Annotated in this window: 59 protein-coding genes, 3 tRNA genes and 2 pseudogenes; 28 read left to right on the forward strand and 36 right to left on the reverse strand. The window is 72.1% G+C overall.

Features of this window, described 5'->3' with window-relative positions:
* Nucleotides 1-108 precede the first annotated feature (108 nt).
* The 8 genes and pseudogenes from ACFW6P_RS18415 to ACFW6P_RS18450 form a co-directional block, all read right to left on the reverse strand.
* Nucleotides 109-488, reverse strand: a pseudogene (locus tag ACFW6P_RS18415) (DUF3291 domain-containing protein).
* 41 nt (nucleotides 489-529) lie between these two features.
* Nucleotides 530-1966: an MFS transporter gene (locus ACFW6P_RS18420; RefSeq protein WP_386349585.1), complete on the reverse strand. Its 1437-nt coding sequence runs from the start codon at nucleotides 1964-1966 to the stop codon at nucleotides 530-532.
* 95 nt (nucleotides 1967-2061) lie between these two features.
* Nucleotides 2062-2631: a TetR/AcrR family transcriptional regulator gene (locus ACFW6P_RS18425; RefSeq protein WP_386349583.1), complete on the reverse strand. Its 570-nt coding sequence runs from the start codon at nucleotides 2629-2631 to the stop codon at nucleotides 2062-2064.
* A gap of 112 nt (nucleotides 2632-2743) precedes the next feature.
* Entirely contained in the window at nucleotides 2744-3172 is a 429-nt protein-coding gene (locus ACFW6P_RS18430; RefSeq protein WP_386349904.1) for a MaoC family dehydratase, read from the reverse strand.
* Between the two features lie 8 nt (nucleotides 3173-3180).
* Nucleotides 3181-3633 carry a MaoC family dehydratase N-terminal domain-containing protein gene (locus ACFW6P_RS18435; RefSeq protein ID WP_386349581.1) on the reverse strand — a complete coding sequence of 151 codons (453 nt, stop codon included), beginning with the start codon at nucleotides 3631-3633 and terminating at the stop codon, nucleotides 3181-3183.
* A 102-nt stretch (nucleotides 3634-3735) separates the two neighbouring features.
* Nucleotides 3736-3900 (reverse strand): 50S ribosomal protein L33, encoded by a 165-nt coding sequence (gene rpmG, locus ACFW6P_RS18440; RefSeq protein WP_003948671.1) that lies wholly within the window; start codon nucleotides 3898-3900, stop codon nucleotides 3736-3738.
* Between the two features lie 89 nt (nucleotides 3901-3989).
* Nucleotides 3990-4062, reverse strand: a tRNA-Met gene (locus ACFW6P_RS18445).
* Nucleotides 4063-4107: 45 nt separating this feature from the next.
* Nucleotides 4108-4180: transfer RNA gene (locus ACFW6P_RS18450), tRNA-Thr, on the reverse strand.
* Between the two features lie 249 nt (nucleotides 4181-4429).
* Between ACFW6P_RS18450 and ACFW6P_RS18455 the strand changes: the two genes are divergently transcribed.
* Complete coding sequence (locus tag ACFW6P_RS18455; RefSeq protein ID WP_386349578.1) at nucleotides 4430-5674, forward strand: amidohydrolase family protein; 1245 nt, start codon at nucleotides 4430-4432, stop codon at nucleotides 5672-5674.
* Between the two features lie 220 nt (nucleotides 5675-5894).
* Complete coding sequence (locus tag ACFW6P_RS18460) at nucleotides 5895-6551, forward strand: SDR family oxidoreductase (protein ID WP_386424113.1); 657 nt, start codon at nucleotides 5895-5897, stop codon at nucleotides 6549-6551.
* A 111-nt stretch (nucleotides 6552-6662) separates the two neighbouring features.
* Here the strand turns inward: ACFW6P_RS18460 and ACFW6P_RS18465 are convergent, their stop codons facing one another.
* The 3 genes from ACFW6P_RS18465 to ACFW6P_RS18475 all read right to left on the reverse strand — a co-directional run bounded on the left by ACFW6P_RS18465 (nucleotide 6663) and on the right by ACFW6P_RS18475 (nucleotide 9516).
* Nucleotides 6663-6875, reverse strand: a complete 213-nt coding sequence (locus tag ACFW6P_RS18465) for a hypothetical protein (RefSeq protein ID WP_386349572.1) — start codon at nucleotides 6873-6875, stop codon at nucleotides 6663-6665.
* 281 nt (nucleotides 6876-7156) lie between these two features.
* Complete coding sequence (gene rox / locus ACFW6P_RS18470; protein WP_386424192.1) at nucleotides 7157-8584, reverse strand: rifampin monooxygenase; 1428 nt, start codon at nucleotides 8582-8584, stop codon at nucleotides 7157-7159.
* Between the two features lie 850 nt (nucleotides 8585-9434).
* Nucleotides 9435-9516 (reverse strand) — tRNA-Tyr (locus ACFW6P_RS18475).
* 218 nt (nucleotides 9517-9734) lie between these two features.
* On the opposite strand from ACFW6P_RS18475, the gene ACFW6P_RS18480 reads away from it, so the two are divergent.
* Complete coding sequence (locus ACFW6P_RS18480; RefSeq protein ID WP_386349569.1) at nucleotides 9735-10223, forward strand: YajQ family cyclic di-GMP-binding protein; 489 nt, start codon at nucleotides 9735-9737, stop codon at nucleotides 10221-10223.
* A 19-nt stretch (nucleotides 10224-10242) separates the two neighbouring features.
* On the opposite strand, the gene ACFW6P_RS18485 is transcribed toward ACFW6P_RS18480, so the two are convergent.
* The 3 genes from ACFW6P_RS18485 to ACFW6P_RS18495 are packed head-to-tail and all read right to left on the reverse strand — an operon-like array spanning nucleotide 10243 to nucleotide 12399.
* On the reverse strand, nucleotides 10243-11115 hold the full coding sequence (locus ACFW6P_RS18485; RefSeq protein ID WP_386424194.1) for a tyrosine-type recombinase/integrase: 873 nt from the start codon (nucleotides 11113-11115) through the stop codon (nucleotides 10243-10245).
* Nucleotides 11116-11120: 5 nt separating this feature from the next.
* On the reverse strand, nucleotides 11121-11600 hold the full coding sequence (locus tag ACFW6P_RS18490) for a hypothetical protein (protein WP_386424114.1): 480 nt from the start codon (nucleotides 11598-11600) through the stop codon (nucleotides 11121-11123).
* Complete coding sequence (locus ACFW6P_RS18495) at nucleotides 11593-12399, reverse strand: hypothetical protein (RefSeq protein ID WP_386424116.1); 807 nt, start codon at nucleotides 12397-12399, stop codon at nucleotides 11593-11595. The genes ACFW6P_RS18490 and ACFW6P_RS18495 overlap by 8 nt, the downstream gene beginning before the upstream one ends.
* A 117-nt stretch (nucleotides 12400-12516) precedes the next feature.
* Between ACFW6P_RS18495 and ACFW6P_RS18500 the strand changes: the two genes are divergently transcribed.
* From ACFW6P_RS18500 to ACFW6P_RS18565, 14 genes are all read left to right on the forward strand, one after another.
* Nucleotides 12517-12735 (forward strand): helix-turn-helix transcriptional regulator, encoded by a 219-nt coding sequence (locus ACFW6P_RS18500; protein WP_386424117.1) that lies wholly within the window; start codon nucleotides 12517-12519, stop codon nucleotides 12733-12735.
* 128 nt (nucleotides 12736-12863) lie between these two features.
* The gene (locus ACFW6P_RS18505) at nucleotides 12864-13448 is read left to right on the forward strand and encodes a hypothetical protein (protein ID WP_386424119.1); all 585 of its coding nucleotides are present in this window, start codon (nucleotides 12864-12866) and stop codon (nucleotides 13446-13448) included.
* Entirely contained in the window at nucleotides 13445-13876 is a 432-nt protein-coding gene (locus ACFW6P_RS18510) for a hypothetical protein (RefSeq protein ID WP_386424121.1), read from the forward strand. Before ACFW6P_RS18505 ends, ACFW6P_RS18510 begins: the two co-directional genes overlap by 4 nt.
* A complete protein-coding gene (locus ACFW6P_RS18515) occupies nucleotides 13873-15015 on the forward strand; it encodes an AAA family ATPase (protein WP_386424123.1) in 1143 nt (380 codons plus the stop codon). The genes ACFW6P_RS18510 and ACFW6P_RS18515 overlap by 4 nt, the downstream gene beginning before the upstream one ends.
* A 156-nt stretch (nucleotides 15016-15171) precedes the next feature.
* Nucleotides 15172-15369 carry a hypothetical protein gene (locus tag ACFW6P_RS18520; protein WP_386424124.1) on the forward strand — a complete coding sequence of 66 codons (198 nt, stop codon included), beginning with the start codon at nucleotides 15172-15174 and terminating at the stop codon, nucleotides 15367-15369.
* A gap of 67 nt (nucleotides 15370-15436) precedes the next feature.
* A complete protein-coding gene (locus tag ACFW6P_RS18525; protein WP_386424126.1) occupies nucleotides 15437-15814 on the forward strand; it encodes a hypothetical protein in 378 nt (125 codons plus the stop codon).
* A complete protein-coding gene (locus ACFW6P_RS18530; protein ID WP_386424127.1) occupies nucleotides 15801-16211 on the forward strand; it encodes a helix-turn-helix domain-containing protein in 411 nt (136 codons plus the stop codon). The genes ACFW6P_RS18525 and ACFW6P_RS18530 overlap by 14 nt, the downstream gene beginning before the upstream one ends.
* On the forward strand, nucleotides 16208-16354 hold the full coding sequence (locus ACFW6P_RS18535) for a hypothetical protein (RefSeq protein WP_386424129.1): 147 nt from the start codon (nucleotides 16208-16210) through the stop codon (nucleotides 16352-16354). Before ACFW6P_RS18530 ends, ACFW6P_RS18535 begins: the two co-directional genes overlap by 4 nt.
* Nucleotides 16351-17058: a hypothetical protein gene (locus tag ACFW6P_RS18540; RefSeq protein ID WP_386424131.1), complete on the forward strand. Its 708-nt coding sequence runs from the start codon at nucleotides 16351-16353 to the stop codon at nucleotides 17056-17058. The genes ACFW6P_RS18535 and ACFW6P_RS18540 overlap by 4 nt, the downstream gene beginning before the upstream one ends.
* Nucleotides 17059-17072: 14 nt before the next feature.
* Complete coding sequence (locus ACFW6P_RS18545) at nucleotides 17073-17354, forward strand: hypothetical protein (RefSeq protein WP_386424133.1); 282 nt, start codon at nucleotides 17073-17075, stop codon at nucleotides 17352-17354.
* 14 nt (nucleotides 17355-17368) lie between these two features.
* Nucleotides 17369-18103 (forward strand): hypothetical protein, encoded by a 735-nt coding sequence (locus ACFW6P_RS18550; RefSeq protein ID WP_386424135.1) that lies wholly within the window; start codon nucleotides 17369-17371, stop codon nucleotides 18101-18103.
* 268 nt (nucleotides 18104-18371) lie between these two features.
* Nucleotides 18372-19586 carry a helix-turn-helix domain-containing protein gene (locus ACFW6P_RS18555; protein ID WP_386424136.1) on the forward strand — a complete coding sequence of 405 codons (1215 nt, stop codon included), beginning with the start codon at nucleotides 18372-18374 and terminating at the stop codon, nucleotides 19584-19586.
* Nucleotides 19587-19778: 192 nt separating this feature from the next.
* Nucleotides 19779-20078: a hypothetical protein gene (locus tag ACFW6P_RS18560; RefSeq protein ID WP_386424138.1), complete on the forward strand. Its 300-nt coding sequence runs from the start codon at nucleotides 19779-19781 to the stop codon at nucleotides 20076-20078.
* Nucleotides 20079-20232: 154 nt separating this feature from the next.
* Nucleotides 20233-20682 (forward strand): glycine-rich domain-containing protein, encoded by a 450-nt coding sequence (locus ACFW6P_RS18565; RefSeq protein WP_386424196.1) that lies wholly within the window; start codon nucleotides 20233-20235, stop codon nucleotides 20680-20682.
* 328 nt (nucleotides 20683-21010) lie between these two features.
* Here ACFW6P_RS18565 and ACFW6P_RS18570 read toward each other — a convergent pair whose 3' ends face one another.
* The 6 genes from ACFW6P_RS18570 to ACFW6P_RS18595 all read right to left on the reverse strand — a co-directional run bounded on the left by ACFW6P_RS18570 (nucleotide 21011) and on the right by ACFW6P_RS18595 (nucleotide 23914).
* The gene (locus ACFW6P_RS18570) at nucleotides 21011-21358 is read right to left on the reverse strand and encodes a hypothetical protein (RefSeq protein WP_386424140.1); all 348 of its coding nucleotides are present in this window, start codon (nucleotides 21356-21358) and stop codon (nucleotides 21011-21013) included.
* Nucleotides 21358-21867, reverse strand: a complete 510-nt coding sequence (locus ACFW6P_RS18575; protein ID WP_386424142.1) for a hypothetical protein — start codon at nucleotides 21865-21867, stop codon at nucleotides 21358-21360. The genes ACFW6P_RS18570 and ACFW6P_RS18575 overlap by 1 nt, the downstream gene beginning before the upstream one ends.
* 8 nt (nucleotides 21868-21875) lie before the next feature.
* Nucleotides 21876-22022, reverse strand: coding sequence for a hypothetical protein (locus tag ACFW6P_RS18580; protein ID WP_386424143.1), 147 nt, complete (start codon nucleotides 22020-22022; stop codon nucleotides 21876-21878).
* A complete protein-coding gene (locus ACFW6P_RS18585) occupies nucleotides 22019-22831 on the reverse strand; it encodes a hypothetical protein (RefSeq protein ID WP_386424144.1) in 813 nt (270 codons plus the stop codon). Before ACFW6P_RS18585 ends, ACFW6P_RS18580 begins: the two co-directional genes overlap by 4 nt.
* Nucleotides 22828-23214 (reverse strand): DUF6907 domain-containing protein, encoded by a 387-nt coding sequence (locus ACFW6P_RS18590; protein WP_386424145.1) that lies wholly within the window; start codon nucleotides 23212-23214, stop codon nucleotides 22828-22830. The genes ACFW6P_RS18585 and ACFW6P_RS18590 overlap by 4 nt, the downstream gene beginning before the upstream one ends.
* 433 nt (nucleotides 23215-23647) lie before the next feature.
* Nucleotides 23648-23914 carry a GlsB/YeaQ/YmgE family stress response membrane protein gene (locus ACFW6P_RS18595; RefSeq protein WP_386349566.1) on the reverse strand — a complete coding sequence of 89 codons (267 nt, stop codon included), beginning with the start codon at nucleotides 23912-23914 and terminating at the stop codon, nucleotides 23648-23650.
* A gap of 205 nt (nucleotides 23915-24119) precedes the next feature.
* On the opposite strand from ACFW6P_RS18595, the gene ACFW6P_RS18600 reads away from it, so the two are divergent.
* Nucleotides 24120-25406 carry an APC family permease gene (locus ACFW6P_RS18600; RefSeq protein WP_386349563.1) on the forward strand — a complete coding sequence of 429 codons (1287 nt, stop codon included), beginning with the start codon at nucleotides 24120-24122 and terminating at the stop codon, nucleotides 25404-25406.
* A gap of 276 nt (nucleotides 25407-25682) precedes the next feature.
* On the opposite strand, the gene ACFW6P_RS18605 is transcribed toward ACFW6P_RS18600, so the two are convergent.
* The 12 genes from ACFW6P_RS18605 to ACFW6P_RS18660 all read right to left on the reverse strand — a co-directional run bounded on the left by ACFW6P_RS18605 (nucleotide 25683) and on the right by ACFW6P_RS18660 (nucleotide 37723).
* Entirely contained in the window at nucleotides 25683-26075 is a 393-nt protein-coding gene (locus tag ACFW6P_RS18605) for a YccF domain-containing protein (protein WP_386349560.1), read from the reverse strand.
* Nucleotides 26072-26935 carry a zinc metalloprotease HtpX gene (gene htpX / locus ACFW6P_RS18610; RefSeq protein ID WP_386349557.1) on the reverse strand — a complete coding sequence of 288 codons (864 nt, stop codon included), beginning with the start codon at nucleotides 26933-26935 and terminating at the stop codon, nucleotides 26072-26074. Before htpX ends, ACFW6P_RS18605 begins: the two co-directional genes overlap by 4 nt.
* A 251-nt stretch (nucleotides 26936-27186) precedes the next feature.
* Complete coding sequence (locus ACFW6P_RS18615) at nucleotides 27187-28710, reverse strand: NADH-quinone oxidoreductase subunit N (RefSeq protein WP_386349555.1); 1524 nt, start codon at nucleotides 28708-28710, stop codon at nucleotides 27187-27189.
* Nucleotides 28707-30281 carry a NuoM family protein gene (locus tag ACFW6P_RS18620; RefSeq protein WP_386349552.1) on the reverse strand — a complete coding sequence of 525 codons (1575 nt, stop codon included), beginning with the start codon at nucleotides 30279-30281 and terminating at the stop codon, nucleotides 28707-28709. The genes ACFW6P_RS18615 and ACFW6P_RS18620 overlap by 4 nt, the downstream gene beginning before the upstream one ends.
* A gap of 6 nt (nucleotides 30282-30287) precedes the next feature.
* Entirely contained in the window at nucleotides 30288-32282 is a 1995-nt protein-coding gene (locus tag ACFW6P_RS18625; protein WP_386424147.1) for an NADH-quinone oxidoreductase subunit L, read from the reverse strand.
* Entirely contained in the window at nucleotides 32279-32692 is a 414-nt protein-coding gene (nuoK, locus tag ACFW6P_RS18630; RefSeq protein WP_386424149.1) for an NADH-quinone oxidoreductase subunit NuoK, read from the reverse strand. The genes ACFW6P_RS18625 and nuoK overlap by 4 nt, the downstream gene beginning before the upstream one ends.
* Complete coding sequence (locus tag ACFW6P_RS18635) at nucleotides 32692-33336, reverse strand: NADH-quinone oxidoreductase subunit J (protein WP_386349544.1); 645 nt, start codon at nucleotides 33334-33336, stop codon at nucleotides 32692-32694. The genes nuoK and ACFW6P_RS18635 overlap by 1 nt, the downstream gene beginning before the upstream one ends.
* Complete coding sequence (locus ACFW6P_RS18640; protein ID WP_386349542.1) at nucleotides 33333-34151, reverse strand: 4Fe-4S binding protein; 819 nt, start codon at nucleotides 34149-34151, stop codon at nucleotides 33333-33335. The genes ACFW6P_RS18635 and ACFW6P_RS18640 overlap by 4 nt, the downstream gene beginning before the upstream one ends.
* Before the next feature lie 2 nt (nucleotides 34152-34153).
* Nucleotides 34154-35122: an NADH-quinone oxidoreductase subunit H gene (locus ACFW6P_RS18645; RefSeq protein WP_386349539.1), complete on the reverse strand. Its 969-nt coding sequence runs from the start codon at nucleotides 35120-35122 to the stop codon at nucleotides 34154-34156.
* Nucleotides 35119-36501, reverse strand: coding sequence for an NADH-quinone oxidoreductase subunit C (locus tag ACFW6P_RS18650; RefSeq protein ID WP_386424151.1), 1383 nt, complete (start codon nucleotides 36499-36501; stop codon nucleotides 35119-35121). Before ACFW6P_RS18650 ends, ACFW6P_RS18645 begins: the two co-directional genes overlap by 4 nt.
* Entirely contained in the window at nucleotides 36498-37325 is an 828-nt protein-coding gene (locus ACFW6P_RS18655) for an NADH-quinone oxidoreductase subunit B (protein WP_386349533.1), read from the reverse strand. Before ACFW6P_RS18655 ends, ACFW6P_RS18650 begins: the two co-directional genes overlap by 4 nt.
* A complete protein-coding gene (locus ACFW6P_RS18660; RefSeq protein ID WP_386349530.1) occupies nucleotides 37316-37723 on the reverse strand; it encodes an NADH-quinone oxidoreductase subunit A in 408 nt (135 codons plus the stop codon). Before ACFW6P_RS18660 ends, ACFW6P_RS18655 begins: the two co-directional genes overlap by 10 nt.
* A 257-nt stretch (nucleotides 37724-37980) precedes the next feature.
* On the opposite strand from ACFW6P_RS18660, the gene ACFW6P_RS18665 reads away from it, so the two are divergent.
* The 5 genes from ACFW6P_RS18665 (at nucleotide 37981) to ACFW6P_RS18685 (ending at nucleotide 45066) form a co-directional block, all read left to right on the forward strand.
* On the forward strand, nucleotides 37981-39207 hold the full coding sequence (locus ACFW6P_RS18665; RefSeq protein ID WP_386424153.1) for a sensor histidine kinase: 1227 nt from the start codon (nucleotides 37981-37983) through the stop codon (nucleotides 39205-39207).
* Between the two features lie 136 nt (nucleotides 39208-39343).
* Nucleotides 39344-40705 carry a sensor histidine kinase gene (locus ACFW6P_RS18670; protein ID WP_386424155.1) on the forward strand — a complete coding sequence of 454 codons (1362 nt, stop codon included), beginning with the start codon at nucleotides 39344-39346 and terminating at the stop codon, nucleotides 40703-40705.
* Between the two features lie 534 nt (nucleotides 40706-41239).
* A complete protein-coding gene (locus ACFW6P_RS18675; protein ID WP_386349899.1) occupies nucleotides 41240-41899 on the forward strand; it encodes a LuxR C-terminal-related transcriptional regulator in 660 nt (219 codons plus the stop codon).
* A gap of 166 nt (nucleotides 41900-42065) precedes the next feature.
* On the forward strand, nucleotides 42066-43994 hold the full coding sequence (locus ACFW6P_RS18680) for a 2-oxoacid:acceptor oxidoreductase subunit alpha (protein ID WP_386349523.1): 1929 nt from the start codon (nucleotides 42066-42068) through the stop codon (nucleotides 43992-43994).
* Nucleotides 43987-45066 (forward strand): 2-oxoacid:ferredoxin oxidoreductase subunit beta, encoded by a 1080-nt coding sequence (locus ACFW6P_RS18685; protein WP_386424157.1) that lies wholly within the window; start codon nucleotides 43987-43989, stop codon nucleotides 45064-45066. Before ACFW6P_RS18680 ends, ACFW6P_RS18685 begins: the two co-directional genes overlap by 8 nt.
* Nucleotides 45067-45100: 34 nt before the next feature.
* Here the strand turns inward: ACFW6P_RS18685 and ACFW6P_RS18690 are convergent, their stop codons facing one another.
* Complete coding sequence (locus ACFW6P_RS18690; RefSeq protein WP_386349517.1) at nucleotides 45101-45544, reverse strand: winged helix-turn-helix transcriptional regulator; 444 nt, start codon at nucleotides 45542-45544, stop codon at nucleotides 45101-45103.
* A 66-nt stretch (nucleotides 45545-45610) separates the two neighbouring features.
* Here ACFW6P_RS18690 and rarD point away from each other — a divergent pair, with 66 nt between their 5' ends.
* A complete protein-coding gene (rarD, locus tag ACFW6P_RS18695; RefSeq protein WP_386349514.1) occupies nucleotides 45611-46624 on the forward strand; it encodes an EamA family transporter RarD in 1014 nt (337 codons plus the stop codon).
* Nucleotides 46625-46656: 32 nt separating this feature from the next.
* On the opposite strand, the pseudogene ACFW6P_RS18700 reads toward rarD, so the two are convergent.
* Nucleotides 46657-47859, reverse strand: a pseudogene (locus ACFW6P_RS18700) (MFS transporter); the annotation flags it as partial.
* A 61-nt stretch (nucleotides 47860-47920) separates the two neighbouring features.
* Nucleotides 47921-48556, reverse strand: coding sequence for a CGNR zinc finger domain-containing protein (locus ACFW6P_RS18705; protein WP_386424159.1), 636 nt, complete (start codon nucleotides 48554-48556; stop codon nucleotides 47921-47923).
* A gap of 21 nt (nucleotides 48557-48577) precedes the next feature.
* Between ACFW6P_RS18705 and ACFW6P_RS18710 the strand changes: the two genes are divergently transcribed.
* Complete coding sequence (locus tag ACFW6P_RS18710) at nucleotides 48578-49051, forward strand: VOC family protein (RefSeq protein WP_386349508.1); 474 nt, start codon at nucleotides 48578-48580, stop codon at nucleotides 49049-49051.
* A gap of 154 nt (nucleotides 49052-49205) precedes the next feature.
* Nucleotides 49206-50156 (forward strand): M28 family metallopeptidase, encoded by a 951-nt coding sequence (locus ACFW6P_RS18715; RefSeq protein WP_386349506.1) that lies wholly within the window; start codon nucleotides 49206-49208, stop codon nucleotides 50154-50156.
* A 14-nt stretch (nucleotides 50157-50170) separates the two neighbouring features.
* On the opposite strand, the gene ACFW6P_RS18720 is transcribed toward ACFW6P_RS18715, so the two are convergent.
* Entirely contained in the window at nucleotides 50171-52120 is a 1950-nt protein-coding gene (locus ACFW6P_RS18720) for a tetratricopeptide repeat protein (RefSeq protein ID WP_386349503.1), read from the reverse strand.
* Nucleotides 52121-52280: 160 nt separating this feature from the next.
* Here ACFW6P_RS18720 and ACFW6P_RS18725 point away from each other — a divergent pair, with 160 nt between their 5' ends.
* Together ACFW6P_RS18725 and ACFW6P_RS18730 are read left to right on the forward strand one after the other, a co-directional pair.
* Nucleotides 52281-52781: a DUF6668 family protein gene (locus tag ACFW6P_RS18725; protein ID WP_386349500.1), complete on the forward strand. Its 501-nt coding sequence runs from the start codon at nucleotides 52281-52283 to the stop codon at nucleotides 52779-52781.
* A 71-nt stretch (nucleotides 52782-52852) separates the two neighbouring features.
* Entirely contained in the window at nucleotides 52853-53941 is a 1089-nt protein-coding gene (locus ACFW6P_RS18730) for an amidase (protein WP_386349497.1), read from the forward strand.
* The last annotated feature ends 55 nt before the right edge of the window (nucleotides 53942-53996 follow it).

A 53996-nucleotide genomic window follows, 5' to 3' on the forward strand; every position in this document is an offset into this window, starting at 1 on the left:
ACCACCTATAAATACACCAAATATATCGTCGGCTGCGTAATATGTTAAATAGACACCGGGGCGGCCCCGCCCGGTAGCGGGCGGGGCCGCACGCACGCGTGGCGGCCGTCAGGGCAGTCGGCGAAGCGCGTCGGGCCAGGACAGGAGGAGGTCCTCGCTGCCGACCTGACAGGTGGTGAAGGCCGAGTCCTTCATCCGCGAGGCGAGGCGGCGGGCGGAGGGCCCGTGGGCGCCCGCGCGCACGAAGGCTGCAGGGCGTCCTTCGAATCCCAGACCGACAGGGTCCAGAAGGTCCGCCGCAGGGGCTTCGCCCTGAGGGTCGCCCCGTAGGCGCCGGGGCTGCGTCGCACCTGCCGCCAGACGGCGGGGGTCCCGGCGAGGAACCGGAGTGCTCCCCACAGGGTGCGGGTCTCGAAGCGGGAGGCGAAGACGTGCACCTCCGTGCCGTGCGGCGGGGTGTTCGAGGCGGTCCAGGGCAGGGTGGGCATGGCCGCTTCTCCTTGTCGAAGTCGCCGAGGGTCGTCAGAGGTCAGTGGGGGGCCGTCTCCAGCACCGGCGCCGGCCCGGTCTCCGCCGCCTGCCGCTCGGTGTGGCGGCGCGTCGGGATGAGCAGGGACGCGACACCCGCCAGGGCGACCACCGCCGCGCCCACCACCAGGGCGGGCCGCATGCCGTCGACGAAGGCCTGGCCGCTCTCGTAGCCGCCCTGGGCGGAGAAGATCGAGGCCATGACGGCGATGCCGAGCGCTCCCCCGACCTCGCGCAGGGCGTTGTTCGCGCCGGAGGCGATGCCCTGCTCCTGGGGCCGGACGCTGGACATCACCAGGTGGGAGGCGGGGGCGAAGAACAGGGCCATGCCGATACCGCTGATGATCAGGGCGGGCAGCTGGGCGGCGTAGGAGGCGTCAGCCGTGGCCACGACCGACAGGGAGGCGAGGCCCAGGGCCTGCAGGAAGAGGCCCGCGGCGACGACCGGGCGGCCGCCGACGCGGTCGGCCAGGACGCCGGCGATCGGGGCCACCAGCATCGGCATGCCGGTCCAGGGCAGCATCCTCAGGCCGGCCTCGGTGGGCGAGTAGCCGAGAACACCCTGCATGTACTGGCTGAGCAGGAAGATCGAGCCGAACATGCCCAGGAACATCTGCAGGCTCGCCGCGTTGATGCCGGAGAAGGCCCGGGAGCGGAACAGCCGCATCGGGAGCATGGGGTTCCTGGCCCGCGTGCTGTAGAGGACGAACCCCGCGAGCAGGGCGGAGCCGGTGAACAGGGCCGACAGGACCAGGCCGCCGGTCCAGCCGTCGACGGGGCCGCGGACCAGGCCGTAGACGATGCCGAAGAGGCCTGCGCTGGCGAGCAGGGTGCCGGGGAGGTCGAGCGGTGCTCCGGTGCCGTGGGACTCGGCGAGACGGAGGCGGGCGAGGGGCAGCAGGGCCAGGCCGAGCGGGACGTTCAGCCAGAAGATCCACTGCCAGGAGAGGTGTTCGGTGAGGGTGCCGCCGACGAGCGGTCCGGAGGCGACGGCGAGCCCGTTGACGGCTCCCCAGACGCCGTACGCCATCCCGCGCCTGGCCTCGGGCACGGCAGCGGTCAGCAGGGTGAGCGTGAGCGGCATCATCACCGCCGCGCCGGCGCCCTGGACCGCGCGGGCGGCGATGAGGGAGTCGATGCCGGGCGCCAGGGCCGCCGCGGCGGAGGCGCCGGTGAAGACGGTGAGCCCGACGATGAAGAGCCGGCGGCGCCCGAAGCGGTCGCCGAGGGCCGCGCCGAACATCAGCAGGACGGCGAAGGTGAGCGTGTAGGAGCTCACGGTCCATTCCAGGTCGTGCAGCGCCCCGCCGAGGTCCTCGCGGATGGAGGGCAGGGCGGTGGTGACGACGAGGTTGTCTAGGGCCGCCATGAATCCGGCGGCGCTGGTGATGACGAGGGCCCAGGCGGCTCCCCCGCGGCGTGCTGTCTGCTGTGACATCGCTCCCCCAGGAGACGGATCTCGCATAGATCGATTAGTTATTGATTACTAACTTTTGCGCTCGCGAGAGGGCGCCGCGCCCTCGCCCTTCCCGGTCAGTGCTCGGCTCGGCCCGTGGCGCGCACGGAGGGGTACATGCCCTCCCAGACGCGGTGTTCGGGCGGGAACCCCATGGCGAACAGGCAGTTGATGAGCATCCCGTACGCCATGAACTGCGTCGTCTCGCCCGGGTCAGCCCCGAGCGGGAGATGGACGGTGTCCCAGAGCCGCATCCAGCCGGTACGCACGGATTCACCGAACTCGTGGTCGCCCTCCTCCTCGGCGGCCTTCACGGCGACGTACATCTGCATCTGCATCATGAGGCGCTCGGGATGCTCCTCGATGACCTTGGTGTACGCGTTGCCCATGGCGTGCAGGGCCTCTTCGCCACGAAGGCCCTCGGAGGCCTCCTCGAACGTGCGGATGGTGTCTTCCACGCAGCGCTCGGCCGCCGCCAGGAAGATCGCCTTCTTGCCCGGGAAGAGCCGGAAGAGATACGGCTGCGAGACACCGACGCGCCGGGCGATCGCCTCGGTCGACGTCCCGTGGTAGCCGCCGCGGGCGAACTCGGCCGTCGCCGCGCGGATGACGCTCTCGCGCCTCTCCTCTGCACTCATCCTGACCATGGGTGGCAAGTTAGTACTCAATCACTAACTAGGTCAAGCACACTCGGCCCACCTGGAACGAGTAAGGGGCGCCCCTCCGTGGAGAGCGCCCCTTACCTCGTTCCTCCGTGGCTCAGGCCAGCCGTACGACCGCCCGCGACATGCCCAGGACCTTCTGCCCGGCGCTGGTCGCCGTCAGGTCCACACGCACTGTGCTGTCGTCGAGCTTGGCCCCGACCTTGCCGGAGACCTCGATCACGGCGCCCAGGTCGTCGTTCGGGACGACGACCGGCTTGGTGAAGCGGACGCCGTACTCGACGACCGCGCCCGGGTCGCCGGTCCAGTCGGTGACCACGCGGATCGCCTCGGCCATGGTGAACATGCCGTGCGCGATGACGTCCGGCAGGCCGACCTCCTTGGCGAACTTCTCGTTCCAGTGGATCGGGTTGAAGTCGCCGGAGGCCCCCGCGTACTGGACGAGGGTGGCACGGGTCACGGGGAAGGTCTGCGCGGGCAGTTCGGTGCCGACCTCGACGTCGGAGTAGGAGATCTTCGCCGTCATCGGATCGCTCACGCCTCCTCGGCCGCGCGGGCCACGAGCTTGGTCCAGGCGGTCACGACGTGCTCGCCGGCCTCGTCGTGGACCTCACCGCGGACGTCCAGGATGTCGTTGCCCGCCAGGGACTTGATCGACTCGATGGTCGAGGTGACCGCGAGCCGGTCGCCGGCGCGGACGGGGCGGCGGTAGGCGAACTTCTGGTCGCCGTGCACCACGCGGCTGTAGTCCAGGCCCAGCTGGGGGTCCTGGACGACCTGGGCCGCGGCCTTGAAGGTGATCGCGAAGACGAAGGTGGGCGGCGCGATCACGTCCGGGTGGCCGAGCTGCCTGGCGGCCTCCGCGTCCGTGTACGCGGGGTTGGCGTCCCCGACCGCCTCGGCGAACTCACGGATCTTCTCCCGGCCCACCTCGTAGGGCGCGGTGGGCGGGTAGGTCCGCCCCACGAAGGACTGGTCGAGCGCCATGGCCCGGCACCTCCTGGTTGCACTACTGAACCGTACGGGTCACTCAAACGACGCGAGGCCGCCCCCGATCGTCTCGGGAACGGCCTCGTGTACGAGCCTGATTTATCGCGTTTCGCGGTGCGCGGTGTGCGCGTTGCAACGCGGGCAGTGCTTCTTCATCTCAAGACGGTCCGGGTTGTTACGCCGGTTCTTCTTGGTGATGTAGTTCCGCTCCTTGCACTCCACGCAGGCCAGCGTGATCTTCGGGCGGACGTCGGTGGCAGCCACGTGAGTGCTCCTAAGACGAACGGATGGACTGATGTAACGCAAGAAGAGTAGCCGATCGAAGGACCGACCCCGCAATCGGCTACCGAGAGTAGCGGTGACCGGACTTGAACCGGTGACACAGCGATTATGAGCCGCTTGCTCTACCGACTGAGCTACACCGCTTTGATGTGGTCCGGCCCCATCTTGCGACGGAACCGATCACACCAGAGCCCCAAAACGGAATCGAACCGTTGACCTTCTCCTTACCATGGAGACGCTCTGCCGACTGAGCTATTGGGGCGAGCGATGAAGACATTACACGCTCGCCCGCCGTTCGCCCAAATCCGTTTCGAGGCGTCCGCTCCACGCGCTGCCGCCGCCCTCCCTGCAGCCTTGTCCACGCCTCGCGTCCCACGGGCCGGACGACAGCGGGACCACACCGGTATGACTATTGCGCTCCTCCCCGACAGGGGCGTACGGCCGCCCTAGGCTCGTCTCACTCTGCGTGATCATGCGTCCTCCCGCGCGCAGCCCGAGCCCCTGGAGCGCGATGCCCGACAGCCAGCCGCAGCCACCGCCGCCCTCGTCGTCCTCGCACGGTCCGGCCGACCCGTCCTCGCTGCTGCTGTGCGGGGCGCGACTCACCGACGGCAGGACCGTGGACGTACGGCTGGGCGGCGGGCGTATCGAGGCGGTCGGTACGGCCGGCAGCCTGAGCGGCACGCGCGCCTGCGGGGCGCGGGTGAATCTCACCGGCCATCTGCTGCTGCCGGCCCCGGCCGAACCGCACGCCCACGCCGACACGGCCCTGTCCGCCGACGCCGAGGGCCCGGTCCCGCACGAGCCGCGGGACGTCCAGCGCCGGGCCACCGAGGCCGCGCTGCTCCAACTCGGGCACGGGGCGACGGCGCTGCGGGCGCACGTGCGCGTGGGGGACGTCCAGGGGCTCGGCGCGCTGACGGCCGTGCTGCGCGCACGACGGGCGCTGCGGGGGCTGGCCGAGCTGACGACGGTGGCGATGCCCCGGGTGCTGACCGGGCTGGCCGGCGCGGACGGGCTGGCGATGCTGCGGGACGCGGTGAAGATGGGCGCCTCGGTCGTGGGCGGCCGGCCCGACCTCGACCCGGACCCCGCCGGGTACGTGGAGGCGGTACTGGAGGTGGCCTCCGAGCACGGCTGCCCCGTCGATCTGCACACGGACGCCGGGGATCCCGCGCGGCTGGCCCGGCTGGCGGCGATGGCGGGCGGGCTGCGTCCGGGCGTGACCCTCAGCCCGTGCGGAGACCTCGGGCGGCTGCCCTCCGAGGTGGCGTCGCGCACCGCCGACCAGCTCGCGGCGGCCGGGGTGGCGGTGGTCTGTCTGCCGCAGGGCGGCTGCGGCGAGGCAGACCGGCGGGGCGCGGCTCCGGTGCGGCTGCTGCGCGCGGCCGGGGTACGGGTGGCCGCCGGGAGCGGGGCGCTGCGGGACGTGTCCAACCCCGTGGGGCGCGGCGACCCCCTGGAGGCGGCGTTCCTGCTGGCCTCGCGCCACGGGCTGTCTCCCGAGGAGGCGTACGACACGGTGAGTTCCTCGGCACGAGTGGTGCTGGGGTTGCCCGAGGTGCGCGTGGAGGCCGGTTTCCCCGCCGAGTTGCTCGCGGTGCGCGGGGACCGGCTGGCGGGAGCGCTGTCACTGGCGTACAGCCGGGTCGTCGTGCACCGGGGGCGCGTGGTGGCGCGGACCAGCGCGGTGCGGGAGTACTGCAGTTCGGCGGCGTCGGTGGAGCTGGGGCTGCCGCGGCAGGGGCGGGGGTAGGGAGGCCTGGCGGGGGTAGGGGCGGGCGGGGGTAGGGGCGGGGACGGGTGCGGGTTGCGGTTCGGGTGCGGGTTCGAGTGCGGGGCTCCGTGGGCGCGGGCTGATCCGGACGGCGGGCGCAGTGGGGCACGTACCTCTGCGTTTGGGTGTGTGACGGGTGCCGGGGGGCGAGGCCGGAGTCGTGCGGCGGATGGGGCTGTGCGGGCGTACGGTCGAAGGCATGCGCATTGTCATCGCTGGTGGTCATGGTCAGATCGCGTTGCGGCTGGAGCGGCTGCTCGCCGCGCGTGGGGACGAGGTTGCGGGGATCATCCGCAAGGCCGAGCAGGCCGACGATCTGCGGCAGGCCGGTGCGCAACCGGTCGTGCTCGATCTGGAGTCGGCGTCCGTGGAGGAGGTCGCGGCGCACCTGCGGGGCGCCGACGTGGCGGTGTTCGCGGCGGGCGCGGGTCCGGGCTCCGGGGCGACCCGCAAGGACACGGTGGACAAGGCCGCGGCGGTCCTCTTCGCCGACGCGGCGGTGCGGGCGGGCGTGCGGCGGTACGTGATCGTCTCGTCCATGGGCGCCGACCCGGAGCGCCAGGGTGACGAGATCTTCGACGTGTACCTGCGCGCGAAGGGCGAGGCCGACGCTTACGTGCGCGGTCTGGACGCCCTGGACTGGACGATCCTGCGCCCGGGCCAGCTCACGGACGACGCCGGCACCGGCCTGGTCCGCCTGGAGGCGCACACGGGGCGGGGGCCGATCCCGCGTGACGACGTGGCCGCCGTACTGGCGGAGCTGGTGGACACCTCCGCCACGGCGGGACTCACCCTGGAACTGATCAGCGGGTCGGCGCCGGTGTCGGTGGCAGTGAAGTCGGTGGCGGGCAACTAGGGCGAGCTCAGGCCAGCGGCCCACCCGTCTGGGCGGCCGGCCTGTCTGAGCGTCGGCCCGGCTGCGTGGTTGGGCGTCTGGCGTCTGGATGAGGCCGCCTGAGGTGCGTCCCTAGAACAGGGGCAGTTGGCCGGGGAACTCCGGGACCGTGTAGCCGTCGAGGGACGGCTGCCCGGGACCGGGGTCGGCGCGGCGGCGGGAGCCCGGGCACGAGGTGAGTTCTCCGTGTGCGCGGGCTCCGGGCGGGTCGTGGCGCGCGTACCGCCCGGCGACGACGGCGATCTCGCGGCGGCACTCGGGGCAGTTCCTGCGGCGGGAGGACATGGGGCCAGTGTGCCGCGCGCACGCGTCTCCGCTGTGGGTGCCTGCCCTCGATCCGCGGCAGGGGGACGGACGAGAGCCGGATGCCGGAGAGGGACCGCTTCGGAGACCGACTGGGGTGATGGGGATGGCGGTTGAGGGGGTATCAGGTGGGTCGGGAGCTCGGACGGGCGGTCTCGCCGGGTCCGATGACCCGCCGCAGACTTCGTCGGTGACCGTGTCGGGTGCCGGCGTGGACGAGCACGACATCGAACTCGGCCACGCCATGGACTGCAGCACGGTCCTCAGCCGGCTGCCGCGCCGAACCACCGCGGCAGCCGGCCGAGCAGCTCCTGCTGGTCCTCGCCTGCCCACACCACATGGCCGTCCGGCCGCAACAGCACAGCGGGCACGTCCAGTTCCTCGCTGACGTCGACGACGTGGTCGACCCGTTCCTCCCAGCCGGCCACGGACAGCCGGCCGGTCTGGTCGAGCAGCAGCCCGCGCCCGCCGCGCATCAGTTCGTAGAGCCGGGCGCGTTTCAGCCGTACGTCCCGCAGGCGCCGACCGAGCAGTTCATGGCCTTCGCCGCAGTCGTAGCGGACGGAGATCGCGCTGATCTTCTCGATGAGGTACCGGTTCACCTCCTCGAAGTCCATCAGCTCCTCGACCAGCCGGCGCACGGACCGCGGCCCCGGCTCCGGCGACAGCAAGTGCATCTGCGCTCTGGTGTTGTCCAGCACGGCGGCGGCCACCGGGTGCCGTTCGGTGTGGTAGCTGTCCAGCAGCCCCTGCGGCGCCCGGCCGTCCAGTTCCGCGGCCAGTTTCCAGCCGAGGTTGAAGGCGTCCTGGATGCCGAGGTTGAGTCCCTGCCCGCCGGTCGGCGGGTGGATGTGCGCCGCGTCGCCCGCCAGCAGCACCCGGCCGACCCGGTAGCGCTCGGCGAGCCGGGTGGCGTCGCCGAAACGGGACAGCCAGCGCGGCGAGTGCACACCGAAGTCGGTGCCCGCGAACGTCTGCAGCTGCTGCTTGAACTCCTCGAGGGTCGGCGCGACCGTACGGTCCTCGGCCACGCCCTCGGCGGGCACGACGACCCGGAACACCCCGTCCCCCAGGGGCATGGTGCCGAAGCGGACATGCGTCTTGCGGACTTCGGCCACGACCGTCGCCATTTCCTGCGGCGACGCGGTCAGCTCCATCTCTCCGAGCAGCGTCTCGGTGGTGCTGGGTTCCCCCGGGAAGCCGACACCGAGCAGCTTGCGCACGGTGCTGCGGCCGCCGTCGCAGCCGACGAGGTAGCGCGCACGCAGCCGCGTGCCGTCGGCCAGTTGGGCGCTCACGCCGTCCTCGTCCTGGCTCAGCCCGACCAGCTCGCTGCCGCGTCGCAGCTCGGCGCCGACCGCCTCGGCGTGCTCGGTCAGCAGCCGCTCGGTGACGGCCTGCGGGATGCCGAGGACGTACCCGTGCGCGGTGTCCATCCGCTCGGGCCACGACTTCATGAGACCGGCGAAGAACCCGCCGGTCTCGTACTTCGTGCCGAGCGAGAGAAACCGTTCCAGCAGACCGCGCTGATCCAGTACCTCGATGCTCCGCACGTGCAGGCCGAGCGCCCGGGACTGGCCGGTCGGCTCCGTCAGCCTCTCCAGCACCACCACGCGCACGCCGCGCAACCGCAGCTCACCGGCCAGCATCATTCCGGTCGGGCCACCACCGGCAATGATCACGTCGATCAAAACAACCCCCATTTTCCGCCTGCTTTTTGCTTCAGGCCGAGGATTCTGCGGCACGGAGGGGGGCTTGCCGCAAGGCCCCCCATGCGCTATAGGTTAAGAGTGGCAAGGAGAGCTGAATCCTTGCCTTTCTTCTTTGCCCTCTCGGGCGCCTGCGCGTCTTTCCACGAGGTCCGGCCGGAAGCCTCAGTGGCTTGTGGCCAGATCGAACGTCCACCAGCGGTCTCCGCCGCCCTCCGCCACGCCGACGCCGGCGTGGGCGCACCGGCAGGCATGTGGTCAGGGCGGTAGCCGGCCGAGCGCATCCGGGAGGCCGGACTGCTGCGTCGGGGCCGTTGCGGGTGAGGCAGCTGCTGCGGGGCCATGTCGGCGCTGTGGGCCCGGGCTGCGTGGTTGGGGGAGGCCCGCAGAGGCGAGAAGGCGCCCGCCGCGGCGAGTGCGGCTCTGCGTATCCCGGCCGCCTTCGCCCTCTTCTTTTCTCCGCACCACATCTCGACGTACTGCGAATTCAAAAGGCAGCGACAACGCCCTGCCGGGAATCACCTGTCCACCATTTGTTTACGCTGTTCTTTTGAACCGCTCGTTCGGGGTAACGGCGCGCAATTCGCTTGGCCGAAGTCGCAACGGGCTCATGGCGCCTCCCTGCCAGCCGTGTCACTTGCCGGGGAACGCGGGGACGGCGAAGAGCCTTCGCCGTGTGAGACACGTCACGCTGGGACGAGCGCGGGGACTTACCTGAGGGATCGATCATGAGGCCTCGGGGTCTCAGGGCTTCAGGGCCTCAGGCTGATGGGAACAACGAAAGACCCCCTCCCGTCTGCCTATAGGCAGGTGAGAGGGGGTTCTCCCAGTGTGGCGGCGCCAGGATTCGAACCTGGGAAGGCTGAGCCGGCAGATTTACAGTCTGCTCCCTTTGGCCGCTCGGGCACACCGCCTGGGTGGCTGCTCGTCGCACCGCTTTTCGGCGGTGCTCCGTGGCAACGACGTAAACGATACCTGATGCGGAGGGGTGCTTCGCCACCCGATTGATCGGCGCTCGCAGGGCGGGGGGTGACTAGGCTTGTCCGGATGCGGCCAGGGCCTGAACGGGCCCGTCGGCCGCCCCGTACGCCGGTACGCACGATACGCACCCCGATACAAGGAGCCACAGGACATGGCCGACTCCAGTTTCGACATCGTCTCGAAGGTCGAGCGGCAGGAGGTCGACAACGCACTGAACCAGGCCGCCAAGGAGATCTCGCAGCGCTACGACTTCAAGGGCGTGGGCGCCTCGATCGCGTGGTCCGGCGAGAGGATCCTCATGGAGGCGAACTCCGAGGACCGGGTGAACGCCATCCTCGACGTCTTCCAGTCCAAGCTGATCAAGCGCGGCATTTCGCTGAAGGCGCTGGACGCGGGCGAGCCCCAGCTCTCCGGCAAGGAGTACAAGATCTTCGCGTCCATCAAGGAGGGCATCTCCCAGGAGAACGCGAAGAAGGTGGCGAAGACCATCCGCGACGAGGGCCCCAAGGGCGTGAAAGCGCAGGTGCAGGGTGAGGAACTGCGGGTCAGCTCCAAGAGCCGTGACGATCTGCAGGCCGTCATCACCCTGCTGAAGGGCAAGGACTACGACTTCGCCATGCAGTTCGTGAACTACCGGTGACCTGAGTCGCTGACCTGCACTATCCGGAAATGATCTCGACGCGAGGGCACAACGCGGGCACATCGCCGAGGACGGACTCAACGGCCGCCCGTGTCGTGTCCTCGTCGTCGGGCCACAGATGGGTGTAGATGTCGAGCGTGATCGACGGCTTCGAGTGGCCGAGCCGCCGCTGAACCGTCTTCACGCTCTCCCGGTTCTTGATCAGCGCTGAGGCGTAGAAGTGGCGCAGGTCGTGCATGCTCGCCCCGTCCGGCACGCGCACGGGCGCGGGCTCCTGACCGTCGGGCCGGCCGCGCTGCACCCACGCCGCGTACGCCTCGGCGTAGGCCTTGCCGAGGGCCTCGTTCGCCCTCTCCTCCATGCGCGCCCACACGTGCGACCAGCTGGCGCGCTTGATGACGTCACCGCGTTCGGTCGTGAACAGCAGGTGCGCCTTCCGGCGACGGGGCTTGCGCGGGTCCGTCCGGTCCTCGATGTCCACCCCGGCCGCCGGGTACTGCTGCAGGTGCGCCGCCAGGGCGTCGACCGCGAGACCGACCAGCGGCACGGTGCGGTAGCTCTCGTGAGTCTTGGGCTCGCCCAGGTACGGCTCAGGCATTTCGTCCTCGGCAGCGTCCGTGTCCTTGTCCGGCACGATGAGCTGTTGGCGCACCGTCACCTCGCGGCGCAGGAAGTCGATGCAGTCGACCTCCAGGCCGAACACCTCGCCCTGCCGCAGCCCCGAGGCCACGGCGAGCAGGATCATGGCCCGGTACCGGGGCGGGGCCGCCTCAATCAGGGCGCGCACCGCGTCCTTGTGCAGGGGCACGATCTCCGGTCGCCGCACCTCGGGCAACTTGATGCCGGCGCACGGGTTCACCGCGATCGTGCGGTCACGCACGGCCGTGTGCATCACGGTCACGAGGTAGGCGAACGTGATCCGCAGCGTGGACGGGGCGAGGACCTGGGACCGGTCCTTGACCAGGCTTGCACCTCCGACGGGCGGATAGACACGATCGGCCGGTCCCCGAACGTCGGGTAGATGTGGATCCGTAGGCCTCGCTCGACGCGCGAGGCGGTGCCGCTGCGGTGGACCGCCGAGGTTCGCCAGCGCTCGGCGACCGCACGGAAGCTCTCCTTGCCGGCCGCCGGGTCGACGTACAGGCCGCGGGCCAGGTCGGCCTCAATGGTGGCCGCGCGGGTGTCGGCCTGGCTGCGCTTGGCGAAGTTCTCCTTCTGCTGCTTGCCGGCCGCGTCCCGCCAACGAACCTGCCAGCGCTTCCCCTTGCCATGCTCCTTGCTGGGCACGAGCATGCGCGTCTTGCTGGAGTGCTCGGCGCACGGCTCGGCACCCTGCTTCGGACGGGAGAGGTGCCAGCGGTCGTAGACCTCAGCCATCCGCCTTCTCCTCCCCCTGCCTGAACGCTTCCCAGTCGATCCCCTCAGGTTGGCCGCGCCGCTCTTCGTGGTGGCGAATCCTCGGCTCCAGCTCGGTGATCAGCGCCCGCGTGATGTGTCCGCGAGCAGCCTGGAGCGCCCGTGGGGTGTCTGGTGTGTCCGAGCGTTCCGCCAAGCGGGCGTCTCGCTCCGCCGTGAGCCCTCGTCCCCACAACTCGCGAGCCGCGTAAGCGACGTACTGCGGTGTCGTGTCGAGCCGCTTAGCCGCTTTCGTTTCGGCCTCGTCAGGGTGCCCCATGTGCTTCAACAAGGCTCCGTGCGGCCAGTTGCTCTCTTTGGCAGCAAGACTCTGGACGACCTCCATCACTTCGTCCGTAGACATCCGCGTACGACGATGCCAACTGCCGGGCCGGAAGTAGCCCGAGCCACCTGGGTCGTAACCGTCATCGAGTACCCGATGCAGTTCGGCGCCGTACACCGCGGTTTCGTCCGTCAGCCATACCGTCTGGTCAACGGGCGGCAGGAGGTCCCGCAGGGGGCGTCCGTAGACGAGCGGCAAGAGGAACAGTTCAGCCGCAGACAGACCCCGCTTACCCCGCTCCACCTGGCCGACCGTCGGGCGGTGCCACGGAAGCCCGAGCTGCCGCGCGCTCTGCGCGACGTCCTCGATCGTCCGCCCCTCGCCGGCCCGGGTCTGCCGCAGTTGAGCCCCAAGGGCTTCAGCGAACGGTGGTGCTTTGTCCAGGACTTCGGCCCATCGGCGGTCGGCCTCGCTCCGGGTCAAGCGGTGCTCAGGCACGGAATCCGACTCCCCTTCTGGCTTCATGGAGCGAAACAATACATGCCGCTTGACGACGACGCCAGACAACGGCAAGCTTTGAAGCGCAAGGATTCGTTCCGCTGCACGAGGAGCGTCATGCCCCGCATCACCCTGCCCGAGTCCACGGCCGGACCGAAGCCTCGACCGCTCGCTACGCCGCAGGAGATCGCCGACTACCTGGACGTGCCGCTCGGCACGATCTACCAGTGGTCCAGCCGCGGCGGCGGCCCGAAGTTCATCAAGGTCGGCCGCCACCTCCGCGCCCGCTGGTCCGACGTCGAGCAGTGGCTCGACTCCCAGACCATCGCCGCGTGAAAGCGGCCCCCAGGAGGTGCGCCAACACCTGTGATCCGGGGGCCGGAAGCACCAGCCATCCACACCTGAACAGCCGAACGGCGGCGCGGGCCGTGAACCCGTTGCGCCGCCGTCGAAAGGAGCTTCACATGAAGCGTACGACCCTTCCCCGCCACAGCGCCACCGTGCCCGAGGTCGACCGCCGCACCAACGGTCACGGCGCGTTCGTCGTCCAGGCCGCCGAGGCGACCAGGGAGCGCGCCGACCAGCTCGCCGCCGAGTCCGCTGACCGGTACATCGCCCGCGAGCACCCGCACGTGGCCGCTCTCCTGGCCGAGCCTGCCGGCCTGCTGGCCGAGGCGCAGCGCACCCTCACGTACGACGAGGGCCTCGGCGCTCACCGCACGGCCCCGGTCGAGTCCCCGATGCGGCACCTCGACGACCAGTACTCCGCCGAGGAGAACGCCGCGGTGCCCCTCTTCGCCGCCGAGGTCGTCGTCACCGACTGGAAGTCGCTCGCGCCCGTTCAGGTGGGCGGCCTGTTCGGGCCCGGTGGGACGGTCGACGGCCGGTTCACCGAGCTGTGGTTCCACCACGGCACGTCGACCGGCACGGTGACCCCGGCGAAGGCCCGGGAGATCGCGCAGGAGCTGCGCGCCTTCGCGGCCCGGCTGGAGGCGCTGAGCGACGTGGCCGACGAGATCGCCGCGGACGACTACGAGGCCGGCGCGTGACCGGCCGCTCCGCCCGTACCCGCCTGGCCAACACGGCCGGGCGGGTACGCCTGCACGCCGTCCCGCCGAACGCCACGGCAGGGGAGATCACCCACATGCGGGCGTGCGCTCAGGTAGAGGCGCTCCGGGTGAGTGACTGGGCCGAGTACGGCAGCGTCGAATGGCTTCAGCTTCCGTCGGACGACCCGCGGGTGTACGTCGCCACGCTGGAGGCCGCCGAGCTGCACCGGATGCACGTCGAACGGATCTACACCGACGCGCACACGCAGGCCCTGAACGTCCTTCAGACGGCCGCCGAGGTCCGGGCCGCTCACGCGGACACGATGCGCACCCGGCCGCCGCACAAGCTCACGCCGACGCCCGGGTGGCCGCCGATCGCGGTCCCTGGCCAGCCCGGCAAGTACCTGACCATGGAGACCAGCGCGTGACTTCGTACGCCGTGCCCCCGCCGCCTGCCCACGTGCGTGCCCCTCTCGGGCACGGCACGGGGGCGGGGGCACCCGTCGCTCCAGCCGACGGCATCGACTGGAGCGACGTTCAGCCGGGCGACACCGCGCCGCCCGCTACGCCAACCGTTGACGCCCTGCCCTCGTTCAAGACGGGCGGGGCGTTCTTCCAGGACGTTCCGGAGACCCCGCCGGCCGTCTGGGGGCACGGCGGCGATGTCCTGTGGGCTGAAGGTGAAGCGCTGCTCATCGCCGCTCCACAGGGTGTGGGTAAGACCACGGTGGCGCACCAACTGGTGCGCGCCCGGCTCGGGCTTCAGGGGGACGTCCTCGGCTTCCCCGTCGTAACGGGGCGCCGCGTGTTGCTGCTCGCCATGGACCGCCCCTCGCAGACCCGTCGCGCCGGACACCGCATCTTCGCCGAGGACGACCCCGCGTACCTCAATGAGCACCTGGTCGTGTGGGAGGGACCGCCGCCGTTCGACCTCGCCCAGCGCACGGACATCCTCGCCGCGATGTGCGAACGGGCCGGGGCCGACACCGTGGTCCTCGACTCGCTGAAGGACGCCGCGGTAGGCCTCTCCGACGACGCCGTGGGCGCCGGCTACAACCGCGCCCGGCAGAAGGCCCTCGCGGCCGGAGTGCAGGTGCTGGAGCTGCACCACGTCGTCAAGCGCGGCCCCAACGGCGCCGCCCCGAACACCATGGCCGACATCTACGGGTCAACGTGGATCACCTCGGGCGCGGGCTCCGTGGTCCTGCTGTGGGGTGAAGCGGGCGACCCGGTCGTGTCGTTCCGCCACCTCAAGCAGCCCATGGACGAGGTGGGGCCCTTCCAACTCGTCCACGACCACGCCGCAGGAACGACCCGCGTCCGGCACGCCGCAGACCTGCTGGAGATGGCCCGCCTCGGGGGCGTGCACGGCGTCACGGCTGCTGCCGCCGCTGAAGCCGTCTTCGAGACCAAGAAGCCCACCGCCGCTCAGCGGGAAAAGGCTCGGCGCCGTCTGGAGAAGCTGGTCACCTCTGGCCACCTCGTACGGGTGGAGCCCGCAGCGCCGGGTGATCCCGCCCGGTACTACCAGGCTCACGCCGACCCTCACGCGGCGAATTCGCCGTGACCCCCCACGCCACCCTCACGACCCCTCACGCTGCGGGAAATCTCGCAGCTCACAGCCTCACGCAGCCCCTCACGCACCCTCACGCGCCGGACCCTCACGATCCCCACCCCCCTTATAGGGGGGGATCCGTGAGGTCCCTGAGCCTCAGGAGCACCGATGGCCGAACCCACGTCCCACGTCGAGCAGCAGATACAAGCCCGCATCGCCGCCGCCCGCATCCGCGTCCAGGCCGCCAAGAAGCAACGCGACGAACTCGCCGCAGCACGCCGCCGAGGACTCGCCGCACGCCACGCACAGAAACTCCGCAACCAGGCCACCAGACGAAACCAGCAAGACCCCCCAGACAACCCCTGACCGGCCCGCGTATCCGGTTCCGCAGCCCCCGCGCGTGACGCCCGCGCACATGTACGAGGAGAAGCCCATGCCCGACGCCCCGACCCGCAGGCCCAACTACCCCGGCCGTGACCAGCTGGACGCCGCGAACATGCGCTTCCGTCGCGCCGTCGCCCGTCTCTACCGCGAGGCCGGCCGCCACGACCACAAGCTGATGCCCGAGGTGGAGCGGATCGTGAGGGAGGCCGCCGAGACGCTCGGCCGTCTCGCCGCCGACGCCGAGGCCGCCGAGAACACCAGCGCCCGCCACCAGGCCGTGCTGAAGGCGCAGGAGGACAAGATCAGGGCGAAGCTGCGGCCCGCCGCCCGCCGCGGCGACCCTCGGGCGGCCGACATCCTCGCCCGGCTCGACCGGCGGGCCGCCCGCCGCCCCGCGGCGGCACCCGACGACGATGACGCCGCCTGACCCGGGCGTCGCTCGGCTGCTGCGGCCGGACGGATCGGTCATGGTCCCGGCGTCGGTCGCGGGTGAGGTGCTGCGCGCCCTCGTGCGGGATCTGGTGGGCCGTGCGCGGGCTGACGGGGGCGAGGTCTCCCCGCAGGCCCGCCGGGTCCTGTACGCGCTGCACGCCGCCGCCGTACAGGACGAGAGCACCGGCCCCGCTTTCGCCCCCGAAACTCGCGCCCGGAGTGCTGCGAGCGTGGAACTGACCGCGCGACAGGTCGCCGAGATCTTGGGTTGCTCAGCCCAGTACGCGCGGTCGCTGGCCCGGTCGGGCCGGGTGCGGGCCCGCCGCGCCGGCCCGGCCTGGCTCATCGACTCCGCGTCGCTGGACGCCTACCGGACCGGGAGAAGCCCATGAGGGACCTTCAGGAGGCCATCGGCCGCCACTACCAGGGCAAGCCCACACGCCCCGTCGCAGACGCCGAGCTGCGGCGGGGCGTCGCTGCGGTCATGGCCCTGAGCAGCAGCACCAGCCGGCCCCGCAAGGAGGGTGCGAAGTGAGCACCATGTCCCCGGCCGAGGCCGCCGAAGCGATCCGCACCGCGCACGCCGACAAGGAACAGGCCGAGCAGGCCGCCGCGGCGCTGGAAGAGCGCGTACTGAACGGCGACCCGGACGTCACCGCGGCGCAGCTCGCCGAGGCGCACCAGGCCGTCCGCTTCGCCGAGCTGGGCATCACCGCCGCCGAACGCAGGCACGCCGCCGCCCAGGACGCCGCCCGGCACGAGGCCGCCCGCACCGTCGCCGAGCGGGCCGTGTCCCTCGTCAAGAACGACGACGCGGGCGAACTGGCCGACGCCATGCGCGAGGCCGTGGCCGCGATCGGCCGCCTGTGCACCATCGGGAAGCAGCGGCACGACCTGATCACCGGACTCGGCGCCGAGCTGACCGCCATCACCGACCAACTCGGCGGGGACTTCCGCATCATGCGCGAGCGCTACGGCGTGGCCGGCGACCGCGAGCAGGTCATCGTCTACAACCCCCGCACCGTGGCCCGCACCGTTCCGCCGGCCGTCCTGCTCGCCGCGGCCGTCCGCCTCGGCGCCGACTCCAGCGGCCTGGCCCACGCCATCGGCGAGGCCCTGGCCGTCCCCGAGCACCGCGTACAGCAGGTGTTCACCGCTGTGCCCACGCTCGCCGAGCAGGCCCACGACACCGCCCGTCAGCCCACCGCCGAGGACGCACCCGCGTCCACCGCCGCCTGAGCAGGAGTTCCCGCATGAAGAAGGTCACCGCACTCGCCGGACCGGTCGTCCACGGCCCGGAAAACACCCTGCACGGCGCTGACGCACTGTGGTGGGTGCACGGCGAGATCTACACCGACGACCCCGACGCCATCGCCCGCTTCGCCGACCTCGGCTACCCCATGGAGGACGTGCCCGAGGCGCCCGCCGACTACCTGACCGCCGTCGAGTGGATGAAGGAGAAGGCCCAGCGCGAGGGCTACGCCTCCGCCGTGGCCACACAGGACGCCCTCGACCCCGACCGCCGCAACTACTGACCAGGACGGCCCCCATGGACCTGAACGCCCTCTCCCAGCGGTACCTCACCACCGCCGCCGACGCCCTCGACCACGTCCGGCAGATCACCACCACGGTCCTGCCGCAGGCTCAGCAGCGCGTCACCGACGCCGCCCGCACCGCGCAGACCTTCACCGACCCGCATCTCTCGGCCGAGGGCCTGGACGCCCGCCGACGCGAACTCGCCCAGCAGGCGCAACAGCTCGGCGCGACTCTGGCCGACGGGATCGCCCGCGAAGTCGCGCGTGCCGCCGCCATCGCCCGCGACGCCTTCGAGCGGCACTCCGCCCCGGGCGACACCAACGAACAGCTCCTCGCCGAGATGCGGCTGTCCCGTGCGTGGGAGCGGGCACGGGCCCAGCTGGACGCCGGCGCGGCCCTGTCCGAGGTCATCGAGGGCGCGGACGTCGACACCCTGCGGGCCCTGCGCGCGGAGTACCCGGCGTACCTGCGGGCGCAGGACAAGCGCCACGGGCTCGACCGGGCGCACGGCGACCGCCCGGACCCCACGGCCGCTGTACGGGCCGTGGACGAGGCCCTGGCGCCGCTGCTGCCCGGCGAGGCCGGCCGTGCGCTGGCCGCCACCCTGGCCGCCGAGAGCGCCCTCACCGCCACCCGGCAGGCCCTCGACGGGCTGAGGCTCACCGGGGCGGGCTCCGCCACCCCGCTGCACACCCTCACCGCGGCGTACGCGGCGAACGACGCCGCCCGCGCGACCGCCGCGGCCTGACCCCAGACGCACCCGCGCCCGGCTCCTCACTTCGAGGGCCGGGCGCTGCTGCGTCCGTCTGCGGCGCGGGACGGGTCGGCGCGTAGGTCTTCCCGTTCAAGCCGATCACGGCCCCTACTGAGTCGTTTGAATCAGTAGCGCGGGAAACCGTGGACTGGCTCAGCCCGGTCGCCGAGGCGATTGCGCGAGTACTGAGCCCGCTGTCTCGCAGCGATGCGACAACCTCTTGCCGTTCCTCGCGCGGCAACCGCAGGCGTACCGTGACGACGTGGCAAATGACGACCTCGGGCGCACTCTCCGCCGCCTGCGCCGGCTGGCCTCCCTGACCCAGGAGGAACTGGCCGCCCGTTCCGGCGTGTCTGTCGACGTGATCCGTCAGCTTGAGCAACGCCGCAAGCACTCGGCGCGGTTGCCCACGCTGCACGCCTTGGCCAACGGGCTGGGGGTGGAGCTGACCACGCTCCTAGGTGATCCACCAGCAGTGTCCTCGACTGGCGAGAACGATGGACCACGGTTTGTGGCCGTGCGCCGGGCCATCATGCCCGTGCTCTGGGGGCCGGAACCGGAGCCGCCGGGGCCAGACTTCACCCTGGACAAGCTTCGCGGGCAGATCGCAGACGGCTGGACGCAGTACCACGCCGCCGAGTTCGACGCCGTGATGAAGGCACTCCCGGACTTGATCTCTGACGCGCGTACCGCCACAGCATGGGGTGAAGATCCCGACCGCCGCGCGGGTTTCGCAGCCTTGGGCAAAGCCCTCCAGCTCGCCGGACACGTCGCTGTGCGGATGGGCAAAACTGACCTTGCGCTGACGAGCCTGGAACGGGCGATAGATGCCGCGAGGCAATCGTCTGACCCCCTTCTGCTGCCGATGATCGTCAACTCCATGGCATGGACCTACCAGCGGCAGGGGCGCCTGGAGGACGCGTTGCACATCGCTCTCCGTGCCGCCGCCGACATGGCCACAGCCGGCCACGACGGAACGGCCGACGGGTTGAAGGTCTGGGGAGCGCTCACCATGAGTGCCGCCACGTCGGCCGCACGGAGCGGCGACTACGACCGGGCAGCGACCATGATGGAAACAGCGGAGAAGGAGGCCGCTCGCGTCTCGAAGCTTCCCGAGGGCGGCGACAACCGCATGGTGAGCGTCTTCAGCCCTTCGTCAGTCCGTATCGAGCGCGTTCGGCTTGCTGTCCAATACGGCCACCCGCACGACGCCTTGGCGCTCGCCAAAGGCATGCGACTCAGCAAGGACACTCCTCCGTCCTGGCGGACATGGCTGCTGCTCGATGTTGCCCGGGCCCACACGGACATTGGGGACGCGGCCGGGGCCGTGAAGACCCTGGAATCCCTGCGCCGTGTGGCCCCGACCTGGATGCAGCACCACACGTTGGCCGTGGCGATCGTGCGCGATCTGTGGGCGCTCCCCAACCACCCGCCCGGCCTCGGGCCGTTGGCGCAGTTCCTGGGAGTCAGCGAATAGCGTCGTAAAACTGGGACGCCACATCCCTGTCACTCTGTGTAGCTCGGCGATTCCATAACCGGACAACGCCCCGGCGACCGCGCGAACGGCCCCGGGGCTGGCCGACTGCAAGGAGTCGACGTGACGCACCGTACCGCCGCGGCACCCCAGCCGTCAGGATCGCCCAGAGCCTTACTCGAAGTGCCTGCCAGCGTGGCAGCCACTCTGCTGCTGCCGGCCGCCGCGGACGCGACCGAGGACCAACTACGCGGCGCCCGCTGCGTCTGGTGCGAGGACGGGCCCCTGAACGCCGAGACGGCCGTCGACCTGGGCGAACAGAAGGCACCGGCAGGCAGCTGGTTCCCGCGCGCCTGCCAGCGCTGCGCAGCCGCCTGGGCGCACCGCGGCCTCTTCGAGCACGCCCCGATGTGCGAGCAGTGCACGGACGACGCGAGCCGCTGCGAGGTCGGGCTGATCCTGTACCGGCTCGTCCGCCAGGGGCGCCGCCCGTAACCCCCAAGACTCCTCGCCCGGCCGGCGAGTCCCGCGAAGAACCCCGGCCGGGCGGGGCCATCCCCATCCGCTACCAGCGAAGGAGATCACCGTGAGCGTACCTTTCCCCGAGCCCGGCCCGACGCCTCCCGACGCGTTACCGGAACTGGCCCGCATGCTCATCACCGATGAGCGGTTCGCCAGCGTCCGCGCCACGGTGATGGACGCCAACCCGGACATGTCCGAGGAGATGGCCGGCCGGATCGTGGACGAGGCCCTGAAGTTCGTGGCGGCCTGCGCGAAGAACGCCGGCGTCGGCCTCGCCCCGTCGCGCATCGTCGACGAGGGATGGCACGCCCTCATCCTGCACACGGCGATGTACGCCGAACTCTGCAAGTCGCTCGGCGGCTTCGTGCACCACTTCCCAGGCTACGACCCCACCAACTACGACCCGCCGATCCTGGACCGCACCCGCGAGAAGATCGCGGAACTCGGGTGGCAGGCGGATGCGGAGCTGTGGGGGCCGCCCTCTGACGAGACCCTCGCCTCGGTGGCGGCGAAGTGCCAGCACGCCCCCGAGTGCACCATCGTCGTCACGCCCAAGCCGAAGCCCGGCGTGGCATAGCCTGCCCGTGAAGGGAGGCGCCGTGTCCGAATGGATCGACCCGCGGCACGCGGAGATGGTCGCAGCGTGGAAGCGCGCGCAGCAGCCGGAATCCCGTGACCCGCAGCCCAGGCCCGTGCGGGGGTTCGTCATTCCGCCGAAGCCTGACCAGCAGTAGCCCGCGAGTCGGGTACAGCACAAGGAACGGCCCCCGGGAATCGAGTACCGGGGGCCGTTGCCGTGGGTGGGCACTACAACCGTAGTGCGGGTGCCTACTGGTGTGGGCAGTCCCGCACCCACCAGCCGCAGCGCTCGCAGTAGTCGTACGCGGCGGCGAGGAGTCGACGGATCATGACGTCACCTCCCCGGCGGCGTCCGCGTCGGTGACGTACTCGATCTCCGGGAAGATCGTCATCCCCTCCCCCGGCCCCTGCCGCACTTCACGCACACGCAGGCTCTCAACTGCGAATTCGTCCCCAGAGGGGGGCGCGGAGGGCGGTGGGGGAGTGGCGGACGAAACGGACAGGCGTCGGGCCGAGCGCCACAACGCCCCCCATCCGACCGCCACCACGCCGAGCACGCCGACCGCCTCGTCGACGGCGAAGGCGGCAGCCGCGGCCACCCCGCCGAGGACGACGAGCACGCACCCGCCGGCCGCCCGTGACGGCTCCTCGGCGGTGCTCTCGCGGGCGCCCATCACACGGTCCTGTAGACGCTGTCGGCGACCGCGTTGACGGCCTGGGCGAGCGGCACCGCGGCGAACCCGGCCACGCCCGCGGAGGTGCCGAGGGTGATCCCGCACCACACGCCGCGCTTCAGCTCGCCGCGGGTCTGGTCGCCGGCCTTCTTCACGGCGGCTACGAGCACGGCGGTGAGGATCAGCACCAGGCACGCCCCGGGCCCGGACAGCGGCGTGAAGGTCTTGCGGGCGGCGAGTTGGCCGGGCTGCTCGCCGACGCCCCACAGCAGGGCCGCGTCTCCGAGCCAGTTGGACAGGCCCAGGACGCTGCTGGACGCGGTGCCGATGAGCCCGGCGCCGAGCGTGGTGAGGCAGCCGTAGCACCAGGCCGCGAGGAACGGCAGGAGCGTGGCCGCGTGCTTGACGGGGTCCTTCATCAGGGCCTTGCGGCCGGGCCACCAGCTCATGATCTCGTAGCCGAGGATGCACAGGCCGACGGTCACGCCGCCGAAGGTCACGTAGTTCACGGTGGGTCCTAGCGGAGGATGGCCACGCCGAGCGCGGCGAGGGTGAGGACGAGGGCGCACGTGCCGCTGATGGGCGGGACGGTGCGAGGGGCCACGAGGGCGGGGCCGAGGAGCGCCGCGAGGGCGGTGAGGGCGTAGGCGGCGGCGAGGATCACGACTCGTCCCGGGCGGTGCGCAGGAGGCGCCGGCCGTAGCTCGCGGAGACGCCGAGCCGGTTGCCGATCTCGGTTCCGGTGAGTTCCGGTTCGGCCTGGAGCCAGTTCCGCACGGTGGCTACGCGCCGCTCGAAGGTGGTGTTCGCGGTGTCCTCGGAGACGATGTCGGCCGCGCCGGTTCCGCTCGGCGGAACTGCGGGCGGAACTGGTTCCGTTGCCGGTTCCGCCGGGGCCTCGCCGATCGCCGAGCGCACGGCCGCGAAGTGATCGCCGAGCAGGTCAGGGCCGGTTCCGCCCGTGGTTCCGCCGGTTCCGCCCGCGAGTTCCGCCACGGGCGTCCAGGGGCCGAGGACGGGCGCGTGGGGTGCGGTGTCGACGGGCTCCGAGGCCCGGTCGACGGTGATCGGTTCCGCCAGCTGCGCCACGGCCGGAACTGGTTCCGCCGGGATCACCGACGGTTCCGGAGCCGCAGGTGTTTCATCTGAAACACCTGCCTCGCTGAGCCGGTGCACGCGCCACAGCACCAGCGGCGCGATCGCCGAGACACCGACGACAAGGGGCACAGACACGGGCAGGAGACCGACCTCCACGAGGTGACTGGCCGCGTTCACCGCGATCAGGGTGAGCACCACCGTGAAGACGTCGCGGCGGGCCCGGAGCGCGGCGAGGGCGTACACGTCCAGGGCCGCGGGCACGCCGGCCGCGACGTAGAGGCCGAAGCCGCACGCGCGGGCCAGTTCGTACTCAGCGGACGCGAGGACGATGAGCACGGCCGCCGTGGCGACCCAGAGCAGGGGATCGCGCTTCACCAGGCACCCCCGGCGAGGATCACGGCCAGGCAGCGGGCGAACTCCCGCAGCACCTCGGCGTGCCGCTCCAGCTCGGCCGCCATGTCCTCCAGGCGGTGCAGCTGCGCCGGGTAGCTGTCGCCGTTGAAGCCGACGGATACGAACGGCCGGGTGCCGGGCCACGCCTCGGTGAAGGGCCGCTCCTCCAAGGCGACGACGAGGAGTTCGGCATACCCGCCGCGTACGGGCAGGGTCAGGATGTGGTCAGGGCCGCGGTGGGTGATGTCGATGCGGTACGCATCAGGGCAGTGGTCGGCGTGGCCGGCGCACCACGCGGGCTCCGGGAGGGTCACGGGGCCGTGGTCGATGGTGGGCAGCGTGATGCTGCGGATAGGGTCCTGCACAGGTCTGCTCCTGGTCTCGTCAGGTGTCGGACTCAGGCGCCGTTCGGTGTGTGGAGCACCGGGCGGCGCCGCCGTGTCTCCGAAGTGGAGACTGACGAGAGCGCGGAGGAGCGCGGGCACGCGAGGGCACAGTCAGGGCACAAGGCCCCGAACAACACTGTGCAACAGTGGCAAGCACTGTCAGTAGTTTCTGCACGTCAACCCCCCTTTCAGGGTCAACGTGCAGGTCAAGCGATCAGACGGGCAGTACGTGAACTACCGGTAGCAGAACCGGTTCGGTCCGCTGGAGTGGCTGGTCTGGCTGGACTGTCGGGCCTGACTGCATGGACTGCGCGGCCACGGACAGGGTGGACACCCGCTGGGGTGTCCACCCTTCTCGCCTGTCCACCCCTGTCGTCTGTCCGGCAATGGCCGGTGGGCGCGGTCAGCGCGGTCAGTCGCGTGAGTTGCCGAAGAGCAGGCGGTAGGCGATCAGGAGGACCAGGGAGCCGCCGATCGCCGCCGCCCAGGTCGCACCGTCGTAGAAGTCCTTGGTGACCGGGTGGTCCATCCAGCGGGCCGATATCCAGCCGCCGATGAACGCGCCCGCGATGCCGATCAGAGTGGTGCCGATCAGGCCGCCCGGGTCGCGCCCCGGCAGCAGGAACTTGGCGATGGCCCCGGCCAACAGTCCCAGGATGATCCAGCTGATGATGGTCATGCCGTGACCCTGCCCTTCCGTGCTGTGCCCGCACCGTCCCGGGCCTGTGATCTTGCTCCCGACACAACGCGCGGCCGCCGCGGCCGTGCGTCGTACCTCGTGCGCTCCCGCGTGCGTGGTGCTCGCCGCGCGCGTTCACGCCGTCTTGGTGGTGAGGACGTCCGGGCCTCATCGACCGGTTGCGCTGATCAGTAGGGTGCGACCCATGACAGCCCCCACTCCCGGACTGCGCCGCACCCTCGGTGTCGGCGACGCCGTCGTCATCGGACTCGGCTCGATGGTGGGAGCCGGGATCTTCGCCGCGCTCGCACCGGCCGCGCACGCGGCCGGGTCGGGGCTCCTGCTCGGGCTCGCCGTCGCCGCCGTGGTCGCGTACTGCAACGCCATGTCGTCGGCTCGCCTGGCCGCCCTCTACCCCGCGTCGGGTGGCACGTACGTGTACGGGCGCGAGCGGCTCGGGGAGTTCTGGGGATATCTCGCGGGCTGGTCGTTCGTGGTCGGGAAGACGGCATCCTGTGCGGCGATGGCGCTCACGGTGGGCACGTACGTCTGGCCGGAGCAGGCGCACGCGTTGGCGGTCGCGGCCGTGGTGGCACTGACCGCGGTGAACTACGGCGGGATCCAGAAGTCCGCGTGGCTGACGCGGGTGATCGTGGCGGTGGTCCTGGCGGTCCTCTCTTCCGTGGTGGTCGGGTGTCTGGTGTCGGGCGACGCCGATGCCGGCCGGCTGGACCTCGGGGCGTCGGACGGTGCGGGCGGGGTGCTTCAGGCGGCCGGTCTGCTGTTCTTCGCCTTCGCCGGCTACGCGCGGATCGCGACGCTCGGCGAGGAGGTGCGGGATCCTGCCCGCACCATCCCGCGCGCGATCCCGCTGGCGCTGGGCATCACGCTGGTGGTGTACGCGTGTGTGTCGGTGGCTGTCCTTTCGGTGCTGGGGCCGGACGCTCTGGGGAATGCCCCGGCGCCGCTGGCCGAGGCGGTCCGGGCGGCCGGGCTGCCCTGGCTCGTGCCGGCGGTGCGGGTGGGGGCGGCCGTGGCCGCGCTGGGTTCACTGCTGGCCCTGATCCTGGGGGTGTCGCGGACGACGCTGGCCATGGCCCGGGACCGGCATCTGCCGGGTGCGCTGGCGGCCGTGCATCCGCGGTTCCGGGTGCCGCACCGGGCGGAGCTGGCCGTGGGTGCGGTGGTGGCGGTGCTGGCGGCCACGGTGGACGTCCGGGGTGCGATCGGGTTCTCCTCCTTCGGTGTGCTGACGTACTACGCGGTGGCCAATGCCTCGGCCTGGACTCTGGATTCGGCGCCGTTGAGGCGGGTCGTGCCGGTGATGGGGCTGGCCGGGTGCCTCGTGCTGGCGTTCTCGCTGCCGGTAGTGTCCGTGGGCGTGGGCGCGGGGGTGCTGGCGGTGGGAGTGGCCGCGTACGGGATGCGGCGGTGGTGGACGCGGCGGCGGACGGGTGCGCGCGGGGGGAGCAGGGAGGGTGAGGGCGTGTGAGGGCACGGGGGCTCGCGCCGCTGGGTCGTCAGAGCCCCCGGGCCGCTCGCTGGTACGGATGCCGGCGGTTGCCGGTGCCTGGGGGCCCGCACCGGGTCGGCGTGCCCGGGTGGGAAGGCCGGCGGCCTGGGAGGGTGTTGTGGATGCTGGTCGGTACTCGGGTCGGCAACTGCTCGATCGCGGTCATGGGTTCATGATGCAGTCCGCCACCGACAGCCGTGCGGGCCTGTGGACAACCCCCGGCCTGTGGACAACAGGGCGGTGTCGCCCTGCGGTTCAGCGCACCCCGAACGGCTCGTCCGTCCGCACGATCTCGCGGCCCAGCGGGAAGAGGGAGACCGGGATGAGCTTGAAGTTGGCGATGCCGAGCGGAATCCCGATGATCGTGATGCACAGGACGAGGCCGGTGGCGATGTGGCCGAGAGCCAGCCACCAGCCCGCGAGCACCAGCCACAGCACGTTGCCGACGCAGGACGGCGCTCCCGCGTCACGGCGTTCGATCGTCGTGTACCCGAAGGGCCATAGAGCGTAGACGCCGATGCGGAAGGCCGCGATGCCGAACGGGATGCCGATGATGGTGATGCACAGGAGCAGGCCCGCCGCCACGTAGGCGAGGAACAGCCAGAAGCCGCTCAGGACGAGCCATATGACGTTCAGTACGGTCCTCACTTGTTCCCACCTGCCATCTTCTCTAGCCGGGCGATGCGATCCGCCATGGGCGGGTGTGTGGAGAACATCCTTGATAGGCCCTGGCCGGGGCGGAACGGGTTCGCGATCATCATGTGACTGGCGGTCTCGAGGCGCGGCTCGGGCGGCAGCGGCAGCTGCTTCGTTCCGAGTTCGAGCTTGCGCAGAGCACCGGCCAGGGCGAGCGGGTCACCGGTGAGCTGGGCTCCGGAGGCGTCCGCCTCGTACTCCCGGGAGCGGCTGATGGCCAGTTGGATGAGCGAGGCGGCGAGAGGGCCCAGGATCATGATCAGCAGCATGCCGAGCAGGCCGGGCCCGTCATCGTCGTCGGAGCGTCCGATCGGGATCAGCCAGGCGAAGTTGACCAGGAACATGATCACGGAGGCGAGGGCGCCGGCGACGGAGGAGATGAGGATGTCGCGGTTGTAGACGTGGCTGAGCTCGTGGCCGATGACGCCGCGCAGTTCGCGCTCGTCCAGGAGGCGCAGGATGCCTTCCGTGCAGCACACGGCGGCGTTGCGCGGGTTGCGGCCCGTGGCGAAGGCGTTGGGGGCCTCCGTCGGGGAGATGTACAGGCTCGGCATGGGCTGGCGGGCCTGGGTGGAGAGTTCGCGGACCATGCGGTAGAGCTGCGGGGCCTCGAACTCGCTCACCGGACGGGCGCGCATCGCGCGGAGGGCCAGCTTGTCGCTGTTCCAGTAGGCGTAGGCGTTGGTCGCCAGCGCGATCAGGACGGCGATCACGAGCCCCGTACGGCCGAAGAAGCTGCCGATGACGATGATGATGGCGGACAGTCCCCCGAGGAGGATCGCTGTCCTGAGCCCGTTGTGCCGGCGGTGCACGGTACGCCCTCCAGGTGGTGCGGCAGGGGGACCCTTGCTTGCGGTTGATGCGGTGCCGCTGTCCTACGTCCAGTGGACCCTCCCGTACTGGTCAACGCCAGGCGGGAAGCACTAGTTCCCTTGTGCGTGCGGGCCCGGCCGCGGACCGGGTGACCGCCGCGGGACGCGCCACGCACGCGTGCAGGGTCGAGTGCCCCACGCGCGCGTGGTGAAAGCGTGACCTGTGCGACGGTCCGGGTGGGGCCGCCGGCTCAGAAGAGCCCGGTGTCGGTGAAGCGCAGGACCAGCTGGGGTGCGCCGGACAGGGCGATGCCGAGGACACCGGTCAGGGCGATCGCCGCGACGAGCGGGGCGGGGACGCTGAGCTTCCCGGCTTCGCCCTCGGGGGCGCGGAACAGCAGGGCCGTCCACTGGAGGTAGTAGAAGAGGGCGATGACGACGTTCACGGCCATGATCACGGCCAGCCAGCCCAGGCCGGCGTCGACGGCCGCCGAGAAGACCGTGACCTTGGCGAAGAGGCCGATGATGCCCGGCGGCAGCCCGGCGAGGCAGAGCAGGAAGAACGCCATGAGCAGCGCGGACAGGGGGCTGGAGGCGTACAGGCCGCGATAGTCGGCGACGCGGTTGAGGGGGTTGGTGCGGCCGACGAGTGCGGCCACGGCGAAGGCACCCAGGTTCACGGCGCCGTACATCAGGGCGTAGGCGACGGTGGAGCCGATCGACTTCTCGGCGTCCCCGGAGTAGGCGGCGGCCGCGATCGGCACCAGGAGGTAGCCGGCCTGGCCGACCGAGGACCAGGCGAGCAGGCGTACGGCGCTGTACGCGCGCGTGGCCTGCTGCCGGAGGGCTCCGACGTTGCCGACGGTCATGGTGAGCGCCGCCAGGGCCGCCAGGGCGGGTCCCCAGACGTCCGCGTAGGACGGGAGGGCGACGACCGTGACGAGGATGAGCCCGGTGAAGCCGACCGCCTTGCCGATGACCGACAGGTAGGCGGCGATCGGCAGGGGGGCTCCGACGTAGGTGTCGGGCACCCAGAAGTGGAAGGGCACGGCGGCCGTCTTGAAGGCGAAGCCGATCAGCGTCAGGACGACACCGGTCTGGGCGAGGGTGTGGAACTGTCCGTCGACGGTCTCGATGCGGTCGGCGATCCCGGTGAGGTACAGGGTGCCGGTGGAGGCGTACAGGAAGCTGACGCCCATGAGGCTGACCGCGGTGGCGGTGACCGAGGACAGGAAGAACTTCAGGGCCGCTTCGGAGGACCTGCGGTCTCCGTACTTCAGGCCGACCAGGGCGAAGGCCGGCAGGGAGGCGACCTCCAGGGCGACGATCAGGGTGGCCAGGTCGCGGGAGGCGGGCAGCAGGGCCGCGCCGGCCGCGGAGGACAGCAGCAGGAACCAGTACTCCCCCTCGGGCAGCTCCTTGCGGGCGTCCTTCAGGGCGGTGACCGACAGGAGCGCGGCGAGGAGGGCTCCGCCGAGCACCAGGAACTGTATGACCAGGGTGAAGCGGTCGGCGGTGTAGCTGCAGAGTGTGGTGTCGCCGGTCACGCAGAAGGTGCTGCGGTCGCCGTCCAGGAGGGGCAGCAGCAGCGCGGTGGCGGCGGCGAGGCCGGCCACCGACGTCCAGCCGAGCAGGGCCTTGCGGTGTTCGGCGACGAACAGGTCGGCGACCAGGACGACGAGTCCGACGACCGCCGCGAGGGTGGGCGGCGCGATCGCGAGCCAGTCGACGGACTGGACGAGCGAGGCGGCCAGGGTCTGGGCCGGGGAGCTCATCGGGTGCCTCCTGAGAGGAGCTGCTGGACGGCCGGGTCGCTCAGGCCGAGCAGGGCCTTGGGCCACAGACCCGCGATGACGGTGAGGGCGACGAGCGGGGTCCAGGCCGCGAACTCGTACGAGCGGACGTCGGGGAAGGCCGGTGCGGTCCGGGGCACGGCGCCCATGCAGACCCGGCGGACCACGATCAGCAGGTACGCGGCCGTCAGCAGCGTGCCGAACGCGCCGATCGCCATGAAGGTGAGGAAGGCGGGGCGGCTGAGGCCCTCGGCGGGCTGGAACGCGCCGAACAGGGCCAGCATCTCGCCCCAGAACCCGGCCAGGCCGGGCAGGCCGAGCGAGGCGACCGCGGCGAACGCGAGCAGGCCGCCGAGGCGTGGGGCCTTGCCGTACAGGGCGGCGCCGGTCTCCTCGGCGAGGGTGTCCAGGTCGGTGGTGCCGGTGCGGTCCTTCAGCGCGCCGACCAGGAAGAACAGCAGGCCGGTGATGAGGCCGTGGGCGATGTTGGCGAACAGGGCGCCGTTCACGCCGGTCGGGGTCATGGTGGCGATGCCGAGCAGGACGAAGCCCATGTGTCCGACGGAGGAATAGGCGATGAGGCGCTTGAGGTCGCCCTTCGCGCCCTGCTTGGCGAGGGCGAGGCACGCCAGCGACCCGTAGATGATGCCGACGACGGCCAGGGCGGCGAGGTAGGGGGCGAAGGTCTGGAAGCCGTCCGGGGCGATGGGCAGCAGGATCCGGACGAATCCGTACGTGCCCATCTTCAGCAGGACACCGGCCAGCAGGACCGAGCCGACGGTCGGGGCCGCGGTGTGGGCGTCGGGCAACCAGCTGTGCAGCGGCCACATCGGCGTCTTGACCGCGAGCCCGACGCCGACCGCCAGGACGGCGATGACCTGCACAGACGCGGTCAGCGACCGGCCGTTGTCAGTGGCGAGTGCCATCATGTCGAACGTGCCCGCCTTGATCCCGATCAGGAGCAGGCCGAGCAGCATGACCACGGAGCCGAGCAGCGTGTAGAGGATGAACCGCCACGCGGCCTGGGTCCGGCCCTCGCCGCCCCAGCGGGCGATGAGGAAGTACATCGGGATGAGGACCATCTCGAAGGCCAGGAAGAACAGCAGCAGGTCGAGGACGGCGAAGGTCGCGAGCGTGCCGGACTCGAGGACGAGCAGGAGGGCCACGAAGGCCTTCGGGGTCGGCCCCGCGGGCATCTTGAAGTACGAGTAGAGCGCGCAGAGGAAGGTCAGCAGCGCGGTCAGGACCAGAAGGGGGAGGGAGATGCCGTCGATGCCGAGGTGGATGCGCACGTCGAGTGCGGGGATCCAGCTGATGTCGGTGCTGGCCTGCATCCTCGACGGCTGGTCGTGGTCGAAGCCGACCGCGAGGACGATCGCCGCGACGAGGACCGCGCCGGTGACGGTGACGCCGTGCCGGAGCACGGCCTGCTCAGGGGACTTCCCCTTCAGCCCCGGCGGGGCCGGCAGGAGAGCCGCGGCGGCACCGAGGAGCGGGCCGACGACGACGAACGCCAGAAGGAACTGCATCACGGACTCGCTGATATCGATCACGCCTGCTCACGCTCCCGTGGCGACGAGGACGGCGGCGACCGCGAGGACGACGGTGCCGGCGAGCAGCGCGCTCACATAGGTCTGGACGTTGCCGGTCTGGGCGCGCCGTACGGCGGCGCCCAGCCAGCGCGGCAGCGCACCCGCACCCCGTACGTAGGTCTCGACGACCTCGCGGTCGAGGAACCGGACGAGGCTCGCTGCGGCCTGGACCGGGCGGACGAAGAGGGCCGAGTACACGGCGTCCAGGTGGAAGCCGGCGGCAGCATGCCGGTGCAGAGGGCCGAGCAGGAGCCGTCCCGGGTCTGCGGGGTCGGGCGCGTAGGCGATGTCGCCGTACGCCGGCCTGTGGCTGGCGATGGCCTCCGCCTCGACCAGTCCGGCGTCGCCCTCCGGGTGGGCCGCGACGGCGCCCAGGGGGAAGCGGGCCGCGAGCGCGGTGGTGTGGCGCCAGGCGCCGTACGTGAGGATGCCGCCGACCAGGGCCACGCCCGTGCCGAGCACGGAGGTGGTCAGGGTGGGGCCGAGGTCGCGGCCGTCGAACCAGTCGGGCAGCACGCGGAAGAAGAACCCGCCGAGGGCCAGGGAGGGGATGGCCAGCACCCAGAGCACGACGGTCATGGTCAGCGGCTGCCTGCCGTGGTCGGGCGCTTCGGTGCCCCGGCCCCGGAAGGCCAGCAGCCACAGGCGCATCGCGTAGGCGGCGGTGAGCAGCGCCGTGACCAGACCGGAGACGAGGACGATCCAGCCCGCCGCAGTGGGGGCGTGGTCGGTGTGTCCGCCGATCACGTGTTCGGCGGCGCCGAGGACGGCCTCCTTGGAGAAGAAGCCGCTGAACGGCGGGATCGCGGCGAGTGCGAGCAGCGCCACGGTCATCGTCCAGTAGGCGTCCGGGACGCGGTCGCGCAGCTTGCCCATGCGGGACATGGCGGCCAGTGAGTTGGTGCCGGCGGCGTGGATGATCACGCCCGCCGCGAGGAACAGCAGCGCCTTGAAGGCGCCGTGGGACAGGAGGTGGAAGACGGCGGCACCGCGGTCGCCGACGGCGAGGGCGCCGGTCATGTAGCCGAGCTGGCCGATCGTCGAGTAGGCGAGGACGCGCTTGATGTCGTCCTGGGCGAGGGCGGCGAGCCCCGAGCCGGCCATGGTGACGGCGGCCATGAAGGCGAGGACGACCATCGCGGCCTGGGAGGCCTCGAACACCGGGAGGAGACGGGCGATGAAGTAGACACCGGCGGCGACCATCGTGGCGGCGTGGATCAGCGCCGAGACGGGGGTGGGGCCTGCCATCGCGTCGGGAAGCCAGGTGTGCAGCGGGAACTGCGCCGACTTGCCCGCCACGCCCGCCAGGAGCAGCAGCGCGATCACTGTCGGGTGCTCGAGGGAGCCGCTCGCGACGGCGGCCAGGACGCGGCTGATGCGGAACGAGCCGGCGTCGGTGGCCAGGGCGAACAGGCCGATGAGGAAGGGGACGTCGCCGAGCTTGGTGACCAGGAAGGCCTTGAGGGAGGCGGCGCGGGCCTCCGGGGTCTCCCAGTAGTGGCCGACCAGGAAGTAGGAGCAGATGCCCATGACCTCCCAGCCGACCAGCAGCACGATCAGGTCGCCGGAGTAGACGACCAGGAGCATCGCGGAGGTGAACAGCGAGACGAGGGCGGCGTAGGACGGGTAGCGCGGGTCGTCGCGCAGGTAGCCCGTCGAGTAGATCTGCACACAGGAGGCGACCAGGCCGACCAGGACGGCGACAAGGGCGGCGAAGCCGTCGATGTGCAGGGCGAGTTCGACCGGGACGGAGCCGGTGGGCGCGAGTTCCGTGGCCGCGTCGACGGCTTGGTCTCCGCCCTGGCGTGCGGCGAGCAGCGCGGCGAGGACCAGGGAGGTCAGGGTCGGCAGGACGGCGAGCGGGCGGACGAAGCCGGGGGCCGTACGGCCCAGGAGCAGGCCGGCCGCGGAACCGAGGAGGGGAAGGAGGGGGACGAGGACGGCGAGGGTGGTCGTGGTCACGCGGTGGCCTCAGCCTTCTGGGCCTCGTCGGCCGGCCCGGCCGTGCGGGCGTCGCCGCCGGAGCCGTCGCTGTCGGGGCCGTGGGGGTCGTGCGGTTCGGCGGTGTCGCGGAGCTTGTCGATGTCCGCGGTGCCGCGGTTGCGGTGGACGGCCAGGACGATCGCCAGGCCGATGCCGATCTCGGCCGCGGCGATGGCGATGGTGAACAGGGTGAGGGCCTGGCCGGAGTGCAGGGTCTCCTCGGCCGTCTTGCTGAGCCAGACGTCGAAGGCGACCAGGTTGAGGTTGACGGCGTTGAGCATCAGCTCGACCGACATCAGCACCAGGATGGCGTTGCGCCGGGCTAGGACGCCGTACAGGCCCGTGCAGAACAGGAGGGCGGAGAGCACGGCGGGATAGGCGAGGTGCATCAGCGGGCCCCTTCCGTGTCGTCGTGCCGGACGGTGCCCCGGGCGGCCGGGGCGGCGGCGTCGGCCTTCGCCTTGCGGGACAGGACGATCGCGCCGACCAGCGCGGCGAGCAGGAGGACGGAGAGGGCCTCGAAGGGGAGGACCCAGTTCTGGAAGAGGCTCGCGCCGGTGACCTCGGTGGAGCCGGCGGCGGGGCCGCCGAGGTCGATCCAGGTCGTGCGGAAGGCGTCGACGACGACCCAGATCAGGGCGGCGGCCGCGGCGACGGCCACGGTGAGGGCGGCCCAGCGGTTGCCGGAGTCGGCGTCCGGGGAGCGGCCGATGGGGGCTCGGGTGAGCATCAGACCGAACAGGAGGAGGACGACGACGGATCCGACGTAGATGAGGACCTGCACCCAGGCGATGAACTCGGCGGTGAGCAGGAGGTACTCGACGGCCAGACCGCCGAGGGCGACCACAAGCCACAGGGCGGCGTGCACCATCTGCCGGGTGGTGACGGTGACGAGCGCGGCGCCGAAGGTGACCAGGCCGACGAGGAGGAAGGCGATCTCGACACCGGTCGGGGACAGGAAGCCGTGTGTCTCGGCGGCGATTCCGGGGGCCGGGCCCGTCGCGAGGAGACCGGTGGTTGCGGCGAGGGTCATTCCTGGCCCTCCTGCCCGGGCTTAGGCTGATCGGTCTGCTGCTTGGAGTCGCCGTGCGGGCGGGTGGGCTGCTCGGCCGCCCGGGCCTGCTCGTCGGCGTGCGGTGCGGAGGGTGACGCGGCCGGCTCAGCCGACGGGTCCGACGGGGACGGCTGGGTGCGCTGGGACGGCTGGGTCCTTTGGGACGGCTGGGTCCGTTGGGACCTGTGGGACCTGTGGGTCGGCTGGTTCTGGGCCTGCTCCGCCGGCTCGGCCTGCTGAGCCTGCTCGGCCTGCTCGGCCTGCTGAGCCTGTTGGGCGGCGAGTTTGTCGGCGGTCTTGCGGGCGCTGGCGAGTTCCTTCGGTTCCTCCGCGCCGGGGTCGAGGGCCGGCGGGGCGGGGACGGTCCACATCCACTCGCGGAGCTTGTCGCGCTCGTGGGTGAGGTCGCGGATGTCGGTCTCGGCGTACTCGAACTCAGGGGACCAGAACAGGGCGTCGAAAGGACAGACCTCGATGCAGATACCGCAGTACATGCACAGGGAGAAGTCGATGGCGAAGCGGTCGAGGACGTTGCGGCTGCGTTCGCGGCCTCCGGGGGTCGCCGCAGGGACCGTCTCCTTGTGGGAGTCGATGTAGATGCACCAGTCCGGGCACTCACGGGCGCAGAGCATGCAGACCGTGCAGTTCTCCTCGAACAGGCCGATCACGCCGCGGGTGCGGGGCGGGAGGTCGGGCTGGGCGTCGGGGTACTGCGCGGTGACGGACTTCCTCGTCATCGTGCGGAGGGTGACGGCCAGGCCCTTGGCCAGGCCACTTCCTGGAATCGGGGCCATGGTTACTGGATCACCACCTTGACGATGCCGGTGAGGGCGATCTGGGTGAGGGCGAGGGGCACGAGGAGCGTCCAGGCGAGTCTCTGGAGCTGGTCCTCGCGCAGGCGGGGGTAGGTGACGCGGAGCCAGATCACGATGAAGGCGAGGACGGCGGTCTTCAGCAGGGTCCAGACCCAGCCGAGGCCTTCGGCGCCCCAGGGGCCGTGCCAGCCGCCCAGGAACAGGACGGTGGTCAGGCCGCAGAGGACGACGATCCCGGCGTACTCGGCGAGGAGGAACAGAGCGAAGCGGAGGCCGGTGTACTCGGTGTACGCGCCGAAGATGATCTCCGAGTCGGCGACGGGCATGTCGAAGGGCGGGCGCTGGAGCTCGGCGAGCCCGGCGACGAAGAAGACGGTCGCACCGACGATCTGCCAGGGCAGCCACCACCACTCGAAGGCGTCGAGGATGCCGGGGAGGGAGACGGTGCCGGCGGCCATCGCCACCGAGGCGGCGGTCAGCAGCATCGGCAGTTCGTAGGCGAGGAGCTGGGCGGCGGTGCGGAGGCCGCCGAGGAGGGAGAACTTGTTCGCGGACGCCCAGCCGGCCATCAGCGAGCCGAGGACGCCGACGCCCATGACGGCCAGGACGAAGAAGACGCCCGCGTCGATGACCTGGCCGACGGCTCCCTCCCCCGGGCCGATCGGGATGGCGAGCAGGACGAGGAGGTAGGGCAGGAGGGCGACGGCGGGAGCCAGTTGGAAGATGCGGCGGTCGGCGCCCGCGGGGACGACGTCCTCCTTCTGTGCGAACTTCACGCCGTCGGCGATCAGCTGGGCCCAGCCGTGGAAGCCGCCGGCGTACATGGGGCCGAGGCGGCCCTGCATGTGGGCCATCACCTTGTGCTCGGTCTGGCCGATGACCAAGGGGAGGGTGAGGAAGACGACGAAGACGATCAGGAGTCGCAGGGTGACGTCGAGCGCGTCGTTCACTGCGGGCCTCCTGTGGCGTCTGTCGCGTCTGTCGCGTCAGTGGGGTCGGTGGCGTCGGTGGGCTTTTGGGGTCCCATGGGTTTGGTGGGTTCCCTGCCCTCTGCTGAGGCCTGGTCTTCGTCTTGCGAGTTGTCCGCCGACCCGGTGGGCTTCTCGGGCTGCGCCGGCGCGTCCCGCCCCGCACGGTCCTCCTCGAAGGCCGGGCGGGCGTGGTGCCAGGGAGCGTCCGAGCTGCGCGGGGCGCGTGCGGCTCCGGCTGCCTCACGGGCTGTCTCCTCGGCGCCGCCGTCCCTCTCCCCGGAGCCGGTGGCGGACCGCTGGCCGGCGCTGCCCTCCGATGCGCTGCGCGCCCGGCGGGGGCCGCTGGAAGTGCCTGCCGAACGGCTCCGCTGCGACGCCGAGCCCTCGCTCGCGCCGCGCGCACGGCGCGGCTCCGCCGACGGACGCGGGGACCCGGCCTCATCGGCCTTGGGCGTCGTGGGGGCGGCCTCTGCGGCCGAGGCCCCTGTTTCCGAGGCCCTCGCCTCGGCGACCTGGGCGGCTTCGGAGGCTTCACCGGCTTCGACCGACGTGGGCTTCACTTCCGCCCCCCGCGTCTCGGCCGGGACCTGGCTCGCCGAGCCTTCCGAAGCCGACCGCGTACGCCGCACCGGACGTTCGCCGACCTGACGTTCCCCAGCCGGACGTTCGCCGACCTGACGTTCCCCAGCCGGGCGTTCCCCGGCCGGACGAGCCGCGCGAGCCGCACGGGCCGGGCGTTCGCCTCCTGCGCGGCCCGTGCCCCGGGCCGGGCGGGCCGGGGCCGGGGGGAGCTGGCCCTTCAGGGGGCCCCACTCGTTGGGGTCGGGGACGCCGGGCGGGAGCATCTGGCGGCGCTTGGGGCCGCCGTGTTCCGACTCGCCCGGCTCCTTCGCGCCCGGCCAGGCCTTGGCGACGCGGGCGGCGAGGACGAAGTCCTTGCGCAGGGGGTGGCCTTCGAAGTTCTCGGGCAGGAGCAGATGGTCCAGCCCGGGGTGGCCCTCGAAGGTGATGCCGAACATCTCGTGGGTCTCGCGCTCGTGCCAGGCGGCGCCCGCGTAGACGCCGACCGCCGAGGGCAGGGCGGCGGCCTCGTGCGGAACGGTCGTACGCAGCAGGAGGCGCCGCAGCGGGGAGAGCGCCGCCACGTGGGCCGAGACGCGGAAGCCCGTGCCGGGTTCGTCGACGGCGCTCAGCCAGTCGAAGTAGGTGCAGCCGAGCCGGTCGCGGGCGGTCTCCAGGGCGGAGATCCAGGTCGCCGGGGGGACGTCGACCGTGAGGACCTCGTAGGACTCCTCGGCGGTGGCGTCCGGGCCGAAGAGTTCCCCGGCGTCGGCGGGGAGCCAGCCGACCGCGGTCATCGTCCCTCCCCACCCGTCGCGTCCGGACCCGCGGCCGGAGCAGGATCAGAAGCCGGAGCCGGAGCCGCGGTCGGAGCAGCACCGGAAGCCGAAGCCGGCCCCGAAGCCGGACCGGCACCCGAAGCCGGAGCCGCGGTCGGAGCAGCACCGGAAGCCGGAGCAGCACCCGGAGCCGAACCCCCGCCCGCATCGGAAGCCGACGCCCGAGCGGTGTCCGAGGCTGCGGGGGCGGGAGCCGGAGCCGGCGGCCGTACCAGTCCACTCTGCAGTGCCGCGGTCGACGGGCGGTCGGCCGCACTGCCGTAGCGCTCCCCCAGCGACTCGCGGGCGATCTTCTCCTGGAGCTTGAGGATGCCCTGGAGCAGCGCCTCGGGCCGGGGCGGGCAGCCGGGGACGTAGACGTCGACGGGGATGATCTGGTCGACGCCCTTGGTGACGGAGTAGGAGTCCCAGTAGGGGCCGCCGCAGTTGCTGCACGCGCCGAAGGAGATGACGTACTTGGGCTCGGGCATCTGCTCGTAGAGGCGCTTCACCGCCGGGGCCATCTTGTCGGTGACCGTGCCGGAGACGACCATGAGGTCGGCCTGGCGGGGGCCCGGTGCGAAGGGGATGACGCCGAGGCGGATGAAGTCGTGGCGGGCCATCGACGCGGCGATGAACTCGATCGCGCAGCAGGCGAGGCCGAAGTTGAAGACCCAGAGCGAGTAGCGGCGGCCCCAGTTGAGGATCACCTTCATCGGCTCGGGTGCGAGGCGCGCGAGGGCGCCCAGCCGCTTCGGCTCGGGGAGCAGCACGGGCTCGGGGCTGGAGGGGGTCACGTCCATGCAAGGACGCCCTTCTTGTATGCGTAGAGCAGGCCGACGGCCAGGAAGCCGAGGAAGATGAACATCTCGACCAGGGTCGTCGCGCCGTAGCCGGGGGCGGCGAAGACGGTGGCCCAGGGGAACAGGAAGATCGAGTCGACGGCGAAGATCACGTAGAGGAAGGCGTAGACGTAGTAGCGGACCTGGGTGTGGGCCCAGCCCTCGCCGACCGGGTCGACACCGCACTCGTACGTCAGGAGTTTCTCGGGGGTGGGGACGACGGGCCGCAGCAGGCGGCCGACGCCGAAGGCGACGGCGACGAACAGCACGCCGACCACGGCGAGCAGTCCGACGACCGAATAGGACTGGAAGTAGTCCGCCGCGACGACGGTCGTGGTGACGACGGTCGGTTCCCGCACGTCCGTCCCTCGCTCCCTGAAACTCGGACTGGTTCCCGCGACGATCAGCGGCCCGTTCCCGGGCTGCCCCCGGGCCGTCCACGGCCGGGATCACGGACGCCGGCGTTCGGCGATCTGTACGCACGGGAGTCTAGGCCCTGATAAGGGCAGGGTAAGCAGCCCGTCGCGGGCTGGTGCGCGGGGGTAGGGTTTTCCTCAGTTGATGCCGGCGGACCGCCTCATGGCGCGGCCGCCCGGCGCCGGGGACGCTTGCGCACATGACCGAACACTTCCCGTCCCCCGCCGTGCAGGGGGCCACGACGGCGGCCGGGCAGGACGGCCACCCGCCGCCGCCCCGTCTCGCCTACGACCGGCACACCTGGAAGGAGATCGCGCACCTCCTGGCGAACCTCCCGGTGGCGCTGCTCGGCTTCACCTACGTCGTGACGGTGCTGTCCACCGGCTTCGGGCTGACGCTCACGGTGGTCGGGCTCCCGCTGCTGGCGGCCGGTCTCCTGGGGGCGCGGCTGCTGGGCCGGATGGAGCGTGCGAGGGCCAGGGCGCTGCTCGGGGTACGGGTGGACGAGCCGAGCCGGCTGCCGTCGCGCGGCGCGGGCGGCTTCCTGCCGCGGTTGTGGATGTCGCTGAAGGACCCGGTGGGCTGGCGTGCGGTGCTGTACGAGTCCATCCGGCTGCCGTGGGGTGTGCTCACCTTCACCGTCACGCTGACCTCGCTGTTCGTGCTGTGGCCGGTGCTGCCCTTCATCGCACGGGGCCTGGCGAACGCCGACCGGGCGATGGTGCGCGGGCTGCTGTCGCCCTCCGACGAGCTGGAGCGGCGCATCGCCGAGCTGGAGTCGGACCGGGGGGTCGTGGTCGACACGGCCGCGGCGGACCTGCGGCGTATCGAGCGGGACCTGCACGACGGGGCGCAGGCCCGGCTGGTGGCGCTGGCGATGGGGCTCGGTCTGGCCAAGGAGAAGGTGCTGGAGGACCCGGACGCGGCGGCGGCGATGGTCGAGGAGGCGCACGGCGAGGTGAAGCTGGCGCTCCAGGAGCTGCGGGACCTGGCCCGCGGCATCCACCCGGCGGTCCTGACCGACCGCGGTCTGGACGCGGCCCTGTCGTCGGTCTCCTCGCGGTGCACGGTCCCGGTGAAGGTGACGGTCGATCTGGCGGAGCGCCCGGCCCAGGCCATCGAGGGCATCGCCTACTTCACCGTCTCGGAGCTGCTGCAGAACGTCAGCAAGCACAGCGGGGCGCGGTCGGCGTCGGTGGATGTGTGGCGGACCGAGGACCGTCTGCTCATCCAGGTGCGGGACGACGGCCGCGGGGGCGCACGCCTCGACGGCGGTACGGGGATGAGGGGCCTGGCGGACCGGCTGGACGCCGTCGACGGCCTGTTCGTCCTGGACTCGCCGGAGGGCGGCCCGACGTCGGTCACGGCGGAACTGCCCTGGCGCGACCGCACGGACGACGCCGTCGGCCGGAGCCCCGCGCGGTAGGCGGGCGGGGCGCGTCCGTCAGGTGGGGAAAACCCCCCGTCCAAGACGCCGACGGCCTCCATGGTCCGCCGACCTGCGGCGGAGCAGGGTGGAGATACGAGGGAACAGCCGCAGGACGAGGAGGAGGACGACGCCGATGGCCACGGAGTACGGACAGGGATACGGGCTCGACGGCGGGCCCGGACACCCCGGGAGCACCGAACGGCGGCACCGGATGCCGGCCGCGCTGCGGGCGCCGGTCGAGGGCCGCACCTGGCGCGAGCTCGGTCACGTGCTGCTGAGCCTGCCGATCAGCATCCTGCTGTTCACCTACGCGGTCACGATGGTGTCGCTGGGTGCGGGCCTGCTGGTGACGTTCCTCGGGATACCGGTGCTGGCGGGGGCGCTCGCCGGCTGCCGGGGCGTCGGGGTGCTGGAGCGGGCGCGGGCGCGGGCGCTGCTCGACCTGGACGTGGCCGAGCCGGAGCCGCTGCGGATGCGGAAGCAGGGGGCCATGGCGTGGATGGTCGCGGTCCTCAAGAGCGGCAGCTCGTGGCGGGCGCTGCTGTACGCGGTGCTGCACCTGCCCTGGGCGGTGTTCTCGTTCGTCGTCGCCGTGACCTTGTGGACGCTGGGCTGGGGGCTGCTGACGTATCCGCTGTGGTTCTGGGTGCTGCCGATGTACGCGGGGCAGGACGGGATCCAGCTCTACGGCGACGAGACGCACCGGATCTACCTCGACAACGCCTTCGAGGTCGCGGTGACGGCACTGGTGGGGCTGCTCTTCACGATCGCCACGCCGTGGATCGTGCGGGCGCTGACGATGGTGGACCGGCTGCTGGTGCACGGGCTGCTGGGGCCGTCGCGGCTGGCGTCGCGGGTGGTGGAGCTGGAGTCGGACCGGGGGGTCGTGGTCGACGCGGCGGCGGCCGACCTGCGGCGCATCGAGCAGGACCTGCACGACGGGGCGCAGGCCCGGCTGGTGGCGCTGGCGATGGATCTGGGGCTGGCGAAGGAGAAGCTCCGGGAGGACCCGGAGACGGCCGTGCGGATGGTGGACGAGGCGCACGGCGAGGTGAAGACGGCCCTGCGGGAGCTGCGGGACCTGGCCCGGGGCATCCACCCGGCGGTGCTGACGGACCGGGGGCTGGACGCGGCACTGTCGGCGGTTGCCTCGCGGTGCACGGTTCCGGTGCAGGTCGAGGTGGACCTGGCGGAGCGGCCGGCGCCGGCGTTCGAGGGGATCGCCTACTTCACGGTGTCGGAGCTGCTGCAGAACGTCAGCAAGCACGCGCGGGCGAGCTGGGCGGGCGTGGAGGTCTGGCGGGCGGAGGACCGGCTGATGCTCCAGGTCGTGGACAACGGCGTGGGCGGGGCCGACGCCGCCCGGGGCTCCGGTCTGGCCGGGCTGGCGGAGCGGCTCGACGCGGTGGACGGGATCCTGGTCGTGGACTCGCCGGCGGGCGGGCCGACCCGGGTGACGGCGGAGCTGCCGTGGCGGGGTGAGCGCGTGCGGTGACCCCTCGCGGGTGAGCGCGTGCGGTGACCCTCCCGGGGTGAGCGCGTGGGGTGACCCTCCCGGGGTGAGCGCGTGGGGTGACCTCGCGGGGTGAGCGCGTGGGGTGACCTCGCGGGGTGAGCGCGTGGGGTGACCTCGCGGGGTCGTGGCTTCGCTGACGTGGTCACCGGGCCAGGGGACCGAACCCCCTGGCCCGCGGTCATGCCCCCCTCTCTCCCGAAGGGCGGCGAGAGGCGACACCGGCCCGGCGAGAGCGACATCGGCCCGGTCGGAAGGTGAACCACCGCAAGCTGGATCACTGAAAGGTGAACCACCGAAGGTGAACCACCGAAGGTGAACCACCGAAGGTGAACCACCGAAGGTGAACCACCGGAAGGCGAACTGCCCCGCGCCTCACGTCACCCCTCGCGTCCGTCCCCATCCACCCGTCGTTCCTGGAATGCTGGACCTGTCGCACGGGTGGGCGCGGAGCCGTTGTGGGCTGCGGACGGGCGGCGTCGGGCTCTGGGGGGCCGAACCATCGTGGAGGACAGGGTGCGGGTGGTCATCGCCGAGGATTCCGTGCTGCTCAGGGAGGGCCTGACCAGGCTGCTGACCGACCGGGGGCACGACGTGGTCGCCGGGGTCGGGGACGGGGAGGCTCTGATCAAGACCATCACGGAGCTGGACGCGCAGGGCGAACTGCCGGACGTCGTCGTGGCCGACGTGCGGATGCCGCCGACGCACACCGACGAGGGCGTGCGGGCGGCGGTGCAGCTGCGCAAGGCGCACCCGGGGCTCGGGGTGCTCGTGCTGTCGCAGTACGTGGAGGAGCGCTACGCCACGGAGCTGCTCGCGGGCTCCAGCCGGGGTGTCGGCTACCTGCTGAAGGACCGGGTGGCCGAGGTCAGGGAGTTCGTGGACGCGGTGGTGCGGGTGGCCAAGGGCGGTACGGCCCTGGATCCCGAGGTGGTGGCCCAGTTGCTGGGCCGCAGCCGCAAGCAGGACGTGCTGGCGAGGCTCACACCGCGCGAGCGGGAGGTGCTGGGCCTGATGGCCGAGGGGCGGACGAACTCGGCGATCGCCCGGCAGCTGGTGGTGAGCGACGGGGCGGTCGAGAAGCACGTCAGCAACATCTTCCTGAAGCTGGGGCTGTCGCCCAGCGACGGCGACCACCGCAGGGTGCTGGCCGTGCTGACCTACCTCAACTCCTGACAGGACCGGCAGTTCGACCGCGTTCCCGACCGGACCTGTCACCGTCCGGGGCGTGTCCAAGATTCGAATGACCCGGGGAAGGCGATCCTTGCGGTCGTAGGGTTGATCCAGGGAGGCCTACGGGAAGGCCTGTCCGGGACAGCCGCCTCGAAGGAGGTCCAGTTCAGTGACCAGCCAGGTCAGTAGCCCAGCGGAGCAGGCCGACGGAGCAGTCGCAGGAGAGCAGCGCAAAGCGGCGGGCGCGAAGGACGTCCGGCGCCTGGACCGGGTGATCATCAGGTTCGCGGGGGACTCGGGTGACGGTATGCAGCTCACCGGTGACCGGTTCACCTCGGAGACCGCGTCGTTCGGCAACGACTTGTCGACGCTGCCGAACTTCCCGGCCGAGATCCGGGCGCCCGCGGGGACGCTGCCGGGTGTGTCGTCGTTCCAGCTGCACTTCGCCGACCACGACATCCTCACGCCCGGTGACGCGCCGAACGTGCTGGTGGCGATGAACCCGGCCGCGCTGAAGGCCAACATCGGCGACCTCCCGCGCGGTGCGCAGGTGATCGTCAACACGGACGAGTTCACCAGGCGGGCGATGCAGAAGGTCGGCTACGGGACGTCTCCGCTGGAGGACGGCTCGCTGGACGGCTACCACCTGCACCCCGTGCCGCTGACCACGCTGACGGTGGAGGCGCTCAAGGAGTTCGACCTCCCCCGCAGGGAGGCCGAGCGCAGCAAGAACATGTTCGCGCTGGGGCTGCTGAGCTGGATGTACCACCGGCCCACGGAGGGTACGGAGAGGTTCCTGAGGTCGAAGTTCGCCAAGAAGCCCGGTATCGCGGCGGCGAACATCGCCGCGTTCCGGGCGGGGTGGAACTTCGGTGAGACGACCGAGGACTTCGCGGTGTCCTACGAGGTCGCCCCGGCGGCGACGGCGTTCCCGCCGGGTGTCTACCGCAACATCTCCGGCAACCTGGCCCTGTCCTACGGGCTGATCGCGGCGGCCCGGCAGGCGGATCTGCCGCTGTATCTGGGCTCGTACCCGATCACCCCGGCCTCGGACATCCTGCACGAGCTGAGCCGGCACAAGAACTTCGGTGTGCGGACCTTCCAGGCGGAGGACGAGATCGCCGGGATCGGGGCGGCGCTGGGCGCCGCGTTCGGCGGCTCACTGGCGGTGACCACCACCTCCGGTCCGGGGGTGGCGCTGAAGTCGGAGACGATCGGGCTGGCGGTCTCCCTGGAGCTGCCCCTGCTGATCGTGGACATCCAGCGCGGCGGCCCCTCGACCGGTCTGCCGACCAAGACAGAGCAGGCGGACCTGCTGCAGGCGATGTACGGCCGCAACGGCGAGGCACCGGTCCCGGTCGTCGCCCCCCGCACCCCGGCGGACTGCTTCGACGCCGCGCTGGAGGCGGCCCGGATCGCACTCACCTACCGCACACCCGTCTTCCTGCTCTCCGACGGCTACCTCGCCAACGGCTCCGAGCCCTGGCGGATCCCCGACCCGCAGGAACTGCCCGACCTCAGGGTCCGGTTCGCGCAGGGCCCGAACCACACCCTCGACGACGGCACCGAGGTGTTCTGGCCGTACAAACGCGACCCGCACACCCTGGCCCGCCCCTGGGCGCTCCCGGGCACCCCGGGCCTGGAACACCGCATCGGCGGCATCGAGAAACAGGACGGCACCGGCAACATCTCCTACGACCCCGCCAACCACGACCACATGGTCCGCACCCGCCAGGCCAAGATCGACGGCATCGACGTACCCGACCTCGACATCGACGACCCCGACAGCGCCCGCACCCTCGTCCTGGGCTGGGGATCCACCTACGGGCCCATCACCGCGGCCGTACGGCGGCTGCGCAGGGCCGGAGACACCGTCGCCCAGGCCCACCTGCGCCACCTCAACCCCTTCCCGAAGAACCTCGGCGAGATCCTCGCCCGCTACGAGCGCATCGTCGTCCCCGAGATGAACCTCGGCCAGCTCGCCACCCTGATCCGCGCGAAATACCTGGTCGACGCCCGCTCCTACAACCAGGTCAACGGCATGCCGTTCAAGGCGGAACAACTCGCCACGGCCCTGAAGGAGGCCATCGATGGCTGAGACGTCCACCACAGGCACCCGCACCCCCGAGGCCCTGTCCCTCGTACCCAAGGCCGAGACGAAACAGTCGACCAAAGACTTCAAGTCCGACCAGGAAGTCCGCTGGTGCCCCGGATGCGGCGACTACGCCATCCTCGCGGCGGTGCAGGGCTTCATGCCCGAACTGGGCCTGGCGAAGGAGAACATCGTCTTCGTCTCCGGCATCGGCTGCTCCTCCCGCTTCCCCTACTACATGAACACCTACGGGATGCACTCCATCCACGGCCGCGCCCCCGCCATCGCCACCGGCCTGGCCGGCTCACGCCGCGACCTGTCGGTATGGGTCGTCACCGGCGACGGCGACGCGCTGTCCATCGGCGGCAACCACCTGATCCACGCCCTGCGCCGCAACGTCAACCTCAAGATCCTGCTGTTCAACAACCGCATCTACGGTCTGACCAAAGGCCAGTACAGCCCGACCTCCGAGGTCGGCAAGATCACCAAGTCCACCCCCATGGGCTCGCTCGACACACCCTTCAACCCCGTATCACTCGCCCTCGGCGCCGAAGCCTCCTTCGTCGCACGCACCGTGGACTCCGACCGCAAACACCTCACCGACGTACTGCGCCAGGCCGCCGCCCACCAGGGCACGGCCCTGATCGAGATCTACCAGAACTGCAACATCTTCAACGACGGCGCCTTCGACGCCCTGAAGGACAAACAGCAGGCCCAGCAAGCCGTGATCCGCCTGGAACACGGCAAGCCGATCCGCTTCGGCACCGACGGCTCCAAGGGCGTCGTACGGGACCCGCTGACCGGTGACCTGAACGTGGTCGCGGTGACACCGGACAACGAGGACCACGTCCTCGTCCACGACGCGCACGCCCCGTCCCCGACCACGGCGTTCGCGCTGTCCCGCCTCGCCGACCCCGACACCCTGCACCACACCCCCATCGGCGTGCTCCGCTCGGTCGACCGGCCCGTCTACGACACAGAGATGGCCGACCAGCTCGACCAGGCGATCGAGCAGCACGGCAAGGGCGACCTCGCCGCCCTCCTCACCGGCGGCGACACCTGGACCGTCATCGGCTGACCCCGGCCGCGGACACACCCGAGGCCCGGGCCCATCAGAAGGCGGCCCGGGCCTCGTCGTGCGCCCGGCGGGCCCTGGTCTCGTCGTGCGCCCGGCCGGCCTCGGCCCCGCCGTACGCTCGGCCGGCCTCGGCCCCGCCGTACCTCCGGCGGGCCCGCTCGACGTCGTCCATGCGCCGGTGCGTCCACTGCGGGAGGGCGCGGACCTGTTCGGCCGCCTCGCGGCCCAGCTCGGTGCGGGAGTAGTCGACGCGCGGCGGGATGACGGGCTTGGCGTCGCGGTGGACCAGCCCGTCGCGCGCCAGGGTCCGGAGCAGGGCGAGCTGGTCGTCCCCTCCGGCGACCCGTCCCGTCTGATCGGCCGCCCGACCACCCCGCTGCCCGAGGCCGTCGCCGCCGCACTCGGGGGCTGACCTCCCCCGGCCGGCCTCCCGCCGCCCCACCTCCGCGCTGTCATGACCGTATGCCGATACGGGCATGACAGCCGGGGGTGCCCGGCGTTACCGTCGTCCCGGCGGACACATGCCGGGTGCGAAGGAGGGGCCGTGACGCGCAAGCCGAGGGGTGAGCGGCACATAGGACTGCTGAACGGCTTCGCGGCCTACGGGATGTGGGGCCTGGTGCCCCTGTTCTGGCCCCTGCTGAAGCCCGCCGGCGCGATGGAGATCCTGGCCCACCGGATGGTGTGGTCGCTGGTGTTCGTCGGTGCCGCGCTGCTGGTGCTGCGCCGCTGGGCCTGGGCCGGTGAGCTGCTCCGCCAGCCGCGCAAGCTGGGACTGATCACGGTCGCCGCGGCGGTCATCACCCTCAACTGGGGCCTGTACATCTGGTCCGTGAACTCCGGGCACGTCGTCGAGGCCTCACTCGGTTACTTCATCAACCCGCTGGTCACCATCGCCATGGGCGTGCTGCTGCTGAAGGAGCGGCTGCGGCCGGTGCAGTGGGCGGCGGTGGGGACCGGCTGCGCCGCGGTCGTCGTGCTCACCCTCGGCTACGGGCGGCCGCCGTGGATCTCCCTGTGCCTGGCCTTCTCCTTCGCCACGTACGGACTGGTGAAGAAGAAGGTGAACCTCGGCGGGGTGGAGTCGCTCGCCGCCGAGACCGCGATCCAGTTCCTTCCCGCGCTCGCCTTCCTGGCGTGGCTGGGCGCGCGGGGCGACTCGACCTTCACCACCGAGGGCGCGGGCCACGCGGCCCTGCTCGCCTCGGCCGGGATCGTCACCGCCCTCCCCCTGGTCTGCTTCGGGGCGGCCGCCATCCGCGTGCCCCTGTCCACCATCGGGCTGCTGCAGTACATGACTCCGGTCTTCCAGTTCCTGCTCGGCATCCTCTACTTCCACGAGGAGATGCCGCCGCAGCGCTGGGCCGGTTTCGCCCTGGTGTGGCTGGCGCTCACGCTGCTCACCTGGGACGCGTTGCGCACCGCGCGCCGGGCCGCCCGCGCGCTCACCAGTGACAGGAGGGTGCCCACCGCCACCAGGGCGACCGGTACGGCCAGTGCCGCGCGGAAGGCCGACAGCGTCGCCTCGGGGCCGGACCCCGTGGAGGCCAGGCCGTAGACCGCGGTCACGGCGGCGATGCCGATCGCCGAGCCGAACTGCGTGGCGGTGGTCAGCAGCCCGCCCGCCAGCCCCTGCTCCGACGCGGCGACCCCGTCCGTCGCCGCGATGGTCAGCGGCCCGTACGCCAGGGCGAAGGAGACGCCGGACAGCAGCAGCGCCGGCAGCATCATCGCGTAGGACCAGTCCATGCCGACGGACAGGAACAGCGCGTAGGACGCCACGGCCACCGCGAAACCGGCGACGATCACGCGGGCGTTGCCGAAGCGGGCGACCAGCCTCGGGGTGAGGACCGGCGCGAGGACGGCGTCGATGCCCATGACGGCCAGGGCGAGCCCGGTCTGCGCGGACGACCAGCCGCGCAGCTCCTGCGGATACGGCGTGACGACGAACTGGAAGCCGAAGAAGGCGCCCAGGAAGAGCAGCGCCCCGAGGTCGGCGCGGACGACCGGGCCCGGGCGCAGGATGCCGAGGCGGAGGAGCGGGTCCGGGGAGCGGCGTTCGCACACCACGAAGCCCCCGGCCAGCAGCAGTGCGCCGAGCCCGGAGACCAGGGTCGGCGGCCAGTCGCGCAGTCCGTGTCCGAGCCGTACGACGGTGGAGGCGGCGAGCAGCATGGCGCCGGCGGCGGTGATCGCGCCGGCCAGGTCGAAGGTGCGCCGGCGCCGCGGCGGGGCGTCCTGGCGGGGTACCAGCCGCAGGGCGGCGAGCAGCAGGGCCGCGGTCAGCAGCACGGGCGCGAAGAACACCCAGCGCCAGCCGAACCCGGTGAGCAGGCCGCCGCTGACCAGACCGAGGGAGAAGCCGGCCGCGCCGGTCCCGGCGAAGACCAGCAGGGCCCTGTCGCGTCCGGGTCCCTCCTCGTACGACGTGGTGATCAGGGAGAGCGCGGCCGGGGCCGTGAAGGCGGCGGCGACGCCGGTGACGAACCGGGCGACGACCAGCATCCAGCCAGCCGTCGCCAGGCCGCCGAGGCCGGAGAAGGCGAGGAAGACGGTCAGCCAGAGCAGGAACATCCGCCGCCGGCCGAGCAGGTCGGCGGCCCGGCCGCCCAGCAGGGTGAAACCGGCGTAGCCGAGCACGTAGGCGCTCATGACCCAGGCCGCCGTGTCGGTGGCCAGGTGCAGATCGGAGCGGATGGCCGGGATCGCCACCGCCATCATCGCGACGTCGATGCCCTCGAGGAAGATCGTCCCGCACAGGACGAGCAGCAGCGCCCAGGCACGCGTGCCCATGCTCCAACGGTCCTCCGGTGCCGGCCGGTGGTGCAACCCGGCGGAGGGCGGCGCCGTGGCGCTACGGGGCCGGTTTCGGCTCCGCGGGCGTCTGGCGGGCCCGGTGCGCCCGGACCTTATCGCGGTTGCCGCAGTGCTCCATGGAGCACCAGCGGCGGCGGCCTGGGCGGGAGGTGTCGACGAAGAGGAGGTAGCAGTTGTGGGCACCGCACTCGCGGACGCGGTGGGCGTACGGGCCGGTGAACAGGTCGACCGCGTCACGGGCGACCGTGGCCAGCAGCTGCGCGCCGGTGGCGCCCGGGGCCCAGACGCGGCCGCCGTCCGGCGCGATGCGGGCGACCAGCGGGGGCCCGGCCGCGGCGGCGTTCACGACGTCCAGGTGGGCGGTGGGCAGCGGACGGCCGTGGGCGCGCTCGACGGCGAGCGGGAACAGGGCGTCCCGCAGGGCGCGCACCCGCTCCAGCTCCTCGGCGGAGACGGTGAGACCGAGCCCGTCCGGCAGGCGGCTGCGCCCGGCCCAGGCGACGAGGTCCGCCGGCTCGTGCAGCACCTCCCAGCGCGCGTAGGCGCCGGGGCCGCCGGTGGTCAGCAGCTCCAGGCAGAGGGCGCCGGCGTCGAAGCGGTAGCGCTTCCCCTGAAACGAGACCAGCGTCAGCCCGGGTGCCGGATCCGGCGTTTCCCCCGCGCGTCCACTCATCTAACCACTATGACTGGTTACATGACTTCGACGCCGGAACCACCCGCCCCCGTGCACTTCAAGGTCGTCATCGACGCGAACGACCCGCACGCCCAGGCCGACTTCTGGGCGGCAGCACTCCACTACGAGGCGGAGGACAACAGCGCGCTCATCGAGAAGCTGCTCGCGGCCGGAGCCCTGCCGACGCAGGCCACCGCCGAGTTCCACGGCCGCCTGGCCTTCCGCGACCTGGTGGCCGTACGGCACCCGGAGGACCCCTTCGAGCAGGAGAGCGGGACGGGACTGGGACGGCGGCTGCTGTTCCAGCGGGTGCCGGAGGAGAAGACGGCGAAGAACCGGCTGCACCTCGATCTGCACCCGGGCCCGGGGCGGCGCGAGGAGGAGGTCGCCCGGCTGGAGAGGCTCGGGGCGCGCATGCTGCGGCAGGTGGCGGAGCAGGGCGGCACGTGGGTCGTCATGGCGGACCCGGAGGGCAACGAGTTCTGCGTCCAGTGACGCCGGGCCGGGGAGGGCCCGGCAGGCCCGGCCAGCTGGCCGATTCAAGGTCTTGACGGAGAGTCAGTCACACCTTCACCATCCAGGCACCCCATGAACCGTGGGCTGCCTGTGGACACCCCACGGGCCATCAGACGGAATTCGGAGCCCCCACATGAAGCTCTCCGTTTCCGCGCGCGCCGTCGCCGCAGGCGGCATGGCAACAGCCATGCTCCTGACCGGCGGCGCCGTGGCGGACGCCGCGTCCCCCGCTCCCACCAGAGCCGCCGCCGCGCCCGACATACCCCTGGCGGGCGTCAAGGCCCACCTGACCCGACTGCAGTCCATAGCCACCGCCAACGGCGGCAACCGCGCCCACGGCCGCGCCGGCTACAAGGCCTCGCTCGACTACGTCAAGGCCGAACTGGACGCGGCCGGATACACCACGAGCGTCCAGCAGTTCACCGCCTCCGGCCGCACCGGCTACAACCTGATCGCCGACTGGCCCGGCGGCGACGCGAACCAGGTCGTGATGGCCGGCTCGCACCTCGACAGCGTCTCCTCCGGGCCCGGCATCAACGACAACGGCTCCGGCTCGTCCGCCGTCCTGGAGACCGCGCTGGCCGTGTCCCGGGCGCAGTACAAGCCCACCAAGCACCTGCGCTTCGCCTGGTGGGGCGCGGAGGAACTCGGCCTGGTCGGCTCCCGCTCCTACGTCAACCGGCTCGCCACCGGCGACCGTTCACGGATCAGCGCCTACCTCAACTTCGACATGATCGGCTCCCCGAACCCCGGCTACTTCGTCTACGACGACGACCCGGCGATCGAGAAGACCTTCCAGACGTACTTCAGCGGCATCGGCGTGCCCACGGAGATCGAGACCGAGGGCGACGGCCGCTCCGACCACGCGCCCTTCAAGAGCGCGGGCGTACCGGTGGGCGGCCTGTTCACCGGGGCGAGCCGGACGAAGACGGCGGCGCAGGCGGCCAAGTGGGGCGGTACGGCGGGGCAGTCCTTCGACCGCTGCTACCACTCCTCCTGCGACACCACCGCCAACATCAACGACACCGCCCTCGACCGCAACAGCGACGCCCTGGCGTACGCGGTGTGGGAGCTGTCGGAGTAACTACCCAGCCGCGCCTACCGGTTGCGGGCGCGTTCGGTCAGACGGCCCATGCGGGCCCGGGCCGACTCCAGTTCCTCGATCTCCCCGGCGGCTGGGCCGTCCTCGGCGGCCAGCTCGGTCCACAGGCCGACCAGGTCGCGCCCCAGCTCCAGCCCGAGCGCCGGGTCGCGCACCGCCCGCCAGGCGGTGGCGGCGCTCCGCACGCTGCCGTAGGCGCCCTCGGCGTCACCGGCACGGCGGCGGGCACCGGCCAGGTCGAGCGACATCTGGAAGGCGCGCAGCGGCTCTCCCGCCAAGTAGGAGATGTAAGCGGTCAGTTCGCGCAGCCGGAGCACCTCGGGGTGCTCCGGCCCGAGCGTCCCGGACGCCTGCGTGACGGTCCGGTCCGCCAGCGCGGCCGCCGCCTCGATCCGGCCCTCCTTCACGGCCTCGTTGATCCGCGTGACCGGCTCCACGAGGAACGCCGGCGGGGCCGGGTCGCCCGGGGCGCCGAGAGGTTCGTCCCCGAGCACGGCCTCCGCGACGGCGTCGAAGCCGCGGGCGGGGGTGGGCCTGGGGTCGGGATCGGCGGCGAGCAGAGCGGCTTCGGCGTCGGGAACGGCGCGGCGGGTGCGGCCGGAACGAGGGCCGAGACCGGGGCCGGGGCCTGGGCCTCGGCCGGGACCGGCCTCACGTTGACGTTCCGGACGGCGGGTGCCGTCCGGAAGCGGCCGGGGCCGGACATCGGCCGACACGTGCGCGGCCGGGCCGGGGTCGGTGCGGGCGTGCGGGCTCGGGCCGTTGTCGGTGCGAGCGTGCGGGCTCGGGCCGGCATCGGTGCGGGCGTGCGGGCCGGGGCCGGCATCGGTGCGGGCGTGCGCGGCCGGGCCGGCGTCTGTCCGGGCGTACGGGTTCGGAGGGGGATCGGTGCCGGCCTGCGAGTCGGGGCCGGCATCGGTGCGGGCGTGCGCGGCCGGGCCGGCGTCTGTCCGGGCGTACGGGTTCGGAGGGGGATCGGTGCGGGCGTACGGGTTCGGACGGGCATCGGTCGGCGCGTACGGGTCCCCACCGGAATCGGCCCCGGCAGATGCGCCCGAGTCGGCCCCGGCCCGGTCCTGCGCGTGCGGGCCGTCACCGGCCGGCGCCTGCGGGCCGGGTCCTCCCGCACCCGGCACGCGTCCCGAGGCGGCTTGGGGGCCGGGGAATTGCCTCACGTCCATGGGCGGGGGCGGACCGAACTCACCGGCGGGCGGCGCGACCGTGCCGGGAGACGCGACCGGACCCGAGGGCGTTGCGGCCTCCGCGGGCGCAGCGCTGCCCGGAGGCGCGACCGGACCCGAGGGCATCGCGGCCTCCGCGGGCGCAGCGCTGCCCGGAGACGAAGAAGGGGCAGCCGTACCCGAAGGCGAGGAAGGAGCTGTGGCTTCGGGCTGGGGGGCCGTGCCTGGCGGAGCTGTCGCTTCCGGCGGGGCCGGGTCCTGGACGGCCCGCAGCTCGAACGTCGGTGCCGGCTCGTCCGCCGGCTGCGGCCCCGGTACCGCGCTCAGCGGGAACGTCGGGGCCGTCTCGCGCGCCGGTTCGGGCACGGGGCGCAGGACGTGCGTGGCCTTGTCGCCCTGAGGCCGCTCCGGCTCCGCCGGGGCCGTGCGGACCGGCTCGGACGTGAAGTGGCTGGACCCGTCCGGGTCGACCCGGAGCGGGACCACGTAGCCGATGCGTTCGTCGTGGACCGTGGCGAGGACGGGGCGGCCGGTGGCCAGGGCGATGTGGTGGAGGCGTTCGAGGACGGCCCGCTGGATCTCCTCGCCGGGTGCCGCGAAGACCGGGACGCCGCCGACCGTCGCACCGTCGTGGACCCCCTGCGCGGCCGCCGCCCCCGTCTCCGTTCCGGCCCCGGGGACATGGACGTCGATCGGCGCCGCCGGGGCCGCCGTGTGTGCGGCCTGCTTCTGTTCCCGCTTCTTCTCGCGGCTGAGTCGAGCCATCGTCCCCTCACTCGGCGTAGTGCACCTACCGTCGAGTGTGTCCGCTCGCCCTCGTTTCTCACGTCACCGCGGTGTCACAGGCTCGTCCCAACGGCCTCGGACCTCGGCAGGGGCCGTCCGGCGAGGCATGAGGATCGCCCGTACGAGGGAGGAGAGGAGCATGCAGACAGGCATGCGACAGGGACCGGAGATCTGGCTCCGCGGACCGGTGACCCCCGCGGAGCCCGGGCCGCCGGTGCCCGCCCACGACCGCACGGCACGGCGTTTCTCCTGGGTCGGCACACACGGCGGCGCGGGTGTCTCCACCCTCGCGGGGGTCTACGGCGGGCATGACGGCGGCCGCGCCTGGCCCGGGCCCGCCGATCCCCCGTCGGTGCTGCTGGTCGCGCGGACCCACGCGGTGGGGCTGGACACGGTCGCCGCGGCGGTGGAGGCCTTCCGGCGCGGCCAGGCCCCGCCGGGGCTGGACCTGGACGCCGTCGTCCTGGTGGCGGACGCCCCGGGCCGGCTGCCGCGCCCGCTCGCGCGGCGGGTCAGGGCCCTGGAGTCGGTCATCGACGTGTACCGCGTGCCGTGGGTGCCGGCCTGGCGGCTCGGCGAGCGGGGGCGTCCGCCGCGTGAGACGGCCGCCCTGGCCCGGCTGACGGGAGCGGCACGCTGACGGCCTCGCCCCTGCCGGCCGGGGAGATCGCGGCGGGCGTACGGGCCCGGGAGCTGCGCGCGGTCGACGTGGTGGCGGCGGCGCTGGAGCGGATCGACCGGGCCGATCCGCTGCTGTGCGCGTTCGTCGAGGTGTGGCACGAGCGGGCGCTGCGGCGGGCGGCGGAGCTGGACGCGCTGCTCGACCGGCGCCGCGGTGGTACGTCCGGGGAGAACGGGACGCTGCCGCTCGCCGGGGTGCCGGTCGCCGTGAAGGGGCGGAGCGGGCTGCGCGCCGCCGGTCCGCTGCTGGCCGCCGGCTGTGTCGCGGTGGGCGCGACCTCCGTGCCCGGACCCGGGACCCGCTGGCAGACCTGGGGGCTGGGCGCGCGGGGCCGGACGGTCAACCCCTGGCGGGCCGACCGGACGCCGGGCGGATCGTCGGCCGGTGCGGCGGTCGCGGTGGCGGCCGGTCTGGTGCCGCTGGCGACGGGCTCCGACGGGGCCGGATCGGTGCGGATACCGGCGGCGTGGTGCGGGGTGCTCGGGCTGAAGACCACGGGCGGGCGGCTCCCCTCCCGCGACCGTACGGGTCTGGCCGTCCCCGGCGTGCTCGCCCGCTCGGCCTCGGACGCGGCCGGCTGGTGGCGGGCGGTGTCGCGGGAGCCGGTGCCGGCCGGGACGCCCCTTCCCGTCACGGCCGTGTGGTCCCCCGACCTCGGTTTCGCCGGGCCCGATCCGGAGCCGGTCGCGCTCGCCGAGGCCGCGGTGCGACGGCTCGTGACGGCAGGGGTCGTACGGCTCGTCCGGCCGCGGGTGCCGCCGCGCCTGCTCGACCCCGGGCCGGCCTGGCTCGCCCTGCGCACACCCGGCGCCGATCAGGCCGGGGCGAGGCGGGTCCGGGCGGAGAACGACCGGCGACTGGCGGACCTGTTCGACGGGGCCGAGCTGCTGCTGACGCCGGCCGCGCCCACCGCGCCGCACGGCCACGAGGGGCCAGGCGACCGCTACTCCACCTCCCTCACCTGGGCGTTCAACCTCAGCGGGCATCCGGCGCTGAGTCTCCCGGCGGGCTTCGGCGCCGACGGCTGCCCGGCCGGGCTGCAGCTGGTGGCACGGCACGGCGGCGAGCGGCTGCTGCTGGCGACGGCACGGGCGGCGGAACGGCTGGGTGAGCACTGACGTTCTGCCCGCCCCGGAGTCCCCCTCCCCTTCCCGCCCTCCCCTTCCCGTATAG

Source organism: Streptomyces sp. NPDC058741 (genome assembly GCF_042746715.1).
GTDB lineage: Bacteria > Actinomycetota > Actinomycetes > Streptomycetales > Streptomycetaceae > Streptomyces.

Excerpts from the sequence above, each read along its gene's own strand:
- ACFW6P_RS18530 (WP_386424127.1), top strand. The coding sequence starts at position 15,801 with ATGACGCCGCCTGACCCGGGCGTCGCTCGGCTGCTGCGGCCGGACGGA.
- ACFW6P_RS18640 (WP_386349542.1), bottom strand. The coding sequence starts at position 34,151 with ATGGCCCCGATTCCAGGAAGTGGCCTGGCCAAGGGCCTGGCCGTCACC.
- ACFW6P_RS18715 (WP_386349506.1), top strand. The coding sequence starts at position 49,206 with ATGAAGCTCTCCGTTTCCGCGCGCGCCGTCGCCGCAGGCGGCATGGCA.
- ACFW6P_RS18480 (WP_386349569.1), top strand. The coding sequence starts at position 9,735 with ATGGCCGACTCCAGTTTCGACATCGTCTCGAAGGTCGAGCGGCAGGAG.
- nuoK (WP_386424149.1), bottom strand. The coding sequence starts at position 32,692 with ATGCACCTCGCCTATCCCGCCGTGCTCTCCGCCCTCCTGTTCTGCACG.
- ACFW6P_RS18615 (WP_386349555.1), bottom strand. The coding sequence starts at position 28,710 with ATGAGCTCCCCGGCCCAGACCCTGGCCGCCTCGCTCGTCCAGTCCGTC.
- ACFW6P_RS18710 (WP_386349508.1), top strand. The coding sequence starts at position 48,578 with ATGACTTCGACGCCGGAACCACCCGCCCCCGTGCACTTCAAGGTCGTC.
- ACFW6P_RS18430 (WP_386349904.1), bottom strand. The coding sequence starts at position 3,172 with ATGACGGCGAAGATCTCCTACTCCGACGTCGAGGTCGGCACCGAACTG.
- ACFW6P_RS18635 (WP_386349544.1), bottom strand. The coding sequence starts at position 33,336 with ATGACCCTCGCCGCAACCACCGGTCTCCTCGCGACGGGCCCGGCCCCC.
- ACFW6P_RS18550 (WP_386424135.1), top strand. The coding sequence starts at position 17,369 with ATGGACCTGAACGCCCTCTCCCAGCGGTACCTCACCACCGCCGCCGAC.
- ACFW6P_RS18545 (WP_386424133.1), top strand. The coding sequence starts at position 17,073 with ATGAAGAAGGTCACCGCACTCGCCGGACCGGTCGTCCACGGCCCGGAA.
- ACFW6P_RS18685 (WP_386424157.1), top strand. The coding sequence starts at position 43,987 with ATGGCTGAGACGTCCACCACAGGCACCCGCACCCCCGAGGCCCTGTCC.
- ACFW6P_RS18535 (WP_386424129.1), top strand. The coding sequence starts at position 16,208 with ATGAGGGACCTTCAGGAGGCCATCGGCCGCCACTACCAGGGCAAGCCC.
- ACFW6P_RS18455 (WP_386349578.1), top strand. The coding sequence starts at position 4,430 with ATGCCCGACAGCCAGCCGCAGCCACCGCCGCCCTCGTCGTCCTCGCAC.
- ACFW6P_RS18650 (WP_386424151.1), bottom strand. The coding sequence starts at position 36,501 with ATGACCGCGGTCGGCTGGCTCCCCGCCGACGCCGGGGAACTCTTCGGC.
- ACFW6P_RS18600 (WP_386349563.1), top strand. The coding sequence starts at position 24,120 with ATGACAGCCCCCACTCCCGGACTGCGCCGCACCCTCGGTGTCGGCGAC.
- ACFW6P_RS18570 (WP_386424140.1), bottom strand. The coding sequence starts at position 21,358 with ATGGGCGCCCGCGAGAGCACCGCCGAGGAGCCGTCACGGGCGGCCGGC.
- ACFW6P_RS18565 (WP_386424196.1), top strand. The coding sequence starts at position 20,233 with ATGCTCATCACCGATGAGCGGTTCGCCAGCGTCCGCGCCACGGTGATG.
- ACFW6P_RS18490 (WP_386424114.1), bottom strand. The coding sequence starts at position 11,600 with ATGGCTGAGGTCTACGACCGCTGGCACCTCTCCCGTCCGAAGCAGGGT.
- ACFW6P_RS18655 (WP_386349533.1), bottom strand. The coding sequence starts at position 37,325 with ATGGACGTGACCCCCTCCAGCCCCGAGCCCGTGCTGCTCCCCGAGCCG.
- ACFW6P_RS18595 (WP_386349566.1), bottom strand. The coding sequence starts at position 23,914 with ATGACCATCATCAGCTGGATCATCCTGGGACTGTTGGCCGGGGCCATC.
- ACFW6P_RS18725 (WP_386349500.1), top strand. The coding sequence starts at position 52,281 with ATGCAGACAGGCATGCGACAGGGACCGGAGATCTGGCTCCGCGGACCG.
- ACFW6P_RS18690 (WP_386349517.1), bottom strand. The coding sequence starts at position 45,544 with ATGCCCGTATCGGCATACGGTCATGACAGCGCGGAGGTGGGGCGGCGG.
- ACFW6P_RS18665 (WP_386424153.1), top strand. The coding sequence starts at position 37,981 with ATGACCGAACACTTCCCGTCCCCCGCCGTGCAGGGGGCCACGACGGCG.
- ACFW6P_RS18465 (WP_386349572.1), bottom strand. The coding sequence starts at position 6,875 with ATGTCCTCCCGCCGCAGGAACTGCCCCGAGTGCCGCCGCGAGATCGCC.
- ACFW6P_RS18425 (WP_386349583.1), bottom strand. The coding sequence starts at position 2,631 with ATGGTCAGGATGAGTGCAGAGGAGAGGCGCGAGAGCGTCATCCGCGCG.
- ACFW6P_RS18435 (WP_386349581.1), bottom strand. The coding sequence starts at position 3,633 with ATGGCGCTCGACCAGTCCTTCGTGGGGCGGACCTACCCGCCCACCGCG.
- ACFW6P_RS18670 (WP_386424155.1), top strand. The coding sequence starts at position 39,344 with ATGGCCACGGAGTACGGACAGGGATACGGGCTCGACGGCGGGCCCGGA.
- ACFW6P_RS18460 (WP_386424113.1), top strand. The coding sequence starts at position 5,895 with ATGCGCATTGTCATCGCTGGTGGTCATGGTCAGATCGCGTTGCGGCTG.
- ACFW6P_RS18485 (WP_386424194.1), bottom strand. The coding sequence starts at position 11,115 with ATGCACACGGCCGTGCGTGACCGCACGATCGCGGTGAACCCGTGCGCC.
- ACFW6P_RS18500 (WP_386424117.1), top strand. The coding sequence starts at position 12,517 with ATGCCCCGCATCACCCTGCCCGAGTCCACGGCCGGACCGAAGCCTCGA.
- ACFW6P_RS18525 (WP_386424126.1), top strand. The coding sequence starts at position 15,437 with ATGCCCGACGCCCCGACCCGCAGGCCCAACTACCCCGGCCGTGACCAG.
- ACFW6P_RS18705 (WP_386424159.1), bottom strand. The coding sequence starts at position 48,556 with ATGAGTGGACGCGCGGGGGAAACGCCGGATCCGGCACCCGGGCTGACG.
- ACFW6P_RS18720 (WP_386349503.1), bottom strand. The coding sequence starts at position 52,120 with ATGGCTCGACTCAGCCGCGAGAAGAAGCGGGAACAGAAGCAGGCCGCA.
- ACFW6P_RS18520 (WP_386424124.1), top strand. The coding sequence starts at position 15,172 with ATGGCCGAACCCACGTCCCACGTCGAGCAGCAGATACAAGCCCGCATC.
- ACFW6P_RS18420 (WP_386349585.1), bottom strand. The coding sequence starts at position 1,966 with ATGTCACAGCAGACAGCACGCCGCGGGGGAGCCGCCTGGGCCCTCGTC.
- ACFW6P_RS18505 (WP_386424119.1), top strand. The coding sequence starts at position 12,864 with ATGAAGCGTACGACCCTTCCCCGCCACAGCGCCACCGTGCCCGAGGTC.